This is a genomic window from Cupriavidus sp. GW823-FHT07A04 (assembly GCF_058794615.1).
The window spans coordinates 224492-278828 of the sequence record NZ_JBXAHA010000013.1; the positions used below are offsets into that span (position 1 = coordinate 224492).

Below are 54337 nucleotides of genomic sequence, written 5' to 3' on the forward strand. Positions count from 1 at the left end.
GTAGCCCACCAGTCGGTTGAATCTGTCCCAGATAAAGCGCGCGCCCGTGCCGTTGGTCATGCGATGGGTAAGGTTGCCGCGCTCGTCCCAGCGGTAGTGGGTTCCGGCAGATTTCTTGAAACGCCCCGCTGACATACCTCAACGCTAGCGCTGCACCTGGGCAAGTGGATTGCCGGCGATCAGAGTGGCCCCGCACGCCGTTTTCATTCCATGTAACGCGACCGGCGTCCCACCAATGGTGTAGGCACGGTTGCCTTCGCTGATCGGAAACACGCCTTTGCATTTGGGACACGAAACCATGTGGCCACGTCCGGCGATCTGCCTGCCGTTCAGATTGGTGCCAGCGAATCCCTCCAGCACCACGCCACCGTGGTCGGTCATATCGCCGACGCAAGCAATGCCGTCCATCATGCGTTACTCCCGGAGGCCATCATTCTGCCAACAAACTACGACGAGCTTGCGCCAGCGCTGCCCTGAGCTTCTGCTGACTTTCTGGTGAGACTTTGAGCTTCGACATCAGATCAACAGACCGGTTCAACGCGTCGAAGATCATCGTCATCTGCTTTCCAGGGCTAGCCTGCTTGAACTCAGCGTGAAGAATGTGCAGGCGAAATTCCAGCGTCCGTCGCTTCAACGACCTTCGTACTATCTCTGGATATGCGTCCAAGAATTTTTCAGAAAGAATGATGGCGATAAACGACCACCTTTCCATATCATCGGAAAACGACAGATCACCCAGTACCCTGTTAACTTCCGGCTCAATTATATTAAACCGTTTTCTGTAATCCTCCGCAATGTCATCCTCCGTTTCTCCTGATATCCACAATTTCATTTCCGCTCCTCAATAGTCATTTTTGTTCAGACGTGGCCGTTCGCCGCCATGCGCGGCCTTGTACTCCAGAATTTTCTTATGCTGCCAACAGTGCATCTCTCGCTTGGTACCTGCTGCCACAGGGATTGCGTTCTCACTATTGAGATACTGATCCGTATATCTTGCTTTGCCGCGAGTGGTTTCCCCATACTTGAGGATTTCCCCTGTTGTCCGGTCTCGCAATATGTAGCCAATCGCCGGCACCTTGCTGTCCAGATCATTGCCGTGAAGGTCGCATCCCTTTGGCGGTAGTGGGGGCTTGTTCGGGTTCTGGCCCGAGCCAAACCGGCCATTCGAACGTCTAGGCTGCCCTGGCCACAATCCTAACGGATCAACCCACTCGGTCGGATTAGGCGCATATTGGTGGACGTTAATGCCACCCGCCAGCCCAATGGGATCCTTCGAGATGAACCGCCCGCTGCCCGGATCGTAATAACGATGCCGGTTTTAGTGCAGGCTCGTCTATTTCGTTCTCCAGCGCCCGCTTCACGGCACCAGTATGTCGTACAAATACAGCGTCGGCTGCGCAGTCTTGTCCTTCTTCACTCGAAGGATCATAAAAGCGTCCGAGCGCCCCTCGTCCGAGAAGATGGGTACCTCGATTGATAGCCCGTCCGATTTATGTCCGTCAATTTCAAATACATACCCATCCATTAGTTCCTCATCCGGGATCGGCGCAATCGCCTCCCCACCCAAGCAGGCTCTCAGCGCGGCTCTGTACTCCGATGCTGTACTTGGTGCAGCGAGACCTTTGCTTACGAGCTCCTCAAAGTGGTCATGGATCAGCTCATCGTAGATGTGCCTCACCAATGGGACATGCATCGGATAGTCCGCCAACTTACGTTCCATGCTATCTCCTATCTCCGATTCTTCACGGTTCGCATTGGAGTGTTTCCATTGAACCCGAGGTTTTCGAAATACGGATCAACGTGCGCTGCAAAAAGACACCTCGCCTCTTGGGGAGTAAGACCAGCTCGCCGGAGCGCCTTGTAACCAATTCTGCGCTCGGCGGCATACGTTCCCCCTCCGGCTTGTCGCTGCACATTTGTCGCTGCGTAATGCTCCGAGCCCACTTGTGTAGAAGGCCCGTCCAGTTGAACAGCGGGTGCTCCAGTATAGGTGTACCCTTCCGTACCTACTGGCACTGCGGCATGTTGGATAATGTGATGGCCGTCTGCGGGCGTTCCCGACTTTGAACCGTACGCCCGACCATTCGCTCGCATATTTGCGAGAACCTTTTCACAATCACACGGACAACGGGTCAATCCAAGCGGATCGATCCAGCCCACTGGATTCGGCGCGTACTGATATACGTTGATCCCGCCAGCCAACCCAATCGGGTCCTTGCTAACGAACCGTCCCGACACCGGATCATAATACCGATGCCGGTTGTAATGCAGCCCCGTCTCATGATCGTAATACTGCCCCTGGAACCGCAACGGGTTATGAATCCCCGCCTTGCGCGCCGCATCTGTTATCACCTCCTGCGCCGCACCCCACGCCTTGTACTGCACACTCCACGCAATCTCGCCCGCCTCGTCGGTCAACTCCTGCGGCGTACCCAGGTGATCGCACTGGTACCATGCGATCGCATCAAACGCCAGTGGCTCAATGGCCTGCGTCCACAGTGGATCCTCGTCAAGATCATAGTCCTCCGCATAGACTGGCTGCCTTGGCAGGGTGATGGCTGCGCGGCGCACCGCCTGTGCCAGCGGCACGAAGCTGCCCGGCTCATACAAATAGTGCGTGGTGCGTGCCGCGCCCGCAATGACCCGGAAATGATCCCCCACGCCCGCCTCCGGCTCCTGGCGGCTTTCCCATGCCAGTTGATCCCCGTCCCAGCCGTACATGGTGAAGGCGCAGCCGCGTTCCTTGTTCCGCCGCGCCCGCTCGTTGCGCCGGTAGATCGAGCCATCGAAGGCGTTTTCGAAGTAAATGGCTGACGACAACTTGGTGAGCCGCCGCCCTAGCGCATCGTACCGATAGCGCACTTCCAGTTCCGGATTGTGGTAACCCGCCAGCCGGTTGAAGCTGTCCCAGATGAAGCGTTCCCCCTTGCCGTTGGTCACGCGTTCGCTCAGGTTGCCGCGCTCGTCCCAGGTGTAGTGGGTGCCGGCATATTCCCTGAGCAGGTTGTCCACCAGCCTCGGCCGCCCCGACAGGCGGCTGTGGAACTCGGGCCTGCCGCGCGCCGGGTCGGCTGCGAAGGTGCGCGTGGTGGGGTCATGGAGCAGGTTGCCCGCGGGATCGAAGTCGAAGGTTTCTTCGCCAAGCGCGCTGTTGGCGCTCAGCAGCCGGCCCACCGGGTCGTAGCGGTATTGCAACTCACCGCGCCGGGTGTCGCCGATGCCGCAGAGTTGCCCCGCTGCATCGTAGTAGTACCGCCGGTGCACCATCCGCTTGCCGCCCCGGGCTTGATCCGCTTGCGAAAGCGTCTGCTCCAGCAGCCGCCCGGCCGGGTCGTATGCCTGTTCCTGCGCGAGCCGGTTGCCCTGGGTACGGAACACTTCGCGGTGCAGGTTATCGCGTTCGAACTGCACGAGTTCGCGGTCATCCAGCATCATGCCGTGCACATGGCCACTGCCATAGGTCAGCATGCCGATTCGGTGCCCGTCCGGGCGCACGGTGGCGATACGCTGGTTCAGCGCGTCATACTCATGCCGCCAGACGGCCACCAGGGGCGTCTTCAGGCAGAGGTAGTGCTGGTGCTCGCGTGTCACGTTGCCGCAGGCGTCGTGGAACCATTGCAGCCGGCTGTCGGCGTTCTCCGCCAGGATCAAGCGCCCGTTGCCGTCGTAGGCAAAGATTTCCACTTGCGGCTCGGCGACCATGCCTTCCTTGTCCTGCAGGCCGGCGCGGCGGCGCGTCAGGCGGCCCGATGCGTCGAAGTCGAACGCCGTCAACAACAGGTTAGCGTCGGTGGCCTGCACAAGCACCCCGCTGGCCGGATCGTAGTGGTAGCGGGTTGCCTTGCCGTCGAACCCGGTCTCGTGCAACAGCCGGCCCACCGGGTCGTACTGGAACGCCGTCCTGGCGGCGTTCTCGTTGGTGAGCGCAGCCAGCCGCCCTAGCTTGTCCCACTGGTAGCCCAGCGTCTGGTTGGCGGCGTCGGTGCGTTCGGCAATCAGGCCCGCGTCGTTGTAGCGCCACACGGTGCGCCGGTGCAGCGCGTCGGTGTGCGCCAGCAGCCGCCCCTCGGCGTCGCGCTCGAAGCGTTCCACCCGCTCGTCGGGGTGAACAATGCGGGCGAGCTGGCCGGCTTCGTAGTGGTACTGCGTGATGGCGCCCGCCGCATCGGTGAACCGGATCAGCTCGCCGCGCTCGCCGTGCTTCCAGGCGCTGGTCTTGCCCGAGCAGTCGGTGTAGCTGGCAAGCTGCCCCGACGGGGTGTAGGCCAGTTTCGTCATGCCGCCCTTGGCGTCCGTGATCCCGACCAGCAGGCCCGCCTTGTTGTAGGCGTACGCCGTCTTGTGGCCCAATGGGTCGATCTCTTCGGTCAGGTTGCCGTGCAGGTCGTAATCGCGCTGCCACAGGCCGCCCTCGGCGTCGCGGATCTTGATGAGCTGGTTCTTGTCGTCCCAGGCGTAGTGCACCGCGCTGTCATCCGGGCGGATGTGCTCGACGAGGTTGCCGTTGGCATCGTAGGCATAGCGCTCGACCGCGCCATCCGGGTGCACGTGCTTGACGACGTTTTTCGCATCGTCGCGGAAGAACCATTCGGACAGCCCGTCGGGGTACTTGATGCGATAGGTGTAGCCGAGGATGTCGTAGTAATGCCAGGTCTCGTTGCCCAGCGCATCGGTGACGTAGGTCAGGCGGATGTTCTCGTCCCACGCCAGGCGGGTATCGAAGCTGCCGTCGTCGGCCCATTCGCGCACCGCGCGGGCGTCCGGGCCATCGCCCAGCCACTGCAGGTTCATGCCGCGCCCGGTGCGGTCGGTGTAGCGGGTGACGAGGTGGTGCCGGTAGGTGTAGTCCCAGTGCGCGGCATGCTCATCCTGCGCCATCACCAGATCGCCGGCGGCGTCGTAGGTGTAGCGCGTGAGCTGGCGCACCAGCTGGCCGCCTGCGATCTGCCACAGCTCGGCGATGCGCCCCGCGTCATCCAGGCGGATGCCGACGTGGGCGAGCACGGTCTCGCCCTGGTAGGCGATCACCTCCGAGAGTACCGTGTCACCCGCCGCGTCACCGCCCACGCGATGGTCATAGTGCAGCGCCACCCCGGCGCCGCTGCGCAGCGTGATGCCGGTGAGCCGGAAGCGCTGGCCGTGGCGCTGGTACGCTTCCTGGCTCTCGAAGCCCCGCGCCAGCGTCAGGGTCTGCTCCGAGACCCGCACCAGGGTGACGTCCTCGATGGGATCATGGTGGAACTTGCCGACATCCGGCAACGGATAAGCGTGGCTGCGGCCGTCCGCGCCGTGGTAAAGCACCCCGTCCTTGACGATGTCAAAACGCGTCGTGTAGGGCGTGATCCAGCGCGCGCCGGATTCGCCGTGGTCATAGGCGGCCAGGCTGGAGCGGTAGGTGCGCGTCCATGCGATGGGCAACAGCCCCGGCAGCACAAAATCGGTGTGCGACAGGGTTTCGTCGCCGGTGGCAAAGCTGATGCTGGGTCCGGTCCCGGCTGGTGCCGGGCAGTTCTTGCAACCGGGCGCGCCCTTGGCCGGCGCCTGGTTGTTGACCGTGCCCAGTTCGCCGTCGTGCGCCCGCTTCCTGGCTTCGCCGGTTTGACGGGCAGGCACGTTGGTGCTTTGCCCGGCGCCTATCTTCTTGCGCCAGCGCGCCACCGCCTGGGCCAGCACCGCCAGCAGCCAGCCAATGCTTTGCTGCGCGGCCGGGTCCCCGAGCTGGGCCATCTGCGCGCGCAGCAGCGGCCCCATCTGGCGAAGTTCGGCCGCGCTGGCGACCACCTTGCGCTGGACTTCGTCCGGCACGGCCAGCCTGACCGCGGTATTCGCGGCGGCCTTCCCGGCCGCCTTGTAGACGTTCCACGCGGCACCGAAGATGTTGACGATGGCCGCCTTGGGATCGTTCACGATCTGCTTGATGGCGGTGCGGGCCTGCTTGCCCGCCGCCTGCGCGTTCCCCGCCGCGTCGAGTTTGCCCAGCGCCGCCCGCTCCAGGCCGCTGGCGATCTCCAGCGTCATCTTCTCGCCCAGCACGCCGGCGTCGTCCAGGATGCCGGCCAGCTTGCCTTGCGCCTTTTGCACGAAGTCGTCGATCTCGCCGACGATGGTTGCATTCAGGTGCCCCACCAGCACGTCGATCAGGCCATCGCCCAGCACGGCCCTCGCGCTCTGGCGCAGCTCCTGGCGCACCAGCGCCAGCGTGGGCCGCAGGCTCATGCGCGCCGCCGCCATGGTCGGCGGCGCGGGCAGCACGCCGATCAGGTTGATGCCCAGGCTCACCCAGTCGACGAGGTGCCGCGACTTGCTGCGCGCGAGCGTCATCACGTCGCCCAGCGCGTCCACCAGCGCCATGATGTTGCCCACCACCGGCAGGCCGCCCGCCACCATCTTGATGCGCGCCAGCGTCACCACGCCGCCGCTGGCGCTTTGCAGCCAGGCATCGACCTTGGCGGCGCCCTTGCCGACGTCCTCGACGGCGATCGTGTTCAGGGGGGCGACTGCGGATTGCGGCTCGCGCGGCTTGGCTGCGGGGGTCGGGTCTGCCATGGATTCAATGCGAAGACGTGAAGGGGGAAGTGAAGGGGGCGCGTCGCTCAGGCGAAGCCGGGCGTGTGCAGGGAGGGGAGCCTGGGATGTTGCGTTGCCTTGGCCAGCGCCGGCGTGCCTGGCGCCGGCATGGCGCCGAGCAGCGTTTGCACACCGGACAGGCCGAGCGCGGCGGGCCCGGCCTTCACCGCCCCCGCTACCTGTTGCGCTACCTGTTGCGCCCCCTGGACCGCTTGCGTGGCCTGCCTGGTGGTGGTCAGCAACTGGCTGGCCAGGGCGTTCGCAGCCGGCGCCGGCACGCCGCCGGTGAGCGCCTGCGCCGGCGGCCACGTCGGCTCGGCGACGTAGCTGCCTTCGGCCCAGGTGTCCGCCGGGTCGATGCCAAAGACCACCTTGGCGGGCCCTGGCGCGATGCCGCTGGCAACCGCGAAACCCTGTGCGTCGAGCTTGCCGACGGTCACCTGGCCCAGCGCGTCCTCGACCCGGAAGTCGCCGCCCTGGATCCCGCGCCGGTTGGCGTAGTGGTTGAACAGTTCCAGGTTGCCCTTGCCCGGCTTGGGCGCGTCGGGGAACTGCGCGGCGTGCGTCTGCGCGCCGATGAAGGCATAGCTGCCTGCGTGGATCGTGTAGGCCGCACCCGTGCGGTGCGTGATGCCGCCCCCGTTGTAGGTCGTGGCGCTGCCGCCCCCGCTGACGACCAGTTCCTCCTTGGCCGACAGCGTGATGCGGTTGGCCGTGGCCGTGACATTGAGCTTGGCAAGCAGCTTGATGCTGTCCTGCAGCGCGCGCAGCTCGATGTCGCCGCCCGCGGCCACCAGGCGCCAGCCCATGCTCTGGATGAAGACGCGCACCCCGCGGCTCACGCTGGCCAGCAGGCGCTGGCCAACGGCAAGGCTGGTGTGGCCACCGCTGGTCAGCGCCAGGTGCTCGCCCGAGGCCAGGTGTGTCGAGCGCGCCGTGCTGGCCTCGATGCCGGCGGGGCTGGCCAGCACCAAGTGGGGCGCTGCCAGTTCGGGGAAACTGCCGGCCTCGCCGCTGCCGCGGATGTCGTCGTTCTGCGCCTTGATGGTCTTCGCCACCTCGGCCTGGTCGGCACGTTCCTGCGCCTGGTTTTCCTGCGCCAGCTCGGCCAGCGTCGCCTGCTGGCCGCGCGCCTGCGTCAGGCGCTCGAGCGTTTCGCCCATGTCCTTGTGGTGGGCGCTGGCGTTGCGGCGCGCCTCGGTGGTGATCAGCATGCCGTTGGCACGCACCACGCCCTGTCCGTCGGTGCGCAGCTCGAACCCCTCGCCGCGCTTGTCCTTGCGCCCGCTGCCGCGCAGCACACGGGTGAGAAAGCCCAGGCCCAGCCACGAAGTCTGGTGGTCGCTCTGAAGCTGGGTCTGGATCTCGCCCTCGGTGTCGTCCTGCACGAAGGTGTTGGTGCGCTCGCCGCGCAGTTCCTTGCTGACGAAGCCCGAGAGCGCATGCTGGCCGGGCATCGGCCACTGCGGCATGTTCAGCTGGTTCGGCACACTGCCCGTTACCAAGGGGCAATCGGGGTCGCCATTCAAGTGTTCAACGATGACCTCCTGGCCGATGCGCGGCACGTGCATCGCGCCAAAGCGCTCGCCCTGCCACGACGAGGACACCCGCACCCAGCAGGAACTGTCGGCGTCGCGCTTGCCCTGGCGGTCCCAGTGCATCTGGACGCGGATGCGCCCGTATTCGTCGGTCCATGTCTCCTCCCCGGCGGGGCCCACCACGGTGGCCGTCTGCGGCCCGTTGGTGCGCGGCTTCGGCTGGGTGCGTTCCGGGCGGAACAACGCGTTGGAAGGCTGGGCGGTGAAGTCCACTTCGCAGCGCCAGGACTGCTGGCCGCCCGAGGCCTCGGGCACCTCCTCGATCCACAATCGCGCAAAGAGAATCAGGTACTCGCGGTTGGCCTCGCTCTGGATGAAATTCGTGAGATGGAAGGTGCAGCCCGGCACCATGGCGCGCACGTTGCCACGGCCACGCGCGCGGGTGCCGTGCTGGCGCAGCGTCTCCATGCGGATGCGGGCAATCTGGTCGCCTTCCTGCCACGGGTCGTTGCCGGTGGCGGCCTGGCTGTGGTCGCCAGGGAACGCATAGATTTCCGCGTTGGCGTGCGCGGTATCGAGCGGATCGGAGGCCCGTACCGTCAGGTCGGCGCGCGGCCTGACGAAGTCGTAGTCCGAACTGGTCCACTGGCCCGATACCATCCGGTCGTGCAACTCGAACTCATGCAGGTGTTCTTCGTCGATCCGGTCGGCGGTGCCCTGCCAGCGGATGTCGTGATAGGCGGGGCTGGCAAAGGGCGCGAAGGCGCTGTTGCCATCGGTCAATACAAGCCGGTGCCGGCTCTCGCTGTGTTCAATGTGCCAGGCAATCCCCCACTCCTGCGTCAGGCGCTGGAAGAAATCGAAGTCGCTCTCGCCGTACTGCACCTGGTATTCGCGCTTGGGGTAGCGCGCCACATCCAGGCGCCGCTCCACCGGGAAGGTGTAGTCGGACAGCAGCGTATCGAGGATTTGCACGACGCTTTGCTGCTGGAAAATACGGAAATCCGTGGTGAGGGTCGTCAGCCACAGCCACGGGCGCAGCGTGAGGCGATAGGCAATCTGCCGGCCCATCGGGATCGGGCCGCGCACGTCGGTGACAAGCCCCGTGATCTCGCGCTCGCCCGCACCCACACCGCCGGACGATCCGCTGCCGCTGCCATCGAGCGCAATCGTTACCGTCAACTCCTGTCCGCGCAGCGCCTTGGTATCGAGATCCGCCGCGGGGCCAAAGTGCGCATTGCGATCGTCGGGGGTCTTGAGTTCCAGTTCGTATTCGAACAGGCTGCAGATCCCTTCGTTGCCAGACAGTTTGGAGAAAACCAGGGCGGGTCGCCCAAGGATTTCCGGTATGCCCGGACCCGTCACGCGGACAGTACGAGTGGAAGCCGATGGCAAACGAATACCCATGCGAAAACGCTCCGCCGCAGGTGAAGTAGCAAGATACGCAAGGCCATGAGGCTTGAACCTGATGCGCCTTGCGCCAGTGCTGGCGCACCGATCCGCAAGTGATTTTCATAAACACCAGGACGGTATCGTGCAGCGAGAAACGCTATGCCGCAATCGGACAAGTACGAAATTCGATGAGAAATTTGGCGATGAGGACGGCTATGAAACGATTAGAAGAGCGGCTACCGTTCGGTTCATTCAGCACATTGTGGGTGCTCAGACGCGAGCCGGCATGCTGCACCATTGAGGATGTGGAAGCGTTCTAACCTCCTACGGAACACCCTGCCCCTCACAAATGCGCAGGCGCTAGCTATTCACCGATGGCGCCTGCTTGCGCAACATCGGTTGCACGGCCACTGCCTTGCACCAGGGCACGAACCAGCCCCGGCTCGGTCCGGCTGAGCTTGCTGTACAGCGCGGTGATGGAAACCGGCAGCGCCGGACTGGCTTTGGCATGCCGCATACACCGACGGGCGCAGCCCCACGGCGACCAGCGACATGGTTTCCACCGTCGTCTAGAACAATTGAGAACGCATGACTGCGCCTTGGCGATGTGGGTTCGATAGCCATCCGGGTCTTTCCCGGAGACAGGAAGACTATGCTTCTCGCTGAAAACCGCGGCCGGCTGCCCTGGTGCGTGGGCCGATGCCTGCCTTGCGCATCGGCGCGCGCGAAATGCATCACTCGTTCGCTGGCGACGGCAGCCGTGCAATATCGCGGATGCACTCGGCGATGATACGGCGCAAGGGGGCCGATGGCAGATCGATGAAGGAGGCGAAGTATGTCTGCTTTGGGAACGGCCGGGAGAGCCCGAGCATTCTTAGCGTTCCCGTCTCGAGCTCGTTGCGGATGAGGTCAACCGGTAGCACCGCGTATCCAACGCCAGCGCAGGCGAGACGCAGCATCACGGACAAGGAACTGAGAACGTTCAGCTTGAAGCCGGCCAGGTGCGGCGTGTCAAAGTAGGTGGCAACCGAGGCGAAGAGGTCCGAGTCGACCGGATACGAGAGCAACATCTGCCGTCTTAGCTCCTCGACCGATGGCGATACGTTGCCGGGAATCAGGCGCGGGCTGGCCACCCAGGCGTAGTCAAGCTCCAGCAGTTTCAAATTGACCACGTCCGGTTCGTTGACGCTGCCGAGGAGAAGGCCAATATCGAGCGCGCCGCTCAGCAGCCTGTGCCGAATGTCGGTGCTGGTGAGAGATGGCAGATGGATATTGACGTCAGGCCATCTGGCATAAAGTACGTCAACCAGCGGCTCGAGTATTGCCCCGGCGACCGTGCCGCTCATGCCGATGGTGATCTGGCTGGGCAAGGCATCCCTTGCGGCAAACCGGTGGGTGAACGCGTCCGCAAGGGCAAGCAATTCCTCCGCGGGCGCCAGCATCTCGGCGCCCTCCGGGGTGAGGCACAGTTGCTTTCCCTTTTCCCGGACAAAGACCTTTACGCCCAACTCTGCTTCGAACGCGGCGATGCGCGCGGAGATGGTGGCATCGGTGGCGTGCAGCCGCTGCGCAACCAGGGTCATCCTGCGCAGCCGGGCTGCCCAGACGAATGTTTCAAGAAATCGAAGGTTCATGGGCTGGCATCCTGCGCATGGCTTTCGGCTTACGCTTCCCCGCCTGGCTGCCTCAGGCCTGGAAATTGACCGATGTCTTCGGCCGTTCGTCAACCGTCATTGAAAAGACATCCGGGCGAGAATAATGGCCGACCACGTCAAAGTCGTAGCGTGCACGCACCAACTCGCCGGTATCGATCTCGGTGGCTACCAGGCCTTGCGCATTCAGCAAAGGGCCCGGCGATGATGTCGCCCATCGGGCCAATGACCACGCTGCCGCCGCGGATCAGCGGGCGATCTGCCTCCCAATGCGGTATGTCGATGCCGAGCTGCCGTGGCGAGGCCTGGACCCAGCAGATCGCGGCGCCCACGCGCCCGGCGGATGTCTGCAAGACTGGCAACGTCGCGCCGTGTCCCTGGCCCCAGATGAGGCGCTCCGTTCCCGTCGGCATCAGCTCGCGGTGCTTCGCGGCGAGACCAGCGGCGGGATCGAAGAACAGAGCCGTACAGTACAGCGTATTGCCGTCTCGTTCAATGACCCGCACCACGAGGCTCGCGTCCGTGCGCGTGGACAGCGCCGCCAGCGCTTGCGTTTCGGGGCCGGGTACATCGATGGCGTTTTCGAAGTAGCTGGCGAATGCGTCGCGGCCCTCGGGCAGGCGATAGCCCAGCTGCGTACCGAAGATCTCGCCTTTGGGATACCCGCCCAGGAGTGCCTCCGGCATGACGACGACGCTTGCGCCGGAGGAGAGGATCTTGTCCTCGGACGCCAGGATCCGAGCCAGGGTTTCGGCCTCTCCCGAGGGGGAGGAACCAATCTGGAGGGCGGCGCCGATGGCAGCGGGCATGAGGTGTGGCTCCGGGAAGCGGGTTGCGCTATGTTCACGCCCACGCCATCTTGAATCAAGATGGATATGGATGTATCTGATATGAATGCCGTAAATATCGAGGCGATGGACCTCAACCTGCTGAAGGTCTTCGAAGCGCTCTACGAAGAGGGCGGCGCCAGCCGCGCCGCGATCCGGTTGGGTCTGACGCAGTCCGCGGTGAGCGCGGCGATCGGCCGCCTGCGTCGCGTCTATGGGGACCCGCTGTTCGAGAGAGCCGGCCGTGGCACGCGCCCCACGGCGCGCGCGCAAGAACTGAAGCCCGTGGTCAGTGAAGCGCTGAACCACTGCCGCAAGAGCCTTTCGATGGTGGCGCCTGGCGGCAACGTCTTTCACGAAAGGACGATCTCCATCGGGCTATCGGATGACTACGAGATCGCCGTGGGGCGCCGCTTCGTTGGCCGCCTGGCGGAAACGGCGCCCGGCATCCGCTTGCTGTTTCGGCAGACACACAGTCAAAAGGCCGTGGAGATGCTGGTGGATCGCTCCGTGGACCTCATCGTGGCAGCGGGGGGAAGAGGAAGCCAAAATTTCTTTGTCTGAGCGTAATTTTTATTTGATTTACCAGCGCACCGGCTTACGGCACGATCTCACTCGTCAAGTGTGTTGCTTCATCACACTCATGTCACCGAGATGCCGCATGCCCCAATTGTCCCGCCTCGCCGTCGCCAGTCTCGCTGCGCTGTGCTGTGCGGCGCCAACCCTTGCCGTGTCGGCCGAGTGGCCGGCCAAGCCCGTGACGCTCGTTGTGCCATTTCCCGCGGGGGGAGGAAACGACGTGGTCGCGCGCCTGATCTCCGCCGCGATGAGTACGGCGCTCGGGCAGTCCCTCGTCATCGACAACCGGCCCGGTGCCGGCGGCACGATCGGTGCGGGATTCGTCGCCAAGGCGCCGCCGGATGGCTACACCTTGCTGCTTTGCTCCACCGGGAACCTGGCGGTCGCTACGGCGCTATACCCAAAGCTGTCCTATGGGATCAAGGACCTGGTCCCGGTGAGCCATGTCGTCAATACACCGACCATCTGGGTGGCAGCCCCCCAAATTCCCGCCAACAGCCTCAAGGATTTCATCAACCTGGCCAGGCGCGAGCCCGGCAAGTACAACTTCGCATCCGGCGGCAACGGGACGACACCGCATCTCGCCGCAGTGGCCATGAAAATGCGGAACAACCTGGACATGCAGCACGTGCCTTACAAGGGCTCGACGCCCGCCTATACGGACCTTACCGCCGGCCGCGTCAGCTTGATGATGGATAGCGTCATCTCCGCGTTGCCTTTCGTTGAATCCGGCTGCGTCAAGGGCCTCGCGATAGGGACGGCCAAGCGCTTGCCGCAGCTTCCCGCGGTGCCCACACTGGCCGAGCAAGGCCTGGGCGAGCTGAGCTTTACGGGGTGGGTAGGCATTTGCGCCCCCAGTGGAACGCCGGCCCAGGTGGTGTCCAAGGTCAGCCAGAGCGTGAAGGAGGTACTTGCGCGGCCGGAGGTGCGCGATGCCTTCGCCAGGCAGATTGCCGAGCCGGTTGGCGATGGCCCCGCGAAATTCGCGGAGACGATCCAGCGCGATGCCCTGACCTGGCGAAAGATCGTCGCCACGTCACATGCGGAAATGGACTGAAGCGCAGAGCCGGAAAATGAAAATCGCTGCCATTCAGATGGTGTCTTCGCCGAGCCTGGCGGACAACCTTGCCGTTGCGGAGAACCTGATCGATGAAGCCGTGCACGGCGGTGCCACGCTTGTCCTGTTGCCTGAGTACTTCTGCCAGATCGGTCTTCACGAGACCGACAAGTTCGCGATTGCCGAGGCGTTTGGCGAAGGGCCAATCCAGGCTTGCCTGGCCGCCAAGGCAAGGCAGCACGGCGTATGGATCGCGGGTGGCTCGCTCCCGCTGGCTACCACGCAAGCGCCAAAGGTTACCAACACGACATTGTTGTTCGGGCCCACGGGAGAGGTCAAGGCGCGCTACGACAAGTTGCATCTCTTCAGCTACCTGGATGGCACTCGCGACATCGACGAGAGCCGGACGATGGTTGCGGGCACCGAAATGGTCACGGCGCAGACGGAGTTCGGCCGCGTGGGGCTATCCATTTGCTATGACCTGCGCTTTCCGGAGCTCTACCGGGCCATGCAGCAGGTGGATCTCATCCTCGTGCCGTCGGCATTCACGCAAACCACCGGCCGTGCGCATTGGGAGGTCCTGCTCCGCGCGCGCGCGATCGAGAACCAGTGTTATGTGCTGGCTGCCGCGCAAGGCGGGACGCACGCCAATCAGCGGCAGACGTTTGGCCACAGCATGTTGATCGACCCGTGGGGAGACGTGGTTGCCAGCCTGCCCCAGGGCGAAGGCGTTGTCATCGGCGAAATGAGCCAGGACCGTTTGCGCAGCGTCCGCGAAGCCATTCCGGCGCTCAAGCACCGACGGATTCCGGGGCCGACGGCCCTCGGTTTGTAATACAGCAGGCCGCGCCGGCGCACCTCAAGCGTTCCAATCAAGCGTGCCAATTCTTCCCGCACTCGTTCAAGACGAGGGTGTGGTCCTCGCATTGCCTAACGGTTTGAAATCCATGAAGACAAATACCGCAGCATTGGCTGCAGTGACGGGGCTGAGCATCTCGGTCTGCACCTGGGACGCAAAGGCCGAATCAACGGTCTTTGGTGTCGTGGATATGGCGCTCGATATCTCGAAGCAAGGACTGGGAACGCTGACCCGCCTGCAGAGCGGCAGCGACTGGGGCTCACGTTTCGGCATCAAGGGGGACGAGCGCATCGCGCCGGGCCTGAGCGCCGTTTACTGGCTGGAGAGCGGCTTTGGGGCAGACGACGGGATGTCCCAGCAAGGCGGGAGGCTGTTCGGACGCCAGATCTACATGGGGCTTGCCAGCGAGCAGGCGGGCCGGCTCACGTTCGGTCGCCAGTACTCTCCCGAGAACCGGATGTTCTGGAACATCGATGCGTTCAACGCGGGGCTGGCCGGCGGCCTGCCGGCCATCATTCCCGCCGGTGTGGCGCGTGCAACGCTCGGCCGGGTCGACAATTCCATCCTATGGACGTCCCCGGATCGTTGGCCCGGTGTCACTTACGTGATGTACGCGCCGGGAGAGGTCACGGGGAACCAGCGGGCCGGGCGGATGTGGGGCGTGTCCACGCGGCAGAAGAACGAGGTCGTCGACTTCAACATCGGCTTCGTGACACAGCGCAACGCGACCGACACGGGAAGGCTGCAGGCCTTCACCATCGGGGGAAACTACACGGTGGGGCCGGTGAAGCTGTTCACAGGCTGGCACCGCGACTGGAATAGCCAGGCGAACACGCCGGCAACAAAGGGCCCGGAGCAGGTCTACGACATGTTTCCCTTCGGCGTGAAGTACGGCGTCGGTGCGCACACCACGCTCATCGCCCAGTTCGTGCTGGTCAAGGACCGTACGCAAGGCGTGGCAAACAGAAGCACCAATCTCATTGCTATCGGCGGCCACTACGCGTTATCAAAGCGCACTGTCCTGTTCGCGGCGGCAGGGCGCATTCTCAATAAGAACGGATCACAGTACTCCCTTGGCGGTGGCTTGTACGCCGGCGGCACTGTCGGAGCGGGTAACCCAACGGCACGCACTGTCCAGATCGGCATGCGGCACAACTTTTGAGAGATTCCATGATTTCAAACTGGATCGCACAGCATGCAGGATGCATCCGCGTATTTAGATTCGAGGTGTTGCCCGGCCAGGAACTGGCCTACCAGGAATACTTGCGGGATGTGGTGGAGCCCATCGACGAGGTTGCTTTTGCCGATGGCGCCTTCCTTGAGGTGCTTAGCCTGACCCAAGCCAATCCGCGCGCCAAAAGCGCGGTGCAATGCCGTGTGTTCACGTTCCGGGATGTGGCGCAACGCGATGCCTTTCCCGGGCTGATTGCCGAAGCTGCCAGGCAGTTCGATCAGACCGAGGAAGCACGCGATCTACGCAAGGCCTACGCCGATACGCTTCGGACCGTGGTCGGGGTCGACGACTACGAATTGAGCGCGTAGGAAGGGGCGCCATCCCGCGACAAGGGGACCGCCGACGCGCGGCGTAGATCAATCCCCGCTCGCATCCTCTGAACGTTCGTGCAAGACGTGCCCGAACTCATCCAGTTCCTTCTGGATCCTCGCCATGCTGGCGTCAATGGTCTGCTGCGTAACTTCACCATCGACGAACTCAACCGAGACGCGGGTAACACGGGAATCCTTGTCGACGATGCCCTGCAGCACCTTGTCAAATAGCTTCTCCCCGGCACGCAAGCCGAGCGGGCGGGGAACAAGCACCTTGACCAGCAGGATCTCCGCCTCACTCTCCGATTTCTCCGTTTGCGCCACATCGGCAAAGGCAGTCCGCAGATACGATTTGAGTTTCAAGACACTCAGGTTGCCGGGAACACCGATATGCGACACCCGAACCTTTTTCTCAGCCATGCTAGCTCTCCGCCGAAATTGAACGCGAGGACTATACCGCAGGCGGCGTCGGAATCGGCGCGAAGCCTGCAAGGGGCGTGCCGCAGAGGATGGGGGATGCACAGCGAGCACGCGCGGTTACCCCGCCTTGGCGTCGATGGCAAGGCTGGTAAATGACTGTTGCAAAATCAAACAAAATGTCAGGTGCCTCGGCGCTACAGTGGTCCTTCCCATGCCTGAAGGCGTTTTTAGGAGGTACACGAATGAAGCAACATCTGGCGAAATCCCTGTTGATGGCTGGCGCGATGATCGCGTCCTACCCGCTGTTCGCGCAGCAGGCCCAGCCCATCCAGCCGGCCCAGCCGATGCCGATGACTCAGCCGATGCAATCCCCCCAGCCTATGCAATCCGCCCAGCCGGTGCCATCCGTGCAGCCTGTGCAAGCCATGCCGGCGGCAGCGCCGTCGGCCCAGGCGACGCTGCCGGCCGCACGCGACCCTTATGCGCAAAGCGCCGAACAGCCGGTTCAGCCGGGCATGGCGAGCGCACCGGTCGACCCGACGCTGGCCCGCAGCCCCAGCCCGGCAATGGACGCCGCCAGCATGAGCCTGGCTCCCGATGCGCTCGGGACGCGCCTGGGCCAGCGCAATCCTTTCCTCGACGGTGCCTGAGCGCCTGTCAGCCTTCCTGAGCCCCAACCCTTCGGAGTGCAACGTGCCGTGAACCGGGCAGCGCGCCGCGCTGCACGCAAAAGCAAGTAGCGATGAAGTCGCCGGTTGAACCGGCGGGCAGGGCGCCGGCACGTCCGCGCCGGCGCCCTCGCTCAATGGCCCTTGCCCGCTTCCGCGCGCAGGGCCTTCACCTTGTCCGCGCTCACATCGCCGGGTTGTCCGCCGTAGCTCGCCCGCAGGTAGTTGGCCAGGTCCGCCAGCTCCGCGTCGCTCAGGCGCGACGCAAAGCCGGGCATGTCCTGCATGCTCTCCAGCCCGGGGAATTTCTGCGCTTCGATGCCGTCGAGCATGGACACGATCAGGTTATGCGGATCGGCGTTGCGCACGGTGGAGTTGCCCAGCATCGCCACCGCCACATGCGGCTTGCCCTCGCCCTCGCGGCCGTGGCAGCCGGCGCAGACGGCCAGGTATTGCTGGCGGCCAGGCTTGAACTGGGCCGCATCCGCGTTGGCCGGCTTGAGTGGCTGGGGCCGTGGCGGCTGGTCGCCAAGCAGGTAGGTCGACATGGCGGCAAGGTCGGCCTTGTTCAGGTACTGGCTGCTGAGATGGACCACGGGGAACATCTCGCCGTAAGCCGAGCCTTGCGGCGCCATGCCGGTGGCGAAGAAGGTCTGCAGGTCGGCGCCCGTCCAGCCCCGCGCGGCCAGGCCCGCCGGCGTGATGTCCGGCGCGGCCACGCGGCCGAGCGCTGCGCCGGCCAGTGGCTTGGCTGCGTCCAGGCGGCCGAACATGGCGCGCGGCGTGTGGCATTCGGCGCAGTGGCCCAGCGCGTTGGACAGGTAGCGGCCGCGCTGCCAGGCCGAGGTCTGGCCGGTGGAGGCATCGGGCAGCTGGTCTTTCAGGAACAGCAGGTTCCAGCCGACCAGCGCCACGCGCATGTTGTACGGGAAGCTCAGGTCGTGCGGCCGGTTGGCCACGGCGGCTGGCTTTAGCTGCATCAGGTAGGCGTACATCGCATCGGCGTCGCCGCGCGACAGGCCGCGGTACGAGGTATACGGCATGGCCGGGTAGAGGTGCTTGTCCGGCGTGACGCCATCATGCAGCGCCTTGTAGAAATCGTCGGCGCTCCACTTGCCGATGCCGTGGTCCTTGTCCGGCGTGATGTTGGTGCCGTAGAAGGTGCCGAACGGCGAGGCCAGTTCCACCCCGCCGGCAAACGGCGCACCCTGGGCGCTGGTATGGCAGGCGGCGCAATCGGCGGCGCGTACCAGGTAGCGCCCGCGCGCGATCTGGTCGGCGGGCGAGAGCCTGGCGGCGGGCTGCTGGTCGGCGGCAGTGTCGATCGGGGCGCCGTGGTCGCCGCAGCCAGCCAGCAGGGCCGCGCCCAGCGTGGCCAGGGTCGCCAGCGTGGTGCGCGCGTGTCGGAGGAAGTCGGGCTGGCTCATCATACTCATCATCACTTGTCTTCCTTTACCAGGCCCGGGGTGTTGACCACCACGTCCTTGACGGCTTCGAAGTAGCGCACATAGCCGGTGCAGCGGCAGATATGGTCGTTGAGCGCCGCGGTGATGGTCTCATCCACCTTGCCTCTGGCCACCGGCTGGCGCTTCAGGCGCTCCACCAGGATGGTCGCGCCGTTGACGAAGCCGGGCGTACAGTAGCCGCACTGGAAGCTGAAGTGCTCCAGGAACTTCTGCTGCACGGGCGAAAGCTCCACCACCTCGCCCTTGTCGTTGCGCTTGGCGTGGCCCTCCACCGTGCGCACCTTCTTGCCCTGGAAGTAATGCGCGCCGGTGATGCAGGCGCGCACTTCCTCGCTGGTGCCGTCGGCCTTGTCGTGGATCACCACGCAGGCGTGGCAGATACCCTGGCCGCAGCCCAGGCGCGACCCGGTGAGCGCAAGGTACTCGTGCAGGAAGTCGATCATCATCAGGCCTTCCGGCACATCGATGGGGCCAACGTCCTTGCCGTTGATATTGAGGGAAAGCGGTTGGGTGGCGAGGCTCATGCCAGGATCTCCTGAATCTTTTCGGCGCTGACCGGCAGGGCGGTGAAGCGATGGCCGATGGCATGCGCGATGCCGTTGACGATGGCGCCCACCACCGGAATCATCACCACTTCGGCGATGCCCTTGGGCGGATCGGTTTCGGATACGGGCGGCAGGACCGTCCCGGTTTGCGTCCATACGGCCACGTCGCTGGCGCGCGGCAACGCGTAGCGGTTGAAGTTCCAGGTGCCGTTGCCGGGCCCGTCCTCGTACAGCGGCAGGAACTCGTGCAGCGCATGGCCGATGCCCATGGCGAGGCCGCCCTGCAATTGCCCGGACACCAGCGCCGGCGACAATTGCGAGCCGCATTCCATGATGGAGTGATGGCTGAGGATTTCCACCTTGCCGCTGGCCGCATGCACGGACAGCTCCACCAGCGTGCCCACCGCGCTGTAGTAGGTCACGCTGGCGTTGTTGCGCTGGGTCGGCGCGATGTAGACCTTCTTGCGGTCCAGCACCTGGTAGCCGCCGCTGGTGGTCATGCGCGCCTTGCGCGCGGCGTCGGCGCCGTCGCCGTAGCGCACCGACAGCCCGTCGATGGGCAGCCGGGTGGCCGTGCCGTCGACGTCGAAGTCGGCTTCGGTCCATTGCCAGCGATTGAACACGTGCACCGTGGCGCCCGTGACCAGGCCGAGCTCGTGCGCCTTCTTGGCCAGTTGCTCGTAGGGCAGGGCTTGCAGGCCGCCGGCGGTGAGCTTGCCTTCGACCCAGCGCGCGTCCTCCACGCGCACCACCAGCGAGGCCGCCTGGCCGCCGCCAAAGCCCTGGCTCCAGATTGCCATGGCCGCCGGCCACAGCCCGTGCATGAAGACCACGCGGGCGGCTTCACGGGTGCTGTGGGTGAAGTAGTAGGCCGAGTTGGTCGCACTCGATGGCGACGCATACGCCGGCGACCAGCGTGGGTTGGCCGACAGCTTGTCCTGGTCGGCCTGGCTCATGATGTAGGGATCGCCGGTGGCGGTGACGGGCAGGTCGGGCCAGTCGGTGAGCGCCACGCGCACCTCGGTGGCGGGCTTGCCCAGCCAGCGCGCCACGGCCACCGCTTGCGAGGTGGACATGCCGGTGCCGATCTCCGCGCCGCAGTGATGCAGCGCGATGGTGCCGTCCGCGCGCATCTCCACCTTGGCGAACGAGGCCTCGGCGCCGGTGCCGAAGTCCTTCTGCACGCAGGCAAAGCCCACGCCGTAGCGCCGGCCGGGATGGCTGGCTTCAAAATCCGCTTTGCGCTTCGCGCGGTTGGTCCACAGCGGATGGGCCTTGGCCGCCTGCAGCACCTCATCCACGCGAATCGCGCCGGCAGGGATCGCGCCCTGCGTGTTCTTCATGCCAGAGCGCAGCGCGTTTTTCAGGCGGAACTCGATCGGGTCGAGCTTCAACTGCTCGGCGAACTCGTCGACCATCATCTCGGTCGCCGCCATGCTCTGCAGCGTGCCGTAGCCGCGTGCGGAGCCCGCGTCGATGGCGCGCGTGGCGATCGCCACCGCGGTCAGGTCATTCTTCGGGAAGTAATAGATCGACTGCGCCGCGGTGGCGCCCACCATCGCCACGGACGGCGAGAAGTTGGCGCGTCCGCCACCGTTGGCCTCGAAGTCGCCCTGGAACGACTGGAACAGCCCGGTGTTCTTGTCCACCGCAATGCGGTAGCGCATCTTGAAGGCGTGGCGCTTGATCGAGGTCTGGAACTGCTCATAGCGGTCGTTGGCCAGCCGCACCGGCTTGCCGTCGGCGTAGAGCGCCGTCACCAGGCCGTAGAAGGGGAAGTTGTAGTGATCCTTGGAGCCGTAGCCCACGGTGTAGCAGGGATGGACAAACACCTGCCTGACCGGGAACGCGCCCTTGGCCTTGGCCATCATCTCCGCCGTGCTGTCGCCGACTTCGATGGGCGACTGGGTCGGCACCACCATGTGCAGCGCCTGGGTGCTGGCGTCGTACCAGCAGTTGGCGTTGTCCGGTTCCAGCGCGGCGGTGTCGATGGACTGCGTGTTGTACTCGCGCTCCAGCACCAGCCAGTCAGCCGGCGGCTGGTCCAGCTGCTGGCGGATCTGCCCGGCATGGAACATGCCTTGCTCGCCAAGCTGGCCGTGGTCCTTGCCATCGGGCCAGACCGGTTCGTGCTTGCGCATCATGCTGGGGAACAGCGGCGCGTTTTTCAGGCTGGAGAACACGTCGTCGTCGAACGGCGTCTCGCCGCCCACCCGCACAAAGCGGAACGTGCCCCACGGATCGCGCTCCAGCGGCCCGGTCTCGGCGCCGTAGCGGATGATCTCGTCGTGGAACTTGAGCTTGTCCTTGGCAAAGCGGAAGCGGGCGAAGTCGTGATAGATCAGGATGGCCACGGCGTGGCCGAGATAGGCCGGCGTCTTGCCTTCCGGCAGCAGCATGTCCTCGCCGTAGAAGGCGGGAAAGGCCACGCCGTCGCGCGCCAGGTCGGCGGCGGTGACCACGCGGTCGGGCTTGAGATCGTCACCCAGCAGCGCCAGGTCGAAGCCCGCATAGCTGCGGTCCGCCCTGGTGGCGCGCAGGATGAAGGCATGCGATTGCGCCTTGGGCCAGTGCGGCATGTCGCGCGCGCGGATATCGCGCGCGAAGACCTTGTCGCCGGTGACCTTGGCCATGCCGTCGATGCGGAACCTGGGGGCGCCGGTCTTGGGGTCCCACTGGACCGGGGTCAGGATTTTTTCTTCGAACAGGGCTGCGAAGGCCTTGCCGCCGATCGGTGCGATATACACCGACACCCCGGCCACGACGCTGGCTTTCAGGAAAGTGCGGCGCGTTGGGCTGAAGCTAGCCATGGATTTTCCTTGAGAATGCGCGGATGCCGCCGCAGCGGCGTCCGGGCGAGATACGCGGCCTGATGCGTCCGGCCTGGGCGGCCGGGCGAACGAGACGGGAGAAACCGGAAGGCGGGGGGCAGCGGCAATCGAGGTCTCCGTGCATGAGGGCGCGGGCACGAAGTACGGCACCGGCGCGGATTACGACGCAAGACTGGGCTGGTGATCTGTGGGGCAATGCAAGGTTTTATTCTAGGCGTGGAAGTGCACGCCGGGGCGCGGATTCTGCGCCGTCAGGGGTGCGGTAGCAACAGGGCGGGCTGAATAATGCTTATCACGGCCGTGTCATTCCGTTTGGAGTGACATTGAGGTAGCGCATTGTGCGGAGCACAAATCCACGTCGCGCCGGCGTGCCACGCCTGCGATCGCCGTCCGCCGTCGCCTGCAATGCCTGATCGTTGTAGCATCGCTGCCATGGACAACCTGCTCAGAAAACTCGACCTGACCTCGCTGCGGCTGTTCGTTGCCGTTTGCCAGGAACAGAACATTGCCCGCGCCGCCGAGCGCGAATTCATTGCGCCGTCGGCGGTCAGCCGCCGCATTGCCGAAATCGAGGCGCTGATCGGCTTGCCGGTGATCGAGCGGCATCCGCGCGGCATCACGGTGACGGCGGTGGGCGAGACGGTGCTGCGGCATGCGCTGGCCATCATTGGCAATATCGAGGCGCTCGGCGCGGAACTGTCGCGTTTTACCTCCGGCGCGCGCGGCAACGTGCGCCTGGTGTGCAACCTTGGCGCCATCGTGCAGTTCCTGCCTGAGGACCTGGCTGCCTTTGGGCGCGTGTATCCCGATATCGGCATCGAGCTGGAGGAGCAGCACAGCCCCGAGGTGCTGCGCATGGTCGGAGAGCGCAGCGCGGACTTCGGCATCTGCAATGCGATCCAGGGCGTGGAGCAATTTGTCTCGCTGCCTTACCGGGAGGACCAGCTTTGCGTGCTGGTGCCGCGCGGGCATGCGCTGGCATCGGCGCAGCAGGTGAGCTTTGCGGACTTGCTGGGCGAGACCTTCGTCGCGCTGCGCGATGAGAGTGCGTTGAGCCGCCTGCTGGCGGAGCAGGCGGCGCGCTTGAACGAGGCGCTCAAGATCAAGATCCGGGTGGCGAGCCTGGATGCCTTGTGCCGCATGGTGCACGTCGGGCTAGGGATTGCTGTCGTGCCGAGGCAGGTGGGCGAGCTTTACCTGAACACCCTGGACGTGGTGGCGCGGCCGCTATCGGACCCCTGGGCGACACGGCAACTGGTGGTGGTGTTTCACTCCCGGGAGCATCTCTCGGCGAGTGCCTTGGCCTTGGTCGGCTTTCTTTGCCGGGAATAGGAACAAGGTGGGAGTAAGGTGCGAATAAGGTGGGCAAAGCGAAGCGAGCGTGGGCAAATAGCCAGCCGTCGCAAACCGAGATGCCTGCCATGCCGACTGCGCACTTTGCCCCGGCGGCGCCAAACCATATAGTGGGATCACCACAACGAGAAACCCCGCAATGGAAGCCACCATCCGCTTCGATGGCCGCGTGCTGTACCTGTCGCAAGACCCCGCCTGCGTGCGCGCCCAGCTCGACGGCAAGCCGATGACCCGGGCCGAGGCCGGCCCGCTGCGCGACAACATTTCCACCGACGAGATCACGCCCGTCACGATCATGCTTACCTACGATGAGCGTCTGGGGCAATTCCCCTACGTGGGGTTCCAGGCGGGGGGCGAGCAGCCGATCGGCCGCGATGCCATCCGCAACGGCGGCTTTGCCGTCACGGTGGCGGGCAAGCGCTATGGCAAGGGCTCCTCGCGCGAGTCCAGCCCGCTGGCGGAGCTGTCGGCCGGCATCCGCCTGATCGTGGCGGAGAGCTTCGAGCGCATCTACCAGCAGAACTGCGACAACATCGGCATCCTGACCACCACGGATTTCACCGTGCTCGACCGCGTGCTGGCGGGCGAGGCGATTCCCATCGAGGCCTTCCTGACCGGGCGCGATGCGCTGACCCAGCAGGTGATCCGTGCCGGCGGCCTGCTGGCCTATAGCCGCGCGGCAAGCTGGCCGGCGGCGGGCGAGGGCGCGCAGGGCACGGAGGCAACTGAGGCAACCGGCAACGCCGCACCGCGCACCTTGGTGGAAAAGATCATCGCCCGCCATCTGCTCCCTGGCACGCCGAGCGCTGAGCGCGGCCAGGGCGTGTTCGTCGCGGCGGACTGGCGCTTCTCGCACGATTACTTCACCGGCATGTGCGCGCACCTGATGCACCGCGCGTTCGGCAAGCCGGCAACGTTGCACGCGCCGGATCACATCATCGCGTTCCAGGATCACCTGGTGCTGGCGGCCCAGAGCTTCCCGCATGTGCGCGACGGCTTGTTGCCAGGGGTGGCCAACCTGATGCAGGGACATAGCCGTTTTGCGCACGACTACCCGGTGCGCTCGCATCACGCGCTTGCGGGCGAAACACCGGGCTCGGAAGGCATCTGCCATGCGCTGATGGCCGAGCAATACGCGCTGCCGGGGCAGGTGGTGGTGGGCACCGATTCGCACACGCCGCATTCCGGCGCGCTCGGCTGCCTGGCGTTTGGCGCGGGCGCCACCGATGTCGCCAATAGCTGGGTCACGGGCTACGTGCGCTGCAAGGTGCCGGAAACCCTGCGCGTGGAGGTGGAGGGCGAGCTGGCCGAGGGCGTGACGGCCAAGGACATCGTGCTCTACCTGCTGCAGATGGAAGCAATCCGCTCGGGCGGCGCCATCGGCGTGGTGTTCGAGTATGCCGGCAGCACGGTGCGCGCCTTGTCAATCGACGAGCGCGCCACGCTGACCAATATGGTCGCCGAGCTGGGCGGCTTCACCGGCATCGTCGAGCCAGACGACAAGACCGTGGCCTTCCTGAAGGCGCCGCGAGGCGTCGATTTTGCGATCGAGGACTGGATGCGCAGCGACGCAGGCGCGACCTACCGCGACGTGATCCGCATCGACGCCGGCGTCATCGCGCCCATGGTGGCGCGCCCCGGAGACCCCGGCAATGGCATCGCGGCCAACACGCTGGATGCGCCGGTGCCGGTGGACATTGCCTACGGTGGGTCCTGCACCGCAGGCAAGCGGGAGGATTTCGACTACTACCACGAGGTGCTGCGCTGGGGCCTGGAGCATGGCCTCAAGGTGTCGCCCCGCACCCAGCTGTTCCTGCAGTTCGGCACCCTCGGCGTGAAGGCCTACTGCGAAGCGCGCGGCTATATGGACACCTTCGCTGCCGCCGGCGCCACGCTGGTCATGCCGGGATGCGGCTCGTGCGCCAACTGCGGGCCGGGCGCTTCCACCACCCGCGAGCAGGTCACCATCAGCGCCATCAACCGCAATTTCCCCGGCCGCTCGGGGCCGGGCCAGGTCTGGCTGGCCAGTCCTTATACGGTGGCCGCGAGCGCGCTGGCGGGGCAGATCAGCACATTCGGGCAATTGCAGGCAAGCCGCGCCGCCCCCGCACCCTAGCAGCACACCCCGGCGTCCACGCGCAAGCGGGGGCGCGGCGGCATCCATAGCCGGGCGACAGATCCCGGCAGCCATCCACAGGAGACAACGATGTTCCCCAATACCTCGCGCGTCCTGCGCGCGGCGGGGCGGCTGCTTGCCGTCGCCGCCATCGCATTCCCCGTCATCGGCGCGCACGCCGTACATGCAGCGCACGCTGCGGACAAGTATCCCGCCAGGACCGTGCGCCTGATCGTGCCGAACTCGCCGGGCTCCACCGCCGACGTGGTGGCGCGCGTGGTGGCCGAGGGCATGGGCCAGGACCTCGGGCAACCGTTCTACGTGGAGAACCTTCCCGGTGCGGCGGGCATCCCCGGCACGCGGCAACTCGTATCCGCCGCTGCGGACGGCTACACGCTTGCGGTGGTGTCGTCCAACCATGCCATCAACCCGGGCCTGTACCGCAATATTCCCTATGACAGCGTGAAGGACATCACTGCCGTAGGGCTGATCGGCACCACCCCGCTGGTGCTGGTGGTGGGCGCGGGCTCGCCGTACAAGACCGTGCAGGAACTGGTCGCGGCGGCGCGGGCGCATCCGGGCAGCCTGAGCTACGGCTCGTCAGGCAAAGGCAGCGTGCTGCATCTGGCGGGAGAGCTGCTTAAATCGAAGGCCGGCATCGATATGCTGCACGTACCCTACAAGGGCGTGAACACGTTGATGACCGATGTGCTCGGCGGACAGATCAACGCTGCGTTCCTGGCCACGCCGTCAGCCCTGCCGCAGATCAAGGCCGGCAAGCTGCGGGCGCTGGCGGTCAGCACGCCGGCGCGGCTCGACAGCCTGCCGGCGGTGCCGACCCTGGCGGAATCGGGCGTCAAGGACTATGCCTACGATGCCTGGATCGCGCTGGTCGGTCCCGCCGGGTTGCCCAAGGACGTCGCCGCCCGGCTACAGCAGGCGCTGGTCAAGGCGCTGGCCGCACCCAAGGCGCGGGAGCTGTTCGCCGCGCAGGGCTTTGTCGTGAAGAACGGCAATGGCGAAGAGACGGCCCGTCTCATCCGCGACGAACTGGGCAGGAGCCAGGCACTGATCAAGAGCGCGTCGATCGTGGTGGAGTGAAGGCGCAGCCGTCACGAATTTGCAAGCGATGCCATTCGTCGCGGGCGCGGTGGCACCGCTTTGACAATCCCGAGACCTTGACCACCGCGCCCGCCCCACCACGAAACCATTGGCGGGCGCAGTGTCGTGGTGCTTCGCGCCGGTAACGGCAGATTGGCGAATGGGCACGGATTCCGCTACCGGGGGCCGCACCACGCATCCCGGAAATTGGCAGCGTCGTGGCCCGAAAGTGTCAACCATGTCCTCGCACACCTGTCACCTATGTCCCCGGTCTATACACCGACGCAAAGAAGAGTGACCGGCAGCCCCCGCAGGGGGATGTCGTATGGCACTTGGGTGCTTAAACCAACGCCGACGAAGTAAACAGCGACACCCCCAGCAGGGCAATGTCGTAAGGCACCTTGGGCGCAAAATGCCAACACCGCTCAAAAAAACAGCAACACCCTCTATACCTCCACAAACACCTCCCCATTCTCAACCCTCACATCAAACACCTCAATATCACTAGTCAGCGGCTCACACATCGCCCGCCCGGTGCGCACATCGAACTTGCCCTGATGCAGCGGGCATTCGATTTCGTGCCCATCGAGAAAGCCATCGCACAGGCGCGCGTTGCCGTGGCTGCAAGCGTTGTCCGTAGCGTAGACTTCGCCGTCCACGCTATACAGGGCGATCTCCCTGCCCCCCGCATTGACTGCCACGACATCATCCTTGGGAATTGCGACCAGCTGTATCACTTGAATCCACTGCTTCGACATGGCACACCTCAAATCGGATAAATGATGGAATTGGCGATCATTTCGCTATCGAATACGCATAGCCGGGACTCGAACTTCAAGCCCGCCCCGGTGCGCCGGATCACATCGATATAGCGGCCCACGTTGTACACGGTGGATTGCCCATCCGGCTTGGTGCGAAAGACGGCGTAGCTGGCCTCGGCGTCGATCCGCTCCACATCGGCCTTCAGGATGCGCGGGATGCCGACCACATGCCGCTGATAGTAAGGATCATGGAAGATGGTTTCGGTCGCCCCGTAGATGCGGTCCTTAAGCATGCCGCGGCTCTCGAAGGAAAGCGTGGCAAGCGGAAAGCCGCCATCGTAGTTCTCGCGCGGTTGTAGCTTGTAGACGCACGCCTCGGTGAAAAAGTCCGGCCACTTCTCCCATTCATTATTGTCAAGCGCCGCAGCGTAATCCGCATACAGCGCCAGCACTTGCGAGTAGGTTTCAAAGTCGAGCATGTCTCAGGCCTCCATCACGCGGCGCCAGTAGTTGTACATCCCGCGGATCAGCGTCTCGGTCACCATGTGGTCCGTGTCGCCGATCTCGCGCCCGCCGAGTTCCGCCACCGTCCGGTGGAACGGCTTTTGCTCGAAGCCTTGCTGGGAGAACTCGATCACCTCGCCGTCGTCGGCCGAGACAAAGCCGGCCGGGCCGAACAGGTTGGCCTGGCGCAGCCGGCGCCGGGTCATGTCGGCATCGTCGCCCTCGAAGCCGAAGTGCGTCCACACGAAGTTGAACGAGCCGTGGCCGGTGGGCTGGATATGCCGCGTCGACACCGAGTTGACCTGCTGCTGGATGATCACGCTGGGGAACAGCGTCATCATCACCGCCGTGGGCTCTCCCCACCAGGGTTCCTGCACCACGTCGAGGAAGCGGTCGTCATGCAGGCTCATCTGCTCCTTGAAGCTGGACACGCCGCTGGTGACATCGCCCTTGCCGCCCTGGCCGCGCGTGGAGATCATCGCGGCGTGGCGGAAATGCTCGTCCATCTTGAGCGCCGACTTGTTGTCGGCGCGCCAGAGCCCGAAGGTCACGAACCACGTGTGCAGCAATCCCGGGTGATACGGGTCTTTGATGTTCTCCTGCATCAGCTTCCAGTTGCCGGGAATCTGCTGGCGGCTATAGCCGAGGATGGTCAGCTTGCGGCCGTCGAAGACACGGTCGAAGTAGGCCAGGATGGTCGGGCCGAGATAGTCCTCCAGTGCCGGCACCTCATGGTCGAACGAGGCGAAGATCACGCCGTTGCGGCGCGCCACCTTGAGCTTGGTCAGGCCGTGTGCCTTCGGGTCGAAGTCGGCAGGCATGCCGCCATTGACTTTGCCGTCGAGCTTGACGCCGCGCCGGAACGGCACGCCGACCAGGTTGCCCTTGAGGTCATAGTTCCACTGGTGATAGGGGCAGGTGAAGTCCTTGCGGTTGCCGGAGCGCTCGCGGCAGAACTGCACGCCGCGATGCGCGCAGACGTTCTCCACCACGTAGATCTCGCCATCCGCCGCGCGGCTGGCAATGACCGAGCGCTCGCCGATGACGGTGCGCTTGAAGTCGCCGGCGTTCGGGATTTCCGCTTCCAGCCCGATATAGCACCAGTGGCCGGAGTAGAAGAAGCGCTCCAGCTCCTGCCGGTAGACGTCGTCATCGGTATAGGCCCAGAAGGGGATCCGGCTGGAGCCTTCGTCCTTCCATTCTTTTTTCTTGAATACAACAGCTTGCTCGCGCATGGTTTGTCTCCGCGATGTTCGTGATGTGGGGCTCAACGGGTCAGACGCCGCTGGCGTGGAAAGCGTCGGCATGGATGTGGTCGGGGTCCATGCCTCTTTGGCGGAGCAGGATGGAGGCGGCGTCGACCATGACCGGGGCGCCCGCCAGGTAGGCGCGCCAGCCCTGCATGTTTGCCCAGTCGTCGGCCACCGCCTTGGTCACCACGCCGCCCCGGTAGCCGTTGCCGTCGCCGGCCGATGCCACCACCACGTGCACATGCATTGCCGCATGGCGCGCCTGCAGCTCGCGCAGCCATTCCAGGCCATAGAGGTCGGCATGCGTGCGAACACCAAAATACACGTGCACCTCGTTGCGCATGCCGCCGTCGAGCATGCCGCGCAGGATCGACAGGATCGGGGCTAGCCCGGTGCCGCCCGCGATGCAGATCACGGGCCCGTCGAACTTGCGCCGCAGGTACGCCGTGCCCAGCGGGCCGGCAACGCGGATGGCGTCGCCAACCTTGAGTTCCGACGCCACATAGGACGTCACGCGCCCGTCGGGCACCAGCCGGATATGGAATTCGAGCTCGTCGGCGCCGTGCGCCACCGCCATCGAATAAGGCCGGATATGGCGCGGCGTGAACTGCAGCGTGGCGTACTGTCCCGGCGAGAAGTCGAGCGGCTTGGGAATTGCCACGCGGACCCGCTTGATGTCATGGGTCAGGTCGTCCAGGGCGGTCACGGTGCCCTTGAGGATCCTGGCGGGATGCACCACGACCTCGTCGAGTTCCGGGATCTCGATCGCGCAGCTCTCCACCAGCGTGGTCTGGCACGCCAGCACCGACTGGCCGGCGGCCATGGGCGCGCGCGAATCCTCGGGGCCGCTCGCCTGGGTGCGGCCGGCCAGGACCTTGCAGCGGCAGGTGCCGCAGCGCCCCGCCATGCAGCTATATGAGATGGGCACCTGGTTGGCCCGCAGCACGTCCAGCAGGTTGTCGCCGGCTTGCGCTTGCAGCGTCCTGTCCAATGGGTGGATGGATACTTCCATGGGGGCGTCTCCAGCTAGTTCTTCTTGGCATCCGTTTGCCGATGGGCGTATGTTGGCGCCGAAGGTAGAATTAATAAATAGAAGGAAGGTGATACGTCATATCACTGTGAGTGATAAAGGGGGCTGGGATGGAGTTGCGGGAGATCGACCTGAACCTGCTGGTCGTGTTCAATGAACTGCTGCGCCTGAGGCGGGTGTCCGCCGTGGCCGAAACGCTGGGCACTTCGCAGCCGGCCATCAGCAACGCGCTCAATCGCCTGCGCAAGCTGCTGGGCGACGAGCTGTTCCTGCGGACCTCCAAGGGCATGGTGCCCACGCCGTTCGCGGAGAACCTGGCAGAGCCGATCGGCTACGCGCTCGGCGCCATCCACAACACGCTCAATGCGCAGTCCGTGTTCGAGCCGGCCACCAGCGCGCGCGGCTTCACCATCGCCATGACGGACATCGGCGAGATCTATTTCCTGCCCGACCTGATGAAACGGCTGTCCGAGGTGGCGCCCGGCGTGACCATCAGCACGGTGCGCAACCACACGGTGAACTTGCGCGAGGAAATGGAAAGCGGCCGCGTCGACCTGGCGATCGGCTTCATGCCCGACCTCAAGGCCGGCTTCTTCCAGCGGCGGCTGTTCCGCCAGCGCTACGTCTGCCTGTTCCGCCAGGGCCATCCGCTGGCCCGAGAGGGCATGACCCTCAAGTCATTTGGCAGTGCCGAGCACGTAGCCATCGTCGCGGCAGGCACCGGGCACAGCATGGTGGACGAAGTGATCCAGCGCGCCGGCGTGCCGCGCCAGGTCCGCCTGCACGTCCCGCACTTCGTGGCGGTGGGCCATATCCTGCAGACGACCGACCTGATCGCGGTGGTGCCGCAGGCCTATGCCGAGCGCACGTTAAAGCCCTTCGGGCTGGAGACGGCGCCGTGCCCGGTGAAGATCCCCGATATCGTGATCAACGTGCTCTGGCACGCCAGGAACAATCGGGAGCCGGCCAACCAATGGTTGCGGCAAGTGGTATTTGAGGAATTTTCGAGGTAGCGGTGCGCCAAAAATGGGCCCAAGGGAGCGGTGCTTAAGGCGCACATGATCGCGCTCTTTCAATGAGAGCTTGAGTTTGTTTCTGGAAACTTATAATTGACTTATAATTTGTGCCCATGAACTCGATCAACTGGACCCTGAAAGCAGCCTGGCAACTCCGTAAGCTGGACCGCCAGCATCAACGGACTGTGGTGGATGCCGTTGGCGATCTGGCCGCAATGCCGGATTGTCAGAACGTGAAGGCCCTGACGAAGCACGACTACGGGTACAGGCTTCGGGTTGGCAACTACCGGGTTCTGTTCGATTGGGACGGCGGCATCAAGATCGTCGAAATTCAGGAAGTGAGGAAACGCGATGAACGCACCTACCAACGTCCAAGTGATCAATGGGCCGGATGGGAATCCCGCCTTTGTGGTGATCCCCTACGCAGAGTATGTGGCCAGCCACACGAGCGAGCGCAATCTTGTGCCGCATGATGTGGTTACGCGCACCGTCGGCGGTGCGAGCCCCGCCCGGGCCTGGCGGGAACACCTGGGCTTGACCCAGGCCGAGGTTGCCGAGCGTCTTGGCATCTCGCAACCGGCATACGCGCAGCAGGAGCGCAGTGACAAACTGCGCAAGGCGTCGCGCGGAAAGATTGCTGCCGCCCTTGGCATTGCTGCCGCCCAGCTGGATTTCTGACGAGGCGCATCCGCACTGGCGGCAAACGCGCCGGTCCGCGCTTACGCCCCCAGCACTTCCTCGCAAACCGAAAACCACGCCCGCGCCGCATGCGACAGGTAGCGGCCCGGCGACCAGATATGGGCGAGCGCCCAGTCCATGGCCGGCTCCGTCAGCCGTGCCACGGCGAGCTTGTCGCGGATATCGAGCTTGTCCAGCAGCGGTTGCGGCAGGAAGGTGGTGCCCAGCCCGGCCGCGGCCATCGAGGCGAGGAAGTCCCAGTGCCCGCTTTGCGCCACGATGCGGGGCTCAAGCCGGGCGTCGAGAAAGGCCTGCCGCAGTTTTCGGGTCAGGGAGAAGTCTTCGGTCAGCATCAGCAGGGGCTCGTCGCGCAGCGCGGCCAGGGTAACGGTCTTGCCCTTGGCCCAGCTGGCCTTGCGGGGGCCCGCGACCCAGATCGGGTATTTGGCGAACTCACGTGTGGCCAGTTCCAGGCCGCTGTCCCGGGGCAGTACGGTGGCGCCGACTTCGAGTTCGCCACTGGCCACTTGCTGCTCGACCATATGGCCGCCGTGTTCGGCCAGGCTGAGCTCCAGGTTGGGATAGCGCTGGCGGAAAGCGCTGACGGCCGGCGAGAAGAACAGGTTGGCCATGGGCGGAATCCCCACGGTCAGCTGGCCACGGCCTAGCGACGAGAGATCGGCCACTTCCAGCGTAAGCCGGTGCACCACGCCAAGCGCTTCCTGCCCGCGCTCATAGACCACGCGCCCCACGTCGGTCAGCCGCACCTGCTTGCCTTCGCGGATCAGCAGTGGCTGGCCGATCTCGTCTTCCAGTTGCCGCACCATCTTGCTGATGGTGGATTGTGTGACGAACAGGGACGTCGCCGCCTGGGTGAAGCTTTTCAGGCGAACGGTTTCAACGAAGTAGCGCAGGGCGCGGATGTCGATGGGCATTGGGTGCTTCCTTTCCCATGAAAAAAGCGAATGTGATTTGCAATTTTAAATCATGTGAGGAATGTCTGCCAGTTGGCTACACTTCGGGCCTACGCTCTTTCCAATGGATATTCGCGTCATGGCTAGCTGGCCCAGCGCACGACAGTGGCTCTTTTCACTGAAGGCGTTTGCCGCCTCGATGCTAGCGCTCTATATCGCGCTCGCGCTGGGTTTGCCACGCCCTTACTGGGCCATGGCAACCGTCTATTTTGTTTCTCACCCGCTGACCGGCGCCACCCGCTCCAAGGCCGCTTATCGCGTGGCGGGCACGGTGCTTGGCGCGACGGCCGCGGTGGTCACGGTGCCCTTGCTGGTTAATGCGCCGGTGTTGCTGATGGCCGCGATCGCCCTGTGGACGGGAGGCTTGCTCTATTTCTCGCTGCTGCAGCGCACGCCGCGCAGCTATGTCTTCCTGCTGGCCGCCTATACGCTGCCGATCGTGGCGCTGCCGGCGGTCAGCGAGCCGGCGCAAGTCTTCGACATCGCCGTGGCGCGCATCGAGGAGATCGTCATCGGCATCCTGTGCGCCGGCATGGTGGGCGCCATCGTCTTCCCGGCCAAGGTAGCGCCTGCGCTGCGCGCCCGCTCCGCCACCTGGCTGGCCGACGCGGCATTGTGGGCCACCGACATGTTGTCCGCCGATCCTGATGCCAATGCCACGCGCCACGGCAGCCGCCACCGGCTGGCCGCCGACATCCTCGCGCTGGACCAGCTCATCACCCAGCTCTCCTACGACACGGAAAGCGCGCACACGCTGCGCCACGCCCGCGCCTTGCGCGAGCGGATGACGATGCTGCTGCCCGTGCTGTCCTCGCTGGCCGGCGTGCTGCAGGCATTGCGGCGCCACGCCGAGGGCATACCCGATAGCCTGGCGCGCCAGATGGCCGCCATGTCTGCGTGGATTCGGGCGGGCTTCGACGGCCCGGCGCCCGCGCTGGAGCCGGAAGCGCTCCCGTGGGCGGACTATGCGCGCGCGCCGGGCTGGCATGGCGGGCTGGTCGCCACCGCCAACGATCAGCTGCGCACGCTGGCCGCGCTGTGCGAAGACTGCCACGCCCTGCAGCATGGCATTGGCGACCAGGCGGCCAGCGCCGCCGCGCCCTCCGTGCGCGCGCTTGGGCGCGGCGCCGAGCGCGCGGACCGGGCGCATCACCACGATCACGCCATGCTGCTGTTCTATGCCTGCTCCACCAGCCTGGCGGTGTTTTGCGCGGGCATGCTTTGGATCGCCTCGGGATGGGAGGACGGCGCGGGATCGGTCGCGGTGGCGTCCATCGCCTGCTGCTTCTTTGCCACCATCGAGGAGCCCCGGCCGGTCGCGCATTCGTTCTTGCGCTGGAGCGGATTCTGCTTTGCCGTATCGTCGTTCTACCTGTTCCTGGTGGTGCCGAACGCGCACAACTTCGAAACCCTGGTGGGTATGCTGGCGTTGCCCTACATGGGTATCGGCATGCTGATATCGCGGCCCGGCTTCAACCTGATCGCCATGCTGCTGTCGGTCAATACGGCGTCGTTCGCCAATGTGCAGAGCGTCTACGACACGAATTTCCTGACCACCTTCAACGGCAGCCTGGCCAGCATCGGCGGCATGCTGTTCGCGCCTTTGTGGGCCATGGCGACGCGGCCGTTCGGCGCGCGCGTGGCGGCGCACCGGCTGATCCGCGCGAGCTGGAAGGACCTGGCGCAAGCCGCCACGCGGCGCGAGCCGGACGAACACGCCCGGCTCGGCGGCCGCATGCTGGACCGGCTCAGCCAACTGGTGCCACGACTTGCGGCCAGCGATGACAAGATGGCTTCGGATGGCTTTGCCGAGTTGCAGGTCGGGTTTGGCGCGCTGGCGCTGCAGCGCAGCCTGCCCGGGCAGCGCCCGGCCGCGCGCCGCGCCGTGGCCAGGGTGCTCAACGCGGTTGCCTTGCATTTCCGCGCGCGCCTGAAGGCCGGCCACGCGATGGCGCCGCCGGATGCGCTATCCGAGCGGATCGACAAGGCGCTGCGCGAGGTGGCCATGCAAAGCGGCGCGTCGCAAAGTCCCGGCGAGCATGCGCGCAGTGCGCTGGGCGCGCTGATTGCGTTGCGGGTCACGCTGTATCCGACGCAGACGCAGGCACTGCCGCAAGCCGCGGCGCCGCAGGTGCAGTTGTCGCGGGCCGTGCCAATCCCGTTACGCGCGGAGCCCCGATGCTAAGCGCGGAAATCGATCTCTACGGCGTCTTCGTGCCCGGCTTGCTGGCGTTGATGCTCCTCACCTTCGTCATCACCGCCTGCCTGCGTGCGGCCCTTGCGCGCGCGGGCTTTTACCGGCTGGTCTGGCACCGGTCGCTTTTTAATCTGGCTCTTTACGTCATCGTGCTGGGTGGCGTGGCCGCCATGGCCCGCTGGCCGCAATCATGAAATTCAAGTTCCGTTTGCTGGTCCCCGTGATGTTGACGCTGCTGGCCACCGTGGCCGCGCTCTTTGTCGGCAAGCATCTGTGGGATTACTACACCGTGGCGCCATGGACGCGCGACGGCCACGTGCGGGCCGACGTGGTGCAGGTTGCGCCGGATGTCTCGGGGCTGGTGACGCAGATACTCGTCAAGGACAACCAGCGCGTGCGGCGCGGGCAGGTGCTGTTCGTGATCGACCAGGACCGCTACCAGCTGGCGTTGCAGCAGGCCATGGCGAGTGCCGCCGCGCAGCGCGCCACGCTGGCGCAGGCGCGCCGGGAGGCCATCCGCAGCCACGCCTTGTCCGAGGTGGTTGCCACCGAGGTGGTGGAAGAAGGGCAGGCGCGGGTGCAGCAGGGCGAGGCAGCGCTGGCGCAAGCGGAGGCGGCGGTGGCGCTGGCCAGGCTCAACCTCGCCCGCACCCGGGTGGCCAGCCCGGTGGATGGTTTTCTCAACGACCGCCTGCCGCGCCTGGGCGACTACGTGGCTACGGGCCGGCCGGTATTGTCGATGGTCGACCTGAACTCCTTCCACGTCGAAGGCTATTTCGAGGAAACCAAGCTGGGGGGCATCCGCATCGGCAACCCGGTCTCCGTGCGCATCATGGGCGAGCGCACGATCCTGCACGGCCATGTGCAGAGCATCGCCGCCGGCATCGAGGACCGCGACCGCAGCAATGGCGCCAACCTGTTGCCCAATGTGAACCCCACGTTCAACTGGGTGCGGCTGGCGCAGCGTGTGCCGGTGCGCATCGCGCTGGACGATGTGCCGGCGGATGTGCGGCTGGTGTCGGGCCGCACGGCGACGGTCTCCGTGGCCCAGCCACGCAAGACCATCGCCGTGCTGCGCGACGAGACCACGGAGGAGGGCGCGCAATGAGCAAGCTCAGCCTTGCCCTGCTGCCAGCACTGGCTCCGTTGCTGTTCGCCTGCACCACCGTGGGCCCTGACTACCACGTGCCGGAGCAGGCGGCCGTGCGTGCGCCCGAGGCCAACGGCCCCTTGCTCGGCACGGAGGGCCCGGCCGTCTCGGTGGCGCCGGTCCCGGACGACTGGTGGCGCCTGTACGACGACCCCAAGCTCGATGCACTGGTGCAGCAGGCGCTCAGCGCCAATACCAGCCTGCGCGTGGCCGCCGCCAACCTGCGCCGGGCGGTGGCGGCCTATCACGAGGTGGAAGCGGAGAACCTGCCGCAGGCGGCCTTCTCCGCCAAGGCCGAACGCGCGCAGATCGCGGGCGAGAGCTTCCTGCTCAAGGAGAAGGTGCCGGTCTTCAACCTGGGCGATGTCGGCTTCTCGGTGTCGTATCTGGTGGACTTCTTCGGCAAGCTGGCCCGCGCCGACGAGGCCGCGCTGGCCAGCGCGCAGGCAAGCCAGGCCGCGCTGGACATGGCGCGCGTGAGCGTGGTCGCGCAAACCGTGCGCGCCTATGTGCAGGGTTGCGCCGCCACGCACGAGCTGGCGGTGGCGCAGCAGCAGCTCGCGCTGCAGACGCGCGGCGTGGAGATCGCCGGCAAGATGGTAGCCGCCGGCCGTGGCCAGCCTGCCGACATGCTGCGCGCCCGCGCGCAGGCCGAGACCTTGCGCGCGGCATTGCCGCGTTTCAAGGCGCAGAAGGAGGGCGCGGCCTACCGGCTCGCCGTCATGCTGGGCCAGCCGCCGGCAGCGTTGCCGCAAGCCGTATCCGAATGTCATGAGGAGCCGACGCTGCGCCAGGCGATGCCTGTTGGCGACGGTGCCGCGCTGCTCAAGCGCCGCCCCGATATCCGCCAGGCGGAGCGCGAGCTGGCAGCGGCCACGGCGAAGATTGGCGTGGCCACCGCCGATCTCTATCCCTCGGTCCGCATCGGTGCGTCGGCCGGCCTGAGCGGCATCCTGAGCGATCTCGGCACCGGCCCGACCGCGCATTGGGGCATGGGCCCGCTGATCACCTGGAACCTGCCCACCAATGGCGTGCGCCCGCGCATCCACGGCATGGAGGCTGGCGCGGACGCGGCACTCGCCCGCTTCGACGGCGTGGTGCTCAAGGCGCTGGAGGAGACGCAGAGTGCGCTAAGCGCCTACACGCGCGAGCTGGAGCGCAACCAGTCCTTGCGCGTGGCGCGCGACGATGCCAATGAGGTTGCACGCCAGCACCGGCTGCTGTACCAGTCCGGCCGCGTGCCGTATTTGTCCAGCCTGGATGCCGACCGCACGCTTGCCGGGGCCGAGGCAGCACTGGCGGCGTCGGACAGCCAGGTGGCCCTCAACCAGATCAACCTGTTCCTGGCGCTGGGCGGCGGCTGGCAGAACAGCCCGAAGGTGGCAGAGCGTGCCCCGATGGAATAGGGTTTGACAAAGACTACCCTCCACTTGTCTGCGGCACGGAAATGCGTACTCTCCGCAGAATCTGCTCTGTCGAGTGCTCGGGATGCTTAGCGGAATCCTTCATTTGCTGGAACTTTTACCCGAACATAGCTCAGTCAGCGCGTTTCCATACGATTTTCCGGGTTCCGCCCGTTGCCACCAATAGTTAAGTATCCCTCTGGTGCAGGGCCGTAAGGCTCCGATGGCTTGTCTGCGTCAATACTCCTGACCGACACCAACGTCCAGCCACCAATGAGTTGCTGTCTCAACGAGCTGGACTTTTCCGCCACAGAGCATGACAACATCACTGGCAGCAGAATGCTCACCAGCCATACGATGCCGTGACGTTTGGCAATGAATGTCGTCATAGCGTTTTCCGTGAGCATCTGAACGTTGAACTGACTTGTCGCCAGCACGCTATGATCGAATCGGCGGAACGATCGATATCCTCTTCGGTCGTCGCCCAGGAAATGACAGAGAAGCGCATCACAAGACGATCATGCCAGGTAGCCTCGGCAACGTAGCAAGTCCCTGCAGCCTGGATGTTTTCGATGGTGGCCCTTGTCAAATGATCACGGCGCTCAAGTGGCTCCCCCACGCCGAACTGTACGACAAACTGATTCAGCTCCACCTGATTGAGTACCGCCACACCGGCTTCGGATGTCAGGCGCTTCGCCATGCGTCTGGCGAAAAGACAGTGTCGTTCGATCATTGCCGCAATGCCACGCCGTCCGAACGCGCGGATAAGTGCCCAGGTCGCGAAGCCGCGCGCACGTCTTGAAAGTTCGGGTACGTAGTGAAAGGGCTCCCTGCATTCCCCGCCTGCTGTCGGCAGATAGCTCGCTTCGTACGCCATCGCGCGCCGATGGGCATCCGAGTCCCGGACGATCGCGTACCCACAATCGTAGGGTGTCTGAAGCCACTTGTGGCCATCGGTCGCCCAGGAGTCCGCTTGCTCAACGCCTGCGGTCAACTGGGCTAACGCCGGGCACGCGCGCGCCCACAAGCCAAACGCACCGTCGACGTGAAGCCATCCACCATAGCGATGAACGACGTCCGCAATTTCATTGAACGGATCGAATGCACCTGTGTTGATTTGACCGGCCTGCGCGATGACGATGAGCGGCCCGCCGCACAATGCCAACGCACTGGACAGGGCGGGAACCAACATGCGGCCTGCATCATCCGTCGGGATTCGCATGACACGATCGTGGCCAAGTCCCAGATAGCGCAACACGGCAAAGATCGCGGCATGCGCATCGTTGCCGATGCATACATTGACCGGCGGCGCGCCGAACAAGCCATCTGCGTCGGCATTCCAGCCCGCCAGGCGCAATACTTTGCTCCTCGCCGCAGCGAGGCAAACGAAACTTGCCATCGTCGCACCCGTCGTGAAGCCTATCGAGCAGTCCGTGGGTAGCGCTAGCAAATCCAGAAGCCATGCTGACGCGACTTGCTCGGCGACGGCACCTGCGGGGGACCCGTGGTAGCTCCCACTGTTCTGCCCCCACATACTTGTCATCCAATCGACCGCTACGCCGACTGGATGAGAGCCTCCCATGACCTTTGCAAAGAACCGAGGCCCTGCCGCCCCCATGAGGCCGGCATCTACCCCTGCGGCCAGTTGCTTGATGACTTCGGTAGCTGTCACCCCTTCTTCCGGCGTTGGTACGTACAACGCCGCCCACAATTCTTCGAAGCTAGCTGTCGCCGCGGGGTGTCGGGACGCGCGGGAGTCATGAAAAGCGAGGGCCCGCGAATACGCCTGATCGAATGCGGCGCGAAACTCGTCTGTCATGGTGCCCCCCTTGCGCGTCAAGCCTTTTATTTATAGCCGCTGGGGAATGCAAATTATAGGCAATTCTGCCCGCCAGGAATGTTGGGTATTGGCCGATGCAGCCGCCCAATCCGGCGACCGTTTTCGACCGAGGCACGGTCAGTTGACAGCCAATAGCGAATGACGTTTCCCGACTGCGGATTCAACCGGTCGAGCCGTCAGAAGTTCAACGGCAGGTTTGAACCCCACACCGGACACGTTCGAGAGGGAGACGCACACGTGCCTTGCTTCGTTTCGTCCATCTGGCCTGATATTTGTTAGACATTGGCGCAGCACCTGCCATCGGCGCCGTTACCGAAGTGATCGTCCTCCTGAGAAAAAAATGCTTAAAGGTCTCCGGGGGGGGGCTTATTCGGTGCGGCGGACTCCGCCTTACTGGCCCTCGATCCACTGAATGGCGAAGCGCATCAGCTCCTTGCCGCTAGGAATATCCAGCTTTTCCTTAATGTTGGCCTGATGTGCCTCGATGGTCTTGACGCTCCGACTCAGTTTCTCGGCGATCTCGCGGGTGCTGAAGCCGAGTCCGATCAGGTGCAGGACCTCGAACTCCCGTTCCGAAAGGCTCGCGATTGAGCCCGCCGGAATCTTCTGGGGAACCGTCAGAGTCCGCGCCAGCTTTTCATGCATTGCGGCGCTCAGGTAGATATTGCCCGCCAGCACCTCGCGGATGGCGTTCATAATCTGCTCTGTGGCCTCGAGTTTCATCAGGTACCCGTTTGCTCCGGCCCGCAGCGCGCGTTCGGCAAACAGGGTTTCGTCATGCATGCTGAGGATGAGGATTGCCAGCTTTGGATAGTGTTGCCGGAGCGTCTTGACAAGATCCAGACCGGAGTTCGAGTGCAGACTGAGGTCCACAATGGCCATATCAGGCTGGCAGGCCATCACCGCCAGGGCATCTTCGGCACTGCCGGCCGCACAGCAGACGTGCAGATCCTCATGCAGATTCAGCAAGTGTGTTAACCCCTCCCGGACGATGGGGTGGTCATCCACGATCAGGATCTGAGTCGCGTGGCCCGGGCTAGATGGCTTCATGTCCCGGACTCTCTGGTATCGGATAGCTGATGGCAACCGTGGTGCCGCCCAAAGCATTGCGGGTGACCATGCAAGAGCCGCCCAGGAGGCTCGCCCGGTGGCGCAGGCTGTGAAGTCCCAGTCCCGAAGCACGCTCCATTTGTTCCAGATCGACCCCCATCCCGTCGTCACTGATGGAAAGCCTCTGCATGCCGCCGTCGCGCTCCAGGTCGATCCAAATGTGGCGGCCCTGGCTATATTTCAGCGCGTTATTGACGGCTTCCTGTGCCGCACGGTAAAGGTTAATCTGCATCGGCGGATCCAGTAAGTCCACATTTGACTCGATGCGGAGCGTGCAGCCTATGCCATTCAGCGCGCGGGTCGTCTGCGCCAGCCCTTGCAAGGCGACCGTGAGGCCACCAGATTCCATGGCGACCGGGTCCAGGCCATGGGCAATCTTGCGGGTCATCAAGGACGCCTGCTTCACCAATTCGACGATGGTAGCCGCCTTCGCGGCGGCTGGGTGGCTATGCTTCTGTAGTTCTTGATTCAAGGTGGCGCAATAGAAGCCCAAGCTGGTGAGGTGCTGCCCGAGGCCGTCATGCAGTTCTCGGCCGATGAGTCTTTGCTGCTGATCGCCGAATCGGATCAGTTCTGCTTCCAATAGACGACGTCGCGCCATCTCCTGCTTCAGTTCATGGTTTGCTAGCTGCAAGTCCTGGGTTCGCTCTTGCACGCGTCGTTCCAACTCGACATGGGATGCCAGCAGGAGGCTATGGATGCGCTTTTCCTGAGCATGTGCCGCCACCAGCAGCAGTCCGGTTACTGCCACGACATTCGCGAAGGCGCACCATCTCACGAGGCTATCCACCGGAGATTCAGCGGCAAAGGGACCGGTGCCGTTCGTGGTGCCCCAGATGGCCACGATTGAGGCCAGCAAGGTTAGGAGGCTGGTGCCCAAGTGATCGAAGCGCAGAGCCGCCCAGATAATGAACGGAAAAATCGCCAGGGCTGCCGGATAGTAGCTGTGCCCGGCAAGTTCGGTGGCGCCGAAAATGACGTAACTCACCCAGAAGATCGCAACGGTCAGTCCGCACGCTTCCACGGCCTGCTTTGCGGAGCGGATAGGGCTCGGATACGTGAACAAGCTGAGCAGCGGCGGGGCCACCACGAGCACCCCCATCATGTCACCGAGCCACCATTTCACAAAGGCCGCGCCGTACTCGGCGACTGACACCAAGCCCCCTCCAAAGAGGGCGGTCGCACCGATCAGCGCACTCACTGCCGTGCTGACAGTCGCAGCCAGGATGATGAAAGCTAACACATCCTTGATGCGGTCCAGGGTGTTCTGGAATCGGGCTACCCGCTTTAACAATAATGCAGCCGTCAAGGCTGCAGTCGTCGCGCCCAGGCCAATCACCGCGGCCACTGGCAGGGGCACCCCCGCCGACATGTTGGCCAAAATGGAACCAATGGCAATGCCGGGGGCAACGGCGAAGCCCATAACGAGCAGCGCAACGAGGGCGATGCCGCTGGAAGGCCACACCAGGGACACCGCACCGCCCACTACCGCATAAGCAAGTCCCAGCTTTGCACCTGCGTAGTACGCCAATGCGACAAATCCGGTGTGAACGAAGAGGCTAAGCCTCGAGTTGCTCGGAATGATGACCATGGTTCGCTTCAAATTCTGGGGACAGTCCCTGCCACATCCAGCCGTTTTCTCGTTAGCCGCAGTGACAATACGCTTGCGAAAGTTGGTGTCCGATGCACCTGTGGCAAATCACGAATTTGCCCCGAATCGGTGCTAGGCGAAGTGCTGGGACGATCCGTTGAATTCACCCTATGAATCTACGTCAGAACTCTCCTGTGCGGTAAGCGTAGCCGATGGATTCGATGAGATACAGCCCGGGTTGGACGCCAGATTCCGTATGAGCGCGAGCATTGTCGTGCCGGGTTTCGGGTCCTCGGCCAGAATCCAGGCGCAGTTGGCCCTTGGCACCCGGATGCGGTCGACGTCGTATCACCCGCAGATTGCTCAGGACAGATAGCACATGCAGTTGCGCATGGGCGAACGGATCGCTCCCCTCGCCATGCAGCAATGTACGCGGCTGCGTGACATCGTTGACCATGGCTGCCGTGCCCAATAGGGCAATCCCCTAGGCCCTTTTCGGAAGAAGACCTTATTCATGCGCTTGCCTTCAGCGCATACATTGGAGTCGTACAAAGTGGCGGCACTGGAGCGAAAAGGAATGCGTCTCGGTGTTCTTGCAACCACCTGAAAAGGAGGTGAAAGAAATGGTAAAAACAGTCTTACTGCTCGCTGCGGCGGGTGCGGCGCTTGGCGCCGGCGTAGCCTATGCCGGCATCGGGGCGCGAGATGTCTACACCGACGGCGCCAGTGTGTTGGGGCCGCGAGACCCATACTCAGATGGGGGGATGAGCACAAAGTTTGATGTCTATTCAGATGGGGCGAGAGTCACAGATAGACGAGACGTATTCACCGATGGCGCGAGAATCACCAACCGCGATGGGCTGGTTGAGGACAGCATGTAAGCAACGGCAGAAGGGTCCGCAAAAGAACACGTCGTCAGCGCTCAGCGTTCACCGCCGCGAATCAAGCATCTCCCCCGAATAACAGCCTCGGGGGATTCCTTTTTTTACAGCGCCCCCCCCCGGAGACAGGTCAAACCAGCAGACCGCTAGCGTTTGCGGCGTGCCTATTTCGTCAGTTACTGCACCAAGCTGTTGCAGGACTGAAACAGCTTGTGCGGTGAGCCAAGCCACTTGTGGCTCCGGAATGAGTTGCTGGCGACTGCTGCACGCGTGGCAGAAGCCCGGCGTTTGGGATCGTCTCCACCAAGTGTTGTTGGCCATGTTACGTGCGGTGGATAGCATCGACGGGTCACGTGTGATCGCCGATTCCTCTTCCGTTCGTGTATGACTGCTTGATGAAAATCGCAAGCCTTCGTATTACCGCATGATTCCGCTAGAGGAAGGAAGCGGCTACGTGCCATACCCGCTTGCGCAGAAGCAGAATGGACGCAGGCAAGTTCTGATTCTTCCTGGGGGCGCGCAAATCTCGCAAGCCATGTGCGACACGCAGCAGGTGGTGCCGGACACCTGGAGTCACCGGCGTATGGTTGCCGAGAGAGCCTGGAGGTTTTTACGATCTGTATTCCTCCGGGGCAGGCAGAGCACAGGATCAGCGAGGCACACTGAGTGGCTGCGGCCCTATGGCTTGCCGCGTGCGTGTTTTGCCTTGGTGCCGGTGACATGCCGGACCGATTCGATAAAGCGTTGCACGCGTGGCGAGCGGTGCGCTGCCGAATATACGAACTCGATATCGACACCATCGGTCAGGTCGGCCAGCGCGATGAAGGCGATGGTGGGCGGCGCGTGCAGTTGTGAGCTGGCGGGCACCAGCGCGCAGCCCATGCCGGCGGCGACCAGCCCCAGGATGGTTGGCGTGTCGGTGCCGATCTGGACGATATGCGGCGTGAACCCGGCCTTGGCGCACGCCGCAATCAGCAGGCTGTGCTGCGCGCTCGACTTCTCGCGGTTGAACCACACAAAGCGTTCGCCGGCGATGTCGGCCAGCCGCCGCGCGCGCTTCGCCGGCGAGACATGCTGCGCCGGCACGGCCAGCACAAAGCGCTCCCGGTACAGGGCGATGCCGCTCAGGCTGGCATCGTCCGGCGTGCGCCAGGCCATGATGCCGCCGTCCAGCTCTTCGCCGCGGATTGCCTGTGCCTGCTGCAATGACAACAGCGGCTCGATGGAGAGCAGGATCTCCGGGTTGTGCTCCCGGAAGTGCGCAAGAATCGCCAGCGTCACCGGCGAGGCCAGGTAGCTGGGCATGATGCCGAGCGAAAAGGAGCCGGTCTGGCCCTGTGCAATGCGATAGGCCCGGTCGCGTGCCTGTTCCAGCTGCAGCAGCGACTGCTTCGCGTCGTGCAGCAAGCTGGTGCCGGCATCGGTGAGTTGCACGCCCTTGGCATGCCGCTCGAACAACGGGGCGCCGATCACCCCCTCCAGATCCTGGATCTGCCGCGACAAGGCCGGCTGCGTGATGTTCAGCGCCCGGGATGCCGCGATGATGCTGCCTTCTTCCGCGACGGCGATGAAGTAGCGCAAGTGCCGCGTTTCGATGTTTCGCATGCTCTGCCAGTTGCCCTCTGAATATTGCTATGCCTTGCAAGTATAGCTTTCGGGATTGATAGGCATTTGACCGCATGGGCGGCAGGCTTCTAACATTCAAGGTTCTTCATGCCAGAACCAAGAAGCGCCACCATGCCCCATGCTGAAAATGCCCTGCCCGTGAGCCTGCACATCGTCACCCCGCTGCTGCGATCCACGTCCTACTCGGCACGGCTGGGGCGCTCGGTGTGGTTCAAGATGGAGGCCTTGCAGCCCCCGGGCTCGTTCAAGGCGCGCGGCGTCGGCCATGCATGCCAGACCTACAAGGAGTGGGGCGCAAAACGCTTCGTGTGCTCGTCGGGCGGTAATGCGGGCATTGCCGTCGCCTACAGCGGGCGGCTGCTTGGCGTGCCGGTGACCGTCGTCGTGCCCGAGACCACCTCGGCCGCGGCGCGAGAGCGTATCGCGGCCGAAGGCGCCGATCTGGTCGTGCACGGACGCGCATGGAGCGAGGCCAACGATCACGCGCTTTCGCTGATGCGCCCGGAGTATGCGTTTATCCACCCGTTTGACGATCCCCTGCTGTGGGAAGGCCACGCGACGATGATCGACGAGGTGGCCGCCGCCGGCGTCAAGCCGGGCGCGGTGCTGCTATCGGTAGGCGGGGGCGGCTTGCTGTGCGGCGTGCTGGCCGGGCTGGAACGCAATGGCTGGCACGATGTGCCCGTCATCGCGGCCGAGACCGTTGGCGCGGATTCCTACGCCGCCTCGCTGGCGGCCGGCGCGCAGGTCGAGCTGCCCGCCATCACGAGCATCGCGACCTCGCTGGGTGCCAAGAGCCCTTGCGCCAAATCGCTCGAGTGGTCAAAACTGCATCCGATCGTCAGCGAGGTGGTCACGGACAAGGAAGCGGTGGGCGCGTGCCTGCGCTTTTTGGCCGAGCACCGGATCGTGGTGGAGCCGGCATGCGGCGCGGCGCTGGCCGCGCTGGAGCGCAAGCCTGCCGCGGTGACGGCGGCGAGCGACGTGCTGGTCATCGTCTGCGGCGGCGCCGGTGCCACGGCCGAACAGCTGCAGGCCTGGGATCGCGCCGCCTGACCGAAGCCCGGTGTATGGCCCTGGCGCCTCAATACTCGTGGCGCAGGTGCCTGGCCTGGCGCGGCAGGCGCAGGCTGACCCCGAACGCCAGCGCCATCATCGCCGTCACATACCAGTAGAACACCGATTGATGGCCGGCTGACTTCAGCGCCAGCGCCACGTACTCGGCCGAGCCGCCAAAGATCGCATTGGAGATCGCGTACGCAAGCCCCACGCCCAATGCGCGCACTTCCGGGGGAAACATCTCCGCCTTCACGATGCCGCTGATCGATGTGTAGAGACTCACGATTGCCAGTGCGATCGAGATCAGCACGAAGGCCGCGAGCGGCCTGGAGACAATCTGCAGGGCGCTCAGGAGCGGCACGGTGGCAACCGTCCCCAGCGCGCCAAAGGCAAGCATATTGCTGCGCCGGCCAATGCGATCGGACAATGCGCCAAACAGCGGCTGCATGCACATATAGACAAAGAGGCAGCCGGTCATCACCGTGCTTGCCGTCTTGATGGACATGCCGGCGGAGTTCACCAGGTACTTCTGCATATACGTGGTGAACGTGTAGAAGATCAGCGAGCCACCGGCGGTATAGCCCAGTACGGTAAGGAACGCCGCCTTGTGATGCCGGAACAGCGCGGCGAGGCTGCCTGCCTCCTTGTTGCCGCGCGTAGCCGCGGATGACGTTTCGCGCAGCGTGCGGCGCAATGCCAGTGCCACCACGGCGGTGAGCGCGCCGATCACAAACGGAACGCGCCAGCCCCAGCTCCGCAGCTGCGCCTCATCCAGCAGTTGCTGAAGCACCACCACCACCAGCACGGCCAGCAACTGGCCACCGATCAGCGTGACGTACTGGAACGATGAGAAGAACCCGCGCCGCCCCTTGAGCGCGATCTCGCTCATGTACGTGGCCGTGGTGCCATATTCCCCGCCGACCGACAAGCCTTGCAGCAGCCGCGCCAGCAACAGCAGCGCGGGCGCCCAGTTGCCGATGGCGCCGTAGGTGGGCAGGCAAGCGATCAGCAGCGAGCCGAAGCACATCATCAGCACCGAGATCAGCATCGAGTTCTTGCGTCCGTGGCGGTCCGCAATCCGCCCGAACAGCCAGCCGCCGATCGGCCGCATCAGGAAGCCCGCGGCGAAAACGCCGGCGGTATTCAGCAGTTGCGCAGTGGGGTCGGACTTGGGGAAGAACGAGGGGGCGAAGTAGATGGCGCAGAACGCGTAGACGTAGAAGTCGAACCACTCGACCAGGTTGCCGGAGGATGCGGCAACGATGGCGTAGATGCGCTTGCGGATGTCTTCAGGGGAGGGCCGCTGGAGCGGTGCAGGGCGAGGAGAGTCTGTCATTCGGGGGCGGCCGGGAGTGTTCTGTTTCTTGTGATGGCAGTCTGGGGCCAGGGGAAGGGCGTGCAGAGTGTACCCATGCCATACGCGCGGACAACATGATTTAAAGTCGCGCGGGCCAGTCGGGTTTTGCATGCGCCGATGCGGCCATGGCGCGATCCATCACCGTACACGCGCGGCTCGTGCGGTTTTGTGTTGTGAAAAATTCGACTGGAAGTGAGACGTTTAATTCATCCCAGGAATGATTCGCCGTGGCTACACTGTGTGCTTGTACCGCGCTGCTCAACGCATCGAACGCATCGAACGCATCGAACGCATCGAACGCATCGAACGCATCGAACACGCGGTGCAGATCAAAAGGCGAAACAGACGACATGCGGGACGCAAGAATCCGCCTATCCCGCTCCACACCCAGTGGAAAGTGCCGCCCAATCTGGAATTAAGCAGCAATCATGAATAAGAAGCGCTTCACGACCCTTGTTTCCGCAGCCGCCTTCGGCGTCTGCCTCCTGGCCGCAACGCAAGCCGGTGCAACGGGTCCGAAAGATAGCACCAACGCCGGCGACAAGTACGGCTACGCACTCCACAATGGCAAGCGCGACCCCTTCACCGACGGTGCCCGCGTTGGCGACCGCCGCGATCCCTTCACCGATGGCGCTCGCGTTGGCGACCGTCGCGACCCGTTCACGGACGGCGCGCACGGCAGCGCAGCTGCGGCACTGAACCTCGCCGGGCGCGACCTGACCGGCGTGTCGGCCCCGCCGGCGCATGGCGCGGCTGACAACCGCCAGGCCAGCGCCTGATACAGCGCTGCCGGTCCGGCCCCGGGACCCCTCCACCCACGGCCGGACCGGCAAGTATGCAAATATCAAGATCCTCCACGCAATGTCATTGCCATTGCCATTGCCATTGCCATTGCCATTGCCAATTCTGTCTCAAGACAAATCATGAAAACCATCGTGCTGGCGCTGCTGAGCGTCACGACCCTCGCTGCCTCGCTGCCCGCCTTTGCCGGTCCCGACTGGAGCGTTATCGAACGCGCGCGCGCCCAGAAGCAGGCGCAGGCAAAGCAGCAAGCGCAGACGCCTTGCGCACTGAAGTCCAACCAGGCAACGGCCACGTCCGGCCCCGACGGCAAGCAAGGCTGAGCCTTACCGTTATCGCTAGTTATCGCTCCCCCGTGGGCCGGCTCTGCAGCAGCGCCATGCCCACCGGGCAACCGAGCGTATGCCCGAAGGCCGCCGAGGTGACAAAGCCCGCCGGGCGCACCGCGCCGCCGCCCGCGCGCAGCTTCAGCAGTGCCTCGCGGCCACGGAACGGGATCGGCTTGTCGAGCTTGCAGGCGAAGGATAGCCCCGCCTCGAAGGGGTTGATGTCGGTGGTCAGCTCGCAGCTCCAGGCGCGGTAGCCTTTCTCGATGCGCAGGGATTCGATGGCGTAGTAGCCGGCGTTGGCCAGGCCAATAAAAGACACAATATGCAGCATAACGAGCAATGAAAAAAGCCACGCCGGAATGACCGGCGTGGCTTGGCTCAGTCTGATGCAGCGCGGCTCAGGACTCCAGGACGATGACCATCCACATCAAGCCGAAGCGGTCGGCCGTCATGCCAAAGCGTGGCGAATAGAAGGTCTTGCCCAGTGGCATCATCACCTGGCCGCCCTCGGCCAGGGCGTTGAACACGCGGTCGGCGCTGGCCACATCGGGCACGGTCACGGACAGCGAGAAGCCCTGGAAATCGGGCTTGCCCGTGCACCGGCCATCGGACATCATCACCGTGGTCTCGCCGATGCGCATGGACATGTGCATGATCTTCTCTTCGGTGCCGGCCGCGGGCGCGCAAGCGCCTTCGGGCGGGGGAGACTCCGGCGGAGGCGCCTCCTTGAAGCGCATCATCATGACCACCTCGGCGCCGACGGCGCGCTTGTAAAACTCAGCCGCCTCCTCGCAACGGCCTTCAAAGAACAGATAGGGTTGGACTAGCATCTTGTCTCCTTTCCACTTCCAGGGTTGAAACGCGTCAGGGGTTGAAACTCACCGGCATCGATGCGTGCTCATGCACTACCAGCCATCGGCCAGCGATCTTGCGAAAACAAATGGTGGCGCGCACCCAGGGTCCGCAAGTGCGCGGGCGGCGCCACATCGAAGATGACCACGTCTTCAGCATAGTTGCGCATCATGGCAACGGCGTCTTTCGCGCGCATGGCGTTGACCCAGGTGTCGACCAGGGCACGCACTTCGGCTTCGCTGGCAAGGTGCGAAGAGGACGAGGGCGAGGGCGACGAGGGGGACGATGTGGAGTTTGCCATCCTTGCTCCTTGAGCGACGGGGGGCCGCAGGGTCATGGCGACGATCCGGTCAATCATTGTGTACACTGTCCACTACAATAGTAAAGAAAATGGACGCTGTCCACATGGTGAGGAAATGACCGGCGCAAAGCGCTCTTCAAGTATCCCGCGCACCACGCGCATCGCGAGCCCAACGGATTCGGCCGACGCCGGCGGCACTGCCGTTCCCGCCGTTCCCGCGGATGCGGCGGCAGCCACCACCCCAGCGCTACGCAGCACCTACCGGCACGGCGACCTGCGCCGCGCGTTGCTGGAAGCCGGCATGGAGCTGGCGCGCGATGGTGGCCCGGATGCGGTCGTGTTGCGCGAGGCCACCCGGCGCGCCGGGGTCGTGCCCAATGCCGCCTACCGCCACTTCGCCGGCCGCCAGGACTTGCTGCAGGCGGTACGCGCCGCTGCGCTGGCGTCGCTGGCGCAGGCCATCGAGGCTCAACTCGCCGCGCTGGACGCCAGCGCGGCGCCCGCGGACTTCGCGCGCGCCAGCCTGCGCGCGGTCGGCACCGGCTACATGCAGTTCGCGCTCGCCGAGCCCGGCCTGTTCCGCACGGCATTCTCGGTGCCGGACGAACTGGAAGGCGTGCCGGTCCCTGACAAGGCGGGCGACAGCGGCCTCAACCCCTACCAACTGCTCGGCGCGGCGCTGGACCGGATGATGGAGGCCGGCGTGCTGTCCGCCGCGCGCCGTCCCGGCGCCGAATACCTCGCGTGGTCCGCCGTGCATGGCTTGTCGATGCTGGTCATCGACGGGCCGCTGCGCATGGTGGCGATGTCGCCAGGGCAGGCACACCAGATCGGGCAGCGGTTGCTGGATATGGTGGAGAAGGGGCTGCAGGCGGCCGATGAGCTGTGACCGGTAACCGGTAACGCGCCGGGATTGCCTCGCGCATTGGCGCAGCTTGTCCGTTCCCGACCTGAAAGCGGCGCGACGCCAGCGTATCCGGCGCAGCAGTCCTTTCCCTCCTCCGGGAACCAAGTGCTAAGAAGCCCTAACAAAATGCGCATCAAGGTGTTAACTTCAAATATCTTTTGTTAGCCTTTGCGTTGCTTCGCGCGCAAAGGACGTGGCCAAACCAATACTTGACGACGGACCGTGGGCGCTTATCCAGCCACCGCTATCGCCGGCTTGTCAGGGATGGAAGGGGAGCATCGCATGAGTCCTGACAATGGGGAACAGAATGGGGAACAGAAAGCTGTGGCCCTTGCATTGCAGGGCGGTGGCATGCATGGCGCGTTTACATGGGGGGTCCTCGACCGGCTGCTCGAGGATGGGCGACTCGGCATCGAGGGCGTCAGCGCGACGAGTGCGGGCGCCATGAATGCCGCCGTGCTGGCTTATGGGCTGTTGCAGGGAGGGCGCGACGGCGCGCGCCAGGCGCTGCACGATTTCTGGCTCGCTATCGCCCAATCGGCTGAACGATACAGTCCATTGCGCTGGGTGCCGTGGATCAAGGGGACACACACCCTGGGCCTGGACCATTCTCCGCTGTATGCGATGGCCGACATCGTTCTGCGTCTCCTGTCGCCATACCAGTTCAATCCCAACAACATGAACCCGCTGCGGGATGTGTTGGCGAAGCAGGTAGATTTCGAGGCGTTGCGCCAGCGCTGCCCCATTCATCTTTACCTGTGCGCGACCAATATCGAGACCGGAAGGATACGTATCTTTTCAGGCGAGGACCTGTGCATCGACGCGGTACTGGCATCAGCCTGTGTGCCAACGCTGTTCCAGGCAGTGGCCATCGATGGCCAGCACTATTGGGACGGCGGCTATGTTGGCAACCCGGCAATTTTCCCGCTGATTTATCACTGCAATACCCACGACGTCGTGATCGTGCACATCAACCCGATCGTGCGCCGTGGCGTGCCGACCACGGCCGCGGACATTCTCAATCGCGTCAGCGAAGTCAGCTTTAACTCATCCCTCATCCGAGAGATGCGCGCCATCGCATTCGTGACTTCGCTGATCCAGCAAGGCAAGATCGACCGGAGCGAAATGAAGGAGATGATGATCCACTCGATCCGGTCGGATGAGACGATGGCCGCGCTGGGCGTGTCGAGCAAGTACAACGCTGACTGGGCCTTCCTTTGTTCGCTGCGTGACAAGGGAAGGACTGAGGCCGGGACGTGGCTGGAGGCGCACTACGACCACATTGGCCAGCGTTCGACCATCGATATCAGAGGGGAATTTCTTTGATGCAAGACGAGGCCCCGGATGCCGCCGGCTGCGCAAGCCGCCACGCCAGGTTGCGGCGTGCGCGCGCTTCATAGCGAGCATGGAACAGATCGGTGTGATAGATGCGAGGGCGATCAAGCAGGGCGCGCAGGAAAGCCCGTTCGGCGCAATCATAGGCAACCTCATCCAGGTCAGGACGCTCGGCCCGCAAGTGCGCGCCGTTCTGGCGAAAGCGCGCGCGGGCACAACCCAGCACGGCAAGGTCGATGTCGGCGGTAAATTGGCCTGCCAGATTCGCGGCCATGCCGGCATGTGAGGTGCACAGGATCATCCCGGCGATGCGCTCCGTTGCGGCAATCCGGCCTCCGGCCCAGTAGCGGAGCCACTCAACGCTGCGTTGCTCATTGTCTTGCGCCCCGGGAATATAGATGACGTCGTGGCACCAGAGCGCCAGCTCGACGGCGTCAGTATCGGGAATCGCGCTGCGCGCCCAGTCCAGATCGCGCAGGCAGCGGCGAACATGGTGGAGCGTGTGATAGTGCCGTGCCGGCTCGGCATAGCAGCGCGCAAGATCCGCATAGGCCTCGACAGCCTGCGTGCCGCCCGAACGCGACCACAGTGCCAGGAAGCGGGTTTGCATCTGAGTCATTCGGGAGAAGGCACCGGGGTCGTGCCATCCTGCCGCGTCAGATCATCCAGGAGGGCTTTGGCCTCTTGCCAGTCTGCGGTATCGGAGCCCTCGCGGAAGCTGCCATGGATTACCGCCAGCGCACGGCGCGCCGCGCTCAGCTTTCCTTGCCGGCGCCATAGGCCGGCCAGGCTCAGCACGGCTTGCAGTTCCAGTGACCGGGCACCCTGGTCGCGGGCGACCGCGATCGCTTTCTGAAAGCACGCTTCGGCTTCATCGCTGCCGGTGGGCGACAAGGGTGCCAGGCTTGACTGCCGGAGTATCAGTTCTCCCTTGAGGCGATACAGCGTCGCTTCGTCAAGCCGCTCTCCCGTCTCTTCTGCCAAGGCTTGCGCCTCGGCCAGCGCAGCTAGTCCGGCATGGATTTGCCCCGCCTTTCCGTAGGCATCCGCGAGCAGGGCCAGAAGATTTGGCTGTCCCAGCGCTGCGCCGGTCTCCTGATAGGCGGCCAGGCCCCGCTGTATCTGGGCTATCCCCTGCGCATGATTCCCCTGTTCGGCAAGCACCCAGCCAAGCAGGACGGTTCCCCACGCCAGGTAGATCGGGAATCCCTGCTCGCACGAGACCGCGATGGCGGCCTCGGCGTACTCGCGGGTCAGTTGCACCTCCCTGCGGCACAGGTGCACTTCAGCCGCAAAGACAAGGCAAAGTGCGAGGTTAAAGGCGTCCGGGCGTGTCCTGGCCATCGCCAGGGCCTCCTGGCTGCGCGTGCGGGCCTGATCCGGCATGCCGAGGTACCACAGGATCCAGCCCAATGTGCTCGTGGCGTGGACGGCCGGATCCCGCCCGTATCCGAGGAGAAAGTCATACACCGGCGGGTCCGGGCGCTGCAATGCCAGCACCTGTTCTATATGGTCGCGGGCCATGTCCAGCTTGCCAAGGCGGAACACCGTGGCGCCGATCGCGCGATGCGCCTCGGCAAGCTGCTTAGGCTTCTGCGTTTCCAGGGCGAGGCCAAGCAACCGTTCCCCAAGGGGGTGTGCAATCTCGTACTGCGCACGCAGCTGATAAAACGCCCACAGTCCGAGCTGAGCCGAGAAGGCGTATGGTGTTTGCCTCTCCTGCTCGCACAAGGCCAGCGCGCGCTTGTAGTTTGCCTCCACATCCGGGGAGGCCTGACCGCGAGCGGCCATCAGGGCCGGGCCGAGGGTGAGCAGCAGCGTGAGTTCCTGGCGCGTGCGTTCGGGGTTGTCCGGCATCCGCTTGAGCAGTTCGATGGCGGTACTCAGGTGCCGGATCGCTTCAGCCTGGGCCGAACGCTGGAGGGCCTGCTGGCCGGCACAGTGGAGGTAGGCAACAGCCTTTGGAATATTGCCACTACGGCTGTAGTGGTGCGCGAGCTCGCTGCAGTAGTCTTTCAGCCGACCATGGAAGAGGGCCTCGATGGCCTGGCCCGTACTCTCATGCAGCGCGCTGCGTCGCTCGGTGAGCAGCGAATTGCCGGCAACCTCCTGCGTCAGGGCGTGCTTGAAGGCGTACTCGATTTCCGGGAATGCGGGCCGCTCGTAAATGAAATCCGCCGCCTGCAGGTCGGCCAGAAGCGGGCGCAGCTTGTCTTCGGCCAGGCTGGTGACGTGCAGGATGAGACTCAATGGAAACTCCTTGCCGATTACGGCCAGGGTTTGCAGCAGTTCTTTCTGGGCGAGCGGGAGCCGGTCGATACGGGCCGCGAGCACGCCTTGGACGGTGGTCGGGATGTGCAGCAAGGCGGGCGCCTTCTCGATGCGGTAGCAGCCGGGCTGGCCGAGCAAGGCGGTCTCCTCGACCAGAGTCTGGACCACTTCCTCCATGAAAAACGGATTGCCTTCGGTCTTGTCCAGGATGCGTCGCTTCAGCGGCACCAGGCTGCGATCATCACCGAGCAGCGCGGTGAGCAGTCCCTGGGCTTCGGTCGGGCCCAATGGCTGCAGGCTCAGCTGGGCGTAGTTGTCTTTGGAGCCCCAGTCATGGGAATACTCCGGGCGGTAATTGACCAGCAGGATGATCCTTGCCCCCGGCACATGGTCGATAAGCAGATTGAGGAAGGCCTCGGTTTCGCTGTCCAGCCATTGCAGATCCTCGAAAATGACCTCGAGGGGCTGATTCAGGCTCTCGCGGACCAGCAGGCAAGCAATCGCTTCGAAGGTGCGTTGACGTCGGATCGAAGCGTCCATGGTCGGCAGTGCCGAGCCGGGTTCGATGCTCCCGAGCAGATAGAGCAAGTAGGGCAGA

51 protein-coding genes and 5 pseudogenes (2 of these 56 cut by a window edge) are annotated in these 54337 nt (G+C 64.4%); 24 read left to right on the forward strand and 32 right to left on the reverse strand.

Annotation, left to right across the window (positions count from 1 at the left end; all coding sequences use genetic code 11):
- The 7 genes and pseudogenes from AC1Q7Q_RS23410 to AC1Q7Q_RS23440 form a co-directional block, all read right to left on the reverse strand.
- Positions 1-135: the 5' end (the start) of a hypothetical protein gene (locus tag AC1Q7Q_RS23410; RefSeq protein WP_492371852.1), read on the reverse strand. 336 nt of this gene lie to the left of the window's left edge; 135 of the gene's 471 nt are visible here — the first part of the coding sequence; its start codon is at positions 133-135; its stop codon lies off the left edge, out of view.
- A gap of 9 nt (positions 136-144) precedes the next feature.
- Entirely contained in the window at positions 145-411 is a 267-nt protein-coding gene (locus tag AC1Q7Q_RS23415) for a PAAR domain-containing protein (protein WP_492371774.1), read from the reverse strand.
- Between the two features lie 19 nt (positions 412-430).
- Complete coding sequence (locus AC1Q7Q_RS23420; RefSeq protein WP_492371773.1) at positions 431-832, reverse strand: Imm44 family immunity protein; 402 nt, start codon at positions 830-832, stop codon at positions 431-433.
- 357 nt (positions 833-1189) lie between these two features.
- A pseudogene (locus tag AC1Q7Q_RS23425) lies at positions 1190-1318 on the reverse strand (RHS repeat-associated core domain-containing protein); the annotation flags it as partial.
- Positions 1319-1357: 39 nt separating this feature from the next.
- Positions 1358-1720, reverse strand: coding sequence for a hypothetical protein (locus AC1Q7Q_RS23430; RefSeq protein ID WP_492371772.1), 363 nt, complete (start codon positions 1718-1720; stop codon positions 1358-1360).
- 8 nt (positions 1721-1728) lie between these two features.
- The gene (locus AC1Q7Q_RS23435) at positions 1729-6546 is read right to left on the reverse strand and encodes an RHS repeat-associated core domain-containing protein (RefSeq protein WP_492371771.1); all 4818 of its coding nucleotides are present in this window, start codon (positions 6544-6546) and stop codon (positions 1729-1731) included.
- A 47-nt stretch (positions 6547-6593) separates the two neighbouring features.
- A complete protein-coding gene (locus tag AC1Q7Q_RS23440; RefSeq protein WP_492371770.1) occupies positions 6594-9512 on the reverse strand; it encodes a type VI secretion system Vgr family protein in 2919 nt (972 codons plus the stop codon).
- A gap of 52 nt (positions 9513-9564) precedes the next feature.
- Here AC1Q7Q_RS23440 and AC1Q7Q_RS23445 point away from each other — a divergent pair, with 52 nt between their 5' ends.
- Positions 9565-9798, forward strand: coding sequence for a hypothetical protein (locus AC1Q7Q_RS23445; protein WP_492371769.1), 234 nt, complete (start codon positions 9565-9567; stop codon positions 9796-9798).
- A gap of 433 nt (positions 9799-10231) precedes the next feature.
- Here AC1Q7Q_RS23445 and AC1Q7Q_RS23450 read toward each other — a convergent pair whose 3' ends face one another.
- Together AC1Q7Q_RS23450 and AC1Q7Q_RS23455 are read right to left on the reverse strand one after the other, a co-directional pair.
- On the reverse strand, positions 10232-11131 hold the full coding sequence (locus AC1Q7Q_RS23450) for a LysR family transcriptional regulator (protein ID WP_492371768.1): 900 nt from the start codon (positions 11129-11131) through the stop codon (positions 10232-10234).
- Positions 11132-11183: 52 nt separating this feature from the next.
- Positions 11184-11958, reverse strand: a pseudogene (locus AC1Q7Q_RS23455) (nitrilase-related carbon-nitrogen hydrolase).
- Positions 11959-12039: 81 nt separating this feature from the next.
- On the opposite strand from AC1Q7Q_RS23455, the gene AC1Q7Q_RS23460 reads away from it, so the two are divergent.
- The 5 genes from AC1Q7Q_RS23460 to AC1Q7Q_RS23480 all read left to right on the forward strand — a co-directional run bounded on the left by AC1Q7Q_RS23460 (position 12040) and on the right by AC1Q7Q_RS23480 (position 16013).
- Positions 12040-12540, forward strand: a complete 501-nt coding sequence (locus AC1Q7Q_RS23460; protein WP_492371767.1) for a LysR family transcriptional regulator — start codon at positions 12040-12042, stop codon at positions 12538-12540.
- Positions 12541-12637: 97 nt separating this feature from the next.
- On the forward strand, positions 12638-13612 hold the full coding sequence (locus tag AC1Q7Q_RS23465; RefSeq protein ID WP_492371766.1) for a Bug family tripartite tricarboxylate transporter substrate binding protein: 975 nt from the start codon (positions 12638-12640) through the stop codon (positions 13610-13612).
- Positions 13613-13628: 16 nt separating this feature from the next.
- Positions 13629-14447 carry a carbon-nitrogen hydrolase family protein gene (locus tag AC1Q7Q_RS23470; protein WP_492371765.1) on the forward strand — a complete coding sequence of 273 codons (819 nt, stop codon included), beginning with the start codon at positions 13629-13631 and terminating at the stop codon, positions 14445-14447.
- Positions 14448-14559: 112 nt separating this feature from the next.
- Positions 14560-15633, forward strand: a complete 1074-nt coding sequence (locus AC1Q7Q_RS23475) for a porin (protein ID WP_492371764.1) — start codon at positions 14560-14562, stop codon at positions 15631-15633.
- Positions 15634-15641: 8 nt separating this feature from the next.
- On the forward strand, positions 15642-16013 hold the full coding sequence (locus AC1Q7Q_RS23480) for a hypothetical protein (protein ID WP_492371763.1): 372 nt from the start codon (positions 15642-15644) through the stop codon (positions 16011-16013).
- 48 nt (positions 16014-16061) lie between these two features.
- Here the strand turns inward: AC1Q7Q_RS23480 and AC1Q7Q_RS23485 are convergent, their stop codons facing one another.
- Positions 16062-16436: a hypothetical protein gene (locus AC1Q7Q_RS23485; RefSeq protein WP_492371762.1), complete on the reverse strand. Its 375-nt coding sequence runs from the start codon at positions 16434-16436 to the stop codon at positions 16062-16064.
- A 242-nt stretch (positions 16437-16678) separates the two neighbouring features.
- On the opposite strand from AC1Q7Q_RS23485, the gene AC1Q7Q_RS23490 reads away from it, so the two are divergent.
- Positions 16679-17086, forward strand: coding sequence for a hypothetical protein (locus AC1Q7Q_RS23490; RefSeq protein ID WP_492371761.1), 408 nt, complete (start codon positions 16679-16681; stop codon positions 17084-17086).
- A gap of 152 nt (positions 17087-17238) precedes the next feature.
- Here the strand turns inward: AC1Q7Q_RS23490 and AC1Q7Q_RS23495 are convergent, their stop codons facing one another.
- Genes AC1Q7Q_RS23495 through AC1Q7Q_RS23505 form a run of 3 tightly spaced genes read right to left on the reverse strand, consistent with a single transcriptional unit; the run spans position 17239 to position 21925 of the window.
- Entirely contained in the window at positions 17239-18534 is a 1296-nt protein-coding gene (locus tag AC1Q7Q_RS23495; protein WP_492371846.1) for a c-type cytochrome, read from the reverse strand.
- A gap of 8 nt (positions 18535-18542) precedes the next feature.
- The gene (locus tag AC1Q7Q_RS23500) at positions 18543-19094 is read right to left on the reverse strand and encodes a (2Fe-2S)-binding protein (RefSeq protein ID WP_150985035.1); all 552 of its coding nucleotides are present in this window, start codon (positions 19092-19094) and stop codon (positions 18543-18545) included.
- A complete protein-coding gene (locus AC1Q7Q_RS23505) occupies positions 19091-21925 on the reverse strand; it encodes a xanthine dehydrogenase family protein molybdopterin-binding subunit (RefSeq protein ID WP_492371760.1) in 2835 nt (944 codons plus the stop codon). Before AC1Q7Q_RS23505 ends, AC1Q7Q_RS23500 begins: the two co-directional genes overlap by 4 nt.
- 453 nt (positions 21926-22378) lie before the next feature.
- Here AC1Q7Q_RS23505 and AC1Q7Q_RS23510 point away from each other — a divergent pair, with 453 nt between their 5' ends.
- The 3 genes from AC1Q7Q_RS23510 to AC1Q7Q_RS23520 all read left to right on the forward strand — a co-directional run bounded on the left by AC1Q7Q_RS23510 (position 22379) and on the right by AC1Q7Q_RS23520 (position 26516).
- Positions 22379-23278: a LysR family transcriptional regulator gene (locus AC1Q7Q_RS23510; RefSeq protein ID WP_492371759.1), complete on the forward strand. Its 900-nt coding sequence runs from the start codon at positions 22379-22381 to the stop codon at positions 23276-23278.
- Positions 23279-23438: 160 nt separating this feature from the next.
- Positions 23439-25415, forward strand: coding sequence for an aconitase family protein (locus tag AC1Q7Q_RS23515; RefSeq protein WP_492371758.1), 1977 nt, complete (start codon positions 23439-23441; stop codon positions 25413-25415).
- A 90-nt stretch (positions 25416-25505) separates the two neighbouring features.
- Positions 25506-26516, forward strand: a complete 1011-nt coding sequence (locus AC1Q7Q_RS23520; RefSeq protein ID WP_492371757.1) for a Bug family tripartite tricarboxylate transporter substrate binding protein — start codon at positions 25506-25508, stop codon at positions 26514-26516.
- A 446-nt stretch (positions 26517-26962) separates the two neighbouring features.
- On the opposite strand, the gene AC1Q7Q_RS23525 is transcribed toward AC1Q7Q_RS23520, so the two are convergent.
- The 4 genes from AC1Q7Q_RS23525 to AC1Q7Q_RS23540 are packed head-to-tail and all read right to left on the reverse strand — an operon-like array spanning position 26963 to position 30043.
- Positions 26963-27274 carry a non-heme iron oxygenase ferredoxin subunit gene (locus AC1Q7Q_RS23525; RefSeq protein WP_492371756.1) on the reverse strand — a complete coding sequence of 104 codons (312 nt, stop codon included), beginning with the start codon at positions 27272-27274 and terminating at the stop codon, positions 26963-26965.
- A gap of 8 nt (positions 27275-27282) precedes the next feature.
- Positions 27283-27756 (reverse strand): aromatic-ring-hydroxylating dioxygenase subunit beta, encoded by a 474-nt coding sequence (locus AC1Q7Q_RS23530; RefSeq protein WP_492371755.1) that lies wholly within the window; start codon positions 27754-27756, stop codon positions 27283-27285.
- A 3-nt stretch (positions 27757-27759) separates the two neighbouring features.
- Positions 27760-29016: an aromatic ring-hydroxylating dioxygenase subunit alpha gene (locus AC1Q7Q_RS23535; protein WP_492371754.1), complete on the reverse strand. Its 1257-nt coding sequence runs from the start codon at positions 29014-29016 to the stop codon at positions 27760-27762.
- A gap of 40 nt (positions 29017-29056) precedes the next feature.
- Positions 29057-30043 (reverse strand): 2Fe-2S iron-sulfur cluster-binding protein, encoded by a 987-nt coding sequence (locus AC1Q7Q_RS23540; protein ID WP_492371753.1) that lies wholly within the window; start codon positions 30041-30043, stop codon positions 29057-29059.
- Positions 30044-30171: 128 nt separating this feature from the next.
- On the opposite strand from AC1Q7Q_RS23540, the gene AC1Q7Q_RS23545 reads away from it, so the two are divergent.
- The 3 genes and pseudogenes from AC1Q7Q_RS23545 (at position 30172) to AC1Q7Q_RS23555 (ending at position 31755) form a co-directional block, all read left to right on the forward strand.
- Positions 30172-31074 (forward strand): LysR family transcriptional regulator, encoded by a 903-nt coding sequence (locus AC1Q7Q_RS23545; protein WP_174424633.1) that lies wholly within the window; start codon positions 30172-30174, stop codon positions 31072-31074.
- Positions 31075-31190: 116 nt separating this feature from the next.
- A pseudogene (locus AC1Q7Q_RS23550) lies at positions 31191-31445 on the forward strand (type II toxin-antitoxin system RelE family toxin); the annotation flags it as partial.
- On the forward strand, positions 31429-31755 hold the full coding sequence (locus tag AC1Q7Q_RS23555; RefSeq protein ID WP_492371752.1) for a helix-turn-helix domain-containing protein: 327 nt from the start codon (positions 31429-31431) through the stop codon (positions 31753-31755). The pseudogene AC1Q7Q_RS23550 and the gene AC1Q7Q_RS23555, both read left to right, overlap by 17 nt.
- A 41-nt stretch (positions 31756-31796) precedes the next feature.
- Here the strand turns inward: AC1Q7Q_RS23555 and AC1Q7Q_RS23560 are convergent, their stop codons facing one another.
- Complete coding sequence (locus AC1Q7Q_RS23560; protein ID WP_174424635.1) at positions 31797-32690, reverse strand: LysR family transcriptional regulator; 894 nt, start codon at positions 32688-32690, stop codon at positions 31797-31799.
- Between the two features lie 118 nt (positions 32691-32808).
- On the opposite strand from AC1Q7Q_RS23560, the gene AC1Q7Q_RS23565 reads away from it, so the two are divergent.
- The 4 genes from AC1Q7Q_RS23565 to AC1Q7Q_RS23580 are packed head-to-tail and all read left to right on the forward strand — an operon-like array spanning position 32809 to position 37482.
- On the forward strand, positions 32809-34914 hold the full coding sequence (locus tag AC1Q7Q_RS23565) for an FUSC family protein (protein WP_492371751.1): 2106 nt from the start codon (positions 32809-32811) through the stop codon (positions 34912-34914).
- Complete coding sequence (locus AC1Q7Q_RS23570; protein ID WP_492371750.1) at positions 34908-35120, forward strand: DUF1656 domain-containing protein; 213 nt, start codon at positions 34908-34910, stop codon at positions 35118-35120. Before AC1Q7Q_RS23565 ends, AC1Q7Q_RS23570 begins: the two co-directional genes overlap by 7 nt.
- The gene (locus AC1Q7Q_RS23575; RefSeq protein ID WP_492371749.1) at positions 35117-36034 is read left to right on the forward strand and encodes an efflux RND transporter periplasmic adaptor subunit; all 918 of its coding nucleotides are present in this window, start codon (positions 35117-35119) and stop codon (positions 36032-36034) included. Before AC1Q7Q_RS23570 ends, AC1Q7Q_RS23575 begins: the two co-directional genes overlap by 4 nt.
- Complete coding sequence (locus tag AC1Q7Q_RS23580) at positions 36031-37482, forward strand: efflux transporter outer membrane subunit (protein WP_492371748.1); 1452 nt, start codon at positions 36031-36033, stop codon at positions 37480-37482. The genes AC1Q7Q_RS23575 and AC1Q7Q_RS23580 overlap by 4 nt, the downstream gene beginning before the upstream one ends.
- Before the next feature lie 134 nt (positions 37483-37616).
- Here AC1Q7Q_RS23580 and AC1Q7Q_RS23585 read toward each other — a convergent pair whose 3' ends face one another.
- From AC1Q7Q_RS23585 to AC1Q7Q_RS23605, 5 genes are all read right to left on the reverse strand, one after another.
- The gene (locus AC1Q7Q_RS23585) at positions 37617-37868 is read right to left on the reverse strand and encodes a hypothetical protein (RefSeq protein WP_492371747.1); all 252 of its coding nucleotides are present in this window, start codon (positions 37866-37868) and stop codon (positions 37617-37619) included.
- The gene (locus AC1Q7Q_RS23590; RefSeq protein WP_492371746.1) at positions 37865-39298 is read right to left on the reverse strand and encodes a pyridoxal phosphate-dependent decarboxylase family protein; all 1434 of its coding nucleotides are present in this window, start codon (positions 39296-39298) and stop codon (positions 37865-37867) included. Before AC1Q7Q_RS23590 ends, AC1Q7Q_RS23585 begins: the two co-directional genes overlap by 4 nt.
- 411 nt (positions 39299-39709) lie before the next feature.
- Positions 39710-40369 (reverse strand): response regulator, encoded by a 660-nt coding sequence (locus AC1Q7Q_RS23595; RefSeq protein WP_492371745.1) that lies wholly within the window; start codon positions 40367-40369, stop codon positions 39710-39712.
- Positions 40356-42020 carry an MASE1 domain-containing protein gene (locus AC1Q7Q_RS23600; protein ID WP_492371744.1) on the reverse strand — a complete coding sequence of 555 codons (1665 nt, stop codon included), beginning with the start codon at positions 42018-42020 and terminating at the stop codon, positions 40356-40358. The genes AC1Q7Q_RS23595 and AC1Q7Q_RS23600 overlap by 14 nt, the downstream gene beginning before the upstream one ends.
- A gap of 181 nt (positions 42021-42201) precedes the next feature.
- Complete coding sequence (locus AC1Q7Q_RS23605) at positions 42202-42477, reverse strand: hypothetical protein (protein WP_492371743.1); 276 nt, start codon at positions 42475-42477, stop codon at positions 42202-42204.
- Positions 42478-42607: 130 nt separating this feature from the next.
- On the opposite strand from AC1Q7Q_RS23605, the gene AC1Q7Q_RS23610 reads away from it, so the two are divergent.
- The gene (locus AC1Q7Q_RS23610; protein WP_492371742.1) at positions 42608-42901 is read left to right on the forward strand and encodes a hypothetical protein; all 294 of its coding nucleotides are present in this window, start codon (positions 42608-42610) and stop codon (positions 42899-42901) included.
- Positions 42902-43133: 232 nt separating this feature from the next.
- Positions 43134-43283: pseudogene (locus AC1Q7Q_RS23615) on the forward strand (IS5/IS1182 family transposase); the annotation flags it as partial.
- A gap of 296 nt (positions 43284-43579) precedes the next feature.
- Here AC1Q7Q_RS23615 and AC1Q7Q_RS23620 read toward each other — a convergent pair.
- A complete protein-coding gene (locus AC1Q7Q_RS23620; RefSeq protein WP_492371741.1) occupies positions 43580-44506 on the reverse strand; it encodes a LysR family transcriptional regulator in 927 nt (308 codons plus the stop codon).
- Between the two features lie 159 nt (positions 44507-44665).
- Here AC1Q7Q_RS23620 and AC1Q7Q_RS23625 point away from each other — a divergent pair, with 159 nt between their 5' ends.
- Complete coding sequence (locus AC1Q7Q_RS23625) at positions 44666-45583, forward strand: pyridoxal-phosphate dependent enzyme (protein WP_492371845.1); 918 nt, start codon at positions 44666-44668, stop codon at positions 45581-45583.
- A 28-nt stretch (positions 45584-45611) separates the two neighbouring features.
- Here the strand turns inward: AC1Q7Q_RS23625 and AC1Q7Q_RS23630 are convergent, their stop codons facing one another.
- Both AC1Q7Q_RS23630 and AC1Q7Q_RS23635 read right to left on the reverse strand, forming a co-directional pair.
- On the reverse strand, positions 45612-46922 hold the full coding sequence (locus tag AC1Q7Q_RS23630; protein ID WP_492371740.1) for an MFS family transporter: 1311 nt from the start codon (positions 46920-46922) through the stop codon (positions 45612-45614).
- 100 nt (positions 46923-47022) lie between these two features.
- On the reverse strand, positions 47023-47295 hold the full coding sequence (locus AC1Q7Q_RS23635; protein WP_492371739.1) for a hypothetical protein: 273 nt from the start codon (positions 47293-47295) through the stop codon (positions 47023-47025).
- Positions 47296-47371: 76 nt separating this feature from the next.
- On the opposite strand from AC1Q7Q_RS23635, the gene AC1Q7Q_RS23640 reads away from it, so the two are divergent.
- Positions 47372-47722, forward strand: a complete 351-nt coding sequence (locus tag AC1Q7Q_RS23640; RefSeq protein WP_492371738.1) for a hypothetical protein — start codon at positions 47372-47374, stop codon at positions 47720-47722.
- 144 nt (positions 47723-47866) lie between these two features.
- Positions 47867-48067 (forward strand): hypothetical protein, encoded by a 201-nt coding sequence (locus tag AC1Q7Q_RS23645; protein WP_492371737.1) that lies wholly within the window; start codon positions 47867-47869, stop codon positions 48065-48067.
- Positions 48068-48113: 46 nt separating this feature from the next.
- Here AC1Q7Q_RS23645 and AC1Q7Q_RS23650 read toward each other — a convergent pair.
- The 4 genes and pseudogenes from AC1Q7Q_RS23650 to AC1Q7Q_RS23665 all read right to left on the reverse strand — a co-directional run.
- Positions 48114-48380: pseudogene (locus AC1Q7Q_RS23650) on the reverse strand (glycine cleavage T C-terminal barrel domain-containing protein); the annotation flags it as partial.
- Between the two features lie 91 nt (positions 48381-48471).
- A complete protein-coding gene (locus AC1Q7Q_RS23655) occupies positions 48472-48903 on the reverse strand; it encodes a VOC family protein (protein WP_492371736.1) in 432 nt (143 codons plus the stop codon).
- 34 nt (positions 48904-48937) lie between these two features.
- The gene (locus tag AC1Q7Q_RS23660) at positions 48938-49000 is read right to left on the reverse strand and encodes a hypothetical protein (protein ID WP_370565984.1); all 63 of its coding nucleotides are present in this window, start codon (positions 48998-49000) and stop codon (positions 48938-48940) included.
- Entirely contained in the window at positions 48972-49226 is a 255-nt protein-coding gene (locus AC1Q7Q_RS23665) for a hypothetical protein (RefSeq protein ID WP_492371851.1), read from the reverse strand. The genes AC1Q7Q_RS23660 and AC1Q7Q_RS23665 overlap by 29 nt, the downstream gene beginning before the upstream one ends.
- Positions 49227-49341: 115 nt before the next feature.
- On the opposite strand from AC1Q7Q_RS23665, the gene AC1Q7Q_RS23670 reads away from it, so the two are divergent.
- Together AC1Q7Q_RS23670 and AC1Q7Q_RS23675 are read left to right on the forward strand one after the other, a co-directional pair.
- Positions 49342-50115 (forward strand): TetR/AcrR family transcriptional regulator, encoded by a 774-nt coding sequence (locus AC1Q7Q_RS23670; protein ID WP_492371735.1) that lies wholly within the window; start codon positions 49342-49344, stop codon positions 50113-50115.
- A 300-nt stretch (positions 50116-50415) separates the two neighbouring features.
- Positions 50416-51459: a patatin-like phospholipase family protein gene (locus AC1Q7Q_RS23675; RefSeq protein WP_492371734.1), complete on the forward strand. Its 1044-nt coding sequence runs from the start codon at positions 50416-50418 to the stop codon at positions 51457-51459.
- Here the strand turns inward: AC1Q7Q_RS23675 and AC1Q7Q_RS23680 are convergent.
- Together AC1Q7Q_RS23680 and AC1Q7Q_RS23685 are read right to left on the reverse strand one after the other, a co-directional pair.
- Entirely contained in the window at positions 51440-52087 is a 648-nt protein-coding gene (locus AC1Q7Q_RS23680) for an HD domain-containing protein (RefSeq protein WP_492371733.1), read from the reverse strand. The genes AC1Q7Q_RS23675 and AC1Q7Q_RS23680 overlap by 20 nt on opposite strands.
- Positions 52084-54337 carry the 3' portion of an adenylate/guanylate cyclase domain-containing protein gene (locus AC1Q7Q_RS23685; RefSeq protein WP_492371732.1) on the reverse strand. 1211 nt of this gene lie beyond the right edge of the window, so 2254 of the gene's 3465 nt are visible here — the last part of the coding sequence; its start codon lies beyond the right edge, outside the window; its stop codon occupies positions 52084-52086. The genes AC1Q7Q_RS23680 and AC1Q7Q_RS23685 overlap by 4 nt, the downstream gene beginning before the upstream one ends.

What these genes read in the sequence shown, in the direction of transcription:
- AC1Q7Q_RS23560 (WP_174424635.1), bottom strand. Translation starts at nt 32,690, where the DNA reads ATGCCCATCGACATCCGCGCCCTGCGCTACTTCGTTGAAACCGTTCGC.
- AC1Q7Q_RS23420 (WP_492371773.1), bottom strand. Translation starts at nt 832, where the DNA reads ATGAAATTGTGGATATCAGGAGAAACGGAGGATGACATTGCGGAGGAT.
- AC1Q7Q_RS23475 (WP_492371764.1), top strand. Translation starts at nt 14,560, where the DNA reads ATGAAGACAAATACCGCAGCATTGGCTGCAGTGACGGGGCTGAGCATC.
- AC1Q7Q_RS23530 (WP_492371755.1), bottom strand. Translation starts at nt 27,756, where the DNA reads ATGCTCGACTTTGAAACCTACTCGCAAGTGCTGGCGCTGTATGCGGAT.
- AC1Q7Q_RS23505 (WP_492371760.1), bottom strand. Translation starts at nt 21,925, where the DNA reads ATGGCTAGCTTCAGCCCAACGCGCCGCACTTTCCTGAAAGCCAGCGTC.
- AC1Q7Q_RS23415 (WP_492371774.1), bottom strand. Translation starts at nt 411, where the DNA reads ATGATGGACGGCATTGCTTGCGTCGGCGATATGACCGACCACGGTGGC.
- AC1Q7Q_RS23490 (WP_492371761.1), top strand. Translation starts at nt 16,679, where the DNA reads ATGAAGCAACATCTGGCGAAATCCCTGTTGATGGCTGGCGCGATGATC.
- AC1Q7Q_RS23580 (WP_492371748.1), top strand. Translation starts at nt 36,031, where the DNA reads ATGAGCAAGCTCAGCCTTGCCCTGCTGCCAGCACTGGCTCCGTTGCTG.
- AC1Q7Q_RS23515 (WP_492371758.1), top strand. Translation starts at nt 23,439, where the DNA reads ATGGAAGCCACCATCCGCTTCGATGGCCGCGTGCTGTACCTGTCGCAA.
- AC1Q7Q_RS23635 (WP_492371739.1), bottom strand. Translation starts at nt 47,295, where the DNA reads ATGTCGTCTGTTTCGCCTTTTGATCTGCACCGCGTGTTCGATGCGTTC.
- AC1Q7Q_RS23575 (WP_492371749.1), top strand. Translation starts at nt 35,117, where the DNA reads ATGAAATTCAAGTTCCGTTTGCTGGTCCCCGTGATGTTGACGCTGCTG.
- AC1Q7Q_RS23590 (WP_492371746.1), bottom strand. Translation starts at nt 39,298, where the DNA reads ATGACAGACGAGTTTCGCGCCGCATTCGATCAGGCGTATTCGCGGGCC.
- AC1Q7Q_RS23680 (WP_492371733.1), bottom strand. Translation starts at nt 52,087, where the DNA reads ATGACTCAGATGCAAACCCGCTTCCTGGCACTGTGGTCGCGTTCGGGC.
- AC1Q7Q_RS23510 (WP_492371759.1), top strand. Translation starts at nt 22,379, where the DNA reads ATGGACAACCTGCTCAGAAAACTCGACCTGACCTCGCTGCGGCTGTTC.
- AC1Q7Q_RS23670 (WP_492371735.1), top strand. Translation starts at nt 49,342, where the DNA reads ATGACCGGCGCAAAGCGCTCTTCAAGTATCCCGCGCACCACGCGCATC.
- AC1Q7Q_RS23470 (WP_492371765.1), top strand. Translation starts at nt 13,629, where the DNA reads ATGAAAATCGCTGCCATTCAGATGGTGTCTTCGCCGAGCCTGGCGGAC.
- AC1Q7Q_RS23595 (WP_492371745.1), bottom strand. Translation starts at nt 40,369, where the DNA reads ATGAAGCCATCTAGCCCGGGCCACGCGACTCAGATCCTGATCGTGGAT.
- AC1Q7Q_RS23525 (WP_492371756.1), bottom strand. Translation starts at nt 27,274, where the DNA reads ATGTCGAAGCAGTGGATTCAAGTGATACAGCTGGTCGCAATTCCCAAG.
- AC1Q7Q_RS23570 (WP_492371750.1), top strand. Translation starts at nt 34,908, where the DNA reads ATGCTAAGCGCGGAAATCGATCTCTACGGCGTCTTCGTGCCCGGCTTG.
- AC1Q7Q_RS23555 (WP_492371752.1), top strand. Translation starts at nt 31,429, where the DNA reads ATGAACGCACCTACCAACGTCCAAGTGATCAATGGGCCGGATGGGAAT.
- AC1Q7Q_RS23440 (WP_492371770.1), bottom strand. Translation starts at nt 9,512, where the DNA reads ATGGGTATTCGTTTGCCATCGGCTTCCACTCGTACTGTCCGCGTGACG.
- AC1Q7Q_RS23435 (WP_492371771.1), bottom strand. Translation starts at nt 6,546, where the DNA reads ATGGCAGACCCGACCCCCGCAGCCAAGCCGCGCGAGCCGCAATCCGCA.
- AC1Q7Q_RS23500 (WP_150985035.1), bottom strand. Translation starts at nt 19,094, where the DNA reads ATGAGCCTCGCCACCCAACCGCTTTCCCTCAATATCAACGGCAAGGAC.
- AC1Q7Q_RS23430 (WP_492371772.1), bottom strand. Translation starts at nt 1,720, where the DNA reads ATGGAACGTAAGTTGGCGGACTATCCGATGCATGTCCCATTGGTGAGG.
- AC1Q7Q_RS23620 (WP_492371741.1), bottom strand. Translation starts at nt 44,506, where the DNA reads ATGCGAAACATCGAAACGCGGCACTTGCGCTACTTCATCGCCGTCGCG.
- AC1Q7Q_RS23465 (WP_492371766.1), top strand. Translation starts at nt 12,638, where the DNA reads ATGCCCCAATTGTCCCGCCTCGCCGTCGCCAGTCTCGCTGCGCTGTGC.
- AC1Q7Q_RS23600 (WP_492371744.1), bottom strand. Translation starts at nt 42,020, where the DNA reads ATGGTCATCATTCCGAGCAACTCGAGGCTTAGCCTCTTCGTTCACACC.
- AC1Q7Q_RS23645 (WP_492371737.1), top strand. Translation starts at nt 47,867, where the DNA reads ATGAAAACCATCGTGCTGGCGCTGCTGAGCGTCACGACCCTCGCTGCC.
- AC1Q7Q_RS23540 (WP_492371753.1), bottom strand. Translation starts at nt 30,043, where the DNA reads ATGGAAGTATCCATCCACCCATTGGACAGGACGCTGCAAGCGCAAGCC.
- AC1Q7Q_RS23545 (WP_174424633.1), top strand. Translation starts at nt 30,172, where the DNA reads ATGGAGTTGCGGGAGATCGACCTGAACCTGCTGGTCGTGTTCAATGAA.
- AC1Q7Q_RS23480 (WP_492371763.1), top strand. Translation starts at nt 15,642, where the DNA reads ATGATTTCAAACTGGATCGCACAGCATGCAGGATGCATCCGCGTATTT.
- AC1Q7Q_RS23640 (WP_492371738.1), top strand. Translation starts at nt 47,372, where the DNA reads ATGAATAAGAAGCGCTTCACGACCCTTGTTTCCGCAGCCGCCTTCGGC.
- AC1Q7Q_RS23665 (WP_492371851.1), bottom strand. Translation starts at nt 49,226, where the DNA reads ATGGCAAACTCCACATCGTCCCCCTCGTCGCCCTCGCCCTCGTCCTCT.
- AC1Q7Q_RS23450 (WP_492371768.1), bottom strand. Translation starts at nt 11,131, where the DNA reads ATGAACCTTCGATTTCTTGAAACATTCGTCTGGGCAGCCCGGCTGCGC.
- AC1Q7Q_RS23535 (WP_492371754.1), bottom strand. Translation starts at nt 29,016, where the DNA reads ATGCGCGAGCAAGCTGTTGTATTCAAGAAAAAAGAATGGAAGGACGAA.
- AC1Q7Q_RS23460 (WP_492371767.1), top strand. Translation starts at nt 12,040, where the DNA reads ATGAATGCCGTAAATATCGAGGCGATGGACCTCAACCTGCTGAAGGTC.
- AC1Q7Q_RS23520 (WP_492371757.1), top strand. Translation starts at nt 25,506, where the DNA reads ATGTTCCCCAATACCTCGCGCGTCCTGCGCGCGGCGGGGCGGCTGCTT.
- AC1Q7Q_RS23585 (WP_492371747.1), bottom strand. Translation starts at nt 37,868, where the DNA reads ATGACGACATTCATTGCCAAACGTCACGGCATCGTATGGCTGGTGAGC.
- AC1Q7Q_RS23565 (WP_492371751.1), top strand. Translation starts at nt 32,809, where the DNA reads ATGGCTAGCTGGCCCAGCGCACGACAGTGGCTCTTTTCACTGAAGGCG.
- AC1Q7Q_RS23655 (WP_492371736.1), bottom strand. Translation starts at nt 48,903, where the DNA reads ATGCTAGTCCAACCCTATCTGTTCTTTGAAGGCCGTTGCGAGGAGGCG.
- AC1Q7Q_RS23630 (WP_492371740.1), bottom strand. Translation starts at nt 46,922, where the DNA reads ATGACAGACTCTCCTCGCCCTGCACCGCTCCAGCGGCCCTCCCCTGAA.
- AC1Q7Q_RS23675 (WP_492371734.1), top strand. Translation starts at nt 50,416, where the DNA reads ATGAGTCCTGACAATGGGGAACAGAATGGGGAACAGAAAGCTGTGGCC.
- AC1Q7Q_RS23485 (WP_492371762.1), bottom strand. Translation starts at nt 16,436, where the DNA reads ATGGCTGAGAAAAAGGTTCGGGTGTCGCATATCGGTGTTCCCGGCAAC.
- AC1Q7Q_RS23605 (WP_492371743.1), bottom strand. Translation starts at nt 42,477, where the DNA reads ATGGTCAACGATGTCACGCAGCCGCGTACATTGCTGCATGGCGAGGGG.
- AC1Q7Q_RS23495 (WP_492371846.1), bottom strand. Translation starts at nt 18,534, where the DNA reads ATGATGAGCCAGCCCGACTTCCTCCGACACGCGCGCACCACGCTGGCG.